Annotated in this window: 55 protein-coding genes, 2 tRNA genes and 1 pseudogene (1 of these 58 cut by a window edge); 29 read left to right on the top strand and 29 right to left on the bottom strand. The window is 31.0% G+C overall.

Annotated features, from left to right (window positions below; translation table 11 throughout):
• Positions 1-52 precede the first annotated feature (52 nt).
• Positions 53-682, top strand: a complete 630-nt coding sequence (locus H0I30_RS12885; protein WP_218772262.1) for a hypothetical protein — start codon at positions 53-55, stop codon at positions 680-682.
• Positions 683-702: 20 nt separating this feature from the next.
• Here the strand turns inward: H0I30_RS12885 and H0I30_RS13105 are convergent.
• The 5 genes and pseudogenes from H0I30_RS13105 to surE all read right to left on the bottom strand — a co-directional run bounded on the left by H0I30_RS13105 (position 703) and on the right by surE (position 3,938).
• Positions 703-1,004, bottom strand: a pseudogene (locus H0I30_RS13105) (C40 family peptidase).
• Between the two features lie 171 nt (positions 1,005-1,175).
• Positions 1,176-1,691, bottom strand: coding sequence for a C40 family peptidase (locus H0I30_RS12870; RefSeq protein ID WP_218772260.1), 516 nt, complete (start codon positions 1,689-1,691; stop codon positions 1,176-1,178).
• Positions 1,692-1,770: 79 nt separating this feature from the next.
• The gene (gene lpxB / locus H0I30_RS12865) at positions 1,771-2,880 is read right to left on the bottom strand and encodes a lipid-A-disaccharide synthase (protein ID WP_218772259.1); all 1,110 of its coding nucleotides are present in this window, start codon (positions 2,878-2,880) and stop codon (positions 1,771-1,773) included.
• 12 nt (positions 2,881-2,892) lie between these two features.
• Positions 2,893-3,180, bottom strand: coding sequence for a hypothetical protein (locus H0I30_RS12860; RefSeq protein ID WP_218772258.1), 288 nt, complete (start codon positions 3,178-3,180; stop codon positions 2,893-2,895).
• Positions 3,168-3,938 carry a 5'/3'-nucleotidase SurE gene (gene surE, locus H0I30_RS12855; RefSeq protein ID WP_218772257.1) on the bottom strand — a complete coding sequence of 257 codons (771 nt, stop codon included), beginning with the start codon at positions 3,936-3,938 and terminating at the stop codon, positions 3,168-3,170. The genes H0I30_RS12860 and surE overlap by 13 nt, the downstream gene beginning before the upstream one ends.
• A gap of 350 nt (positions 3,939-4,288) precedes the next feature.
• Here surE and H0I30_RS12850 point away from each other — a divergent pair, with 350 nt between their 5' ends.
• Positions 4,289-6,409, top strand: a complete 2,121-nt coding sequence (locus H0I30_RS12850; protein ID WP_218772256.1) for a carboxy terminal-processing peptidase — start codon at positions 4,289-4,291, stop codon at positions 6,407-6,409.
• 104 nt (positions 6,410-6,513) lie between these two features.
• Here the strand turns inward: H0I30_RS12850 and H0I30_RS12845 are convergent, their stop codons facing one another.
• On the bottom strand, positions 6,514-7,308 hold the full coding sequence (locus H0I30_RS12845; RefSeq protein ID WP_218772255.1) for a DUF2797 domain-containing protein: 795 nt from the start codon (positions 7,306-7,308) through the stop codon (positions 6,514-6,516).
• Positions 7,309-7,373: 65 nt separating this feature from the next.
• On the opposite strand from H0I30_RS12845, the gene H0I30_RS12840 reads away from it, so the two are divergent.
• Entirely contained in the window at positions 7,374-8,882 is a 1,509-nt protein-coding gene (locus tag H0I30_RS12840; protein ID WP_218772254.1) for a GH3 auxin-responsive promoter family protein, read from the top strand.
• Positions 8,883-8,884: 2 nt separating this feature from the next.
• Here H0I30_RS12840 and H0I30_RS12835 read toward each other — a convergent pair whose 3' ends face one another.
• The 5 genes from H0I30_RS12835 to H0I30_RS12815 all read right to left on the bottom strand — a co-directional run bounded on the left by H0I30_RS12835 (position 8,885) and on the right by H0I30_RS12815 (position 13,278).
• Positions 8,885-9,304 carry a hypothetical protein gene (locus H0I30_RS12835; RefSeq protein ID WP_218772253.1) on the bottom strand — a complete coding sequence of 140 codons (420 nt, stop codon included), beginning with the start codon at positions 9,302-9,304 and terminating at the stop codon, positions 8,885-8,887.
• Positions 9,305-9,384: 80 nt separating this feature from the next.
• Entirely contained in the window at positions 9,385-10,638 is a 1,254-nt protein-coding gene (locus H0I30_RS12830) for a tetratricopeptide repeat protein (protein WP_218772252.1), read from the bottom strand.
• 8 nt (positions 10,639-10,646) lie between these two features.
• Positions 10,647-11,888: a M56 family metallopeptidase gene (locus H0I30_RS12825; RefSeq protein ID WP_218772251.1), complete on the bottom strand. Its 1,242-nt coding sequence runs from the start codon at positions 11,886-11,888 to the stop codon at positions 10,647-10,649.
• Between the two features lie 106 nt (positions 11,889-11,994).
• Entirely contained in the window at positions 11,995-12,357 is a 363-nt protein-coding gene (locus H0I30_RS12820; RefSeq protein WP_218772250.1) for a BlaI/MecI/CopY family transcriptional regulator, read from the bottom strand.
• A gap of 3 nt (positions 12,358-12,360) precedes the next feature.
• Positions 12,361-13,278 (bottom strand): hypothetical protein, encoded by a 918-nt coding sequence (locus tag H0I30_RS12815; RefSeq protein WP_218772249.1) that lies wholly within the window; start codon positions 13,276-13,278, stop codon positions 12,361-12,363.
• A gap of 569 nt (positions 13,279-13,847) precedes the next feature.
• Between H0I30_RS12815 and H0I30_RS12810 the strand changes: the two genes are divergently transcribed.
• The 3 genes from H0I30_RS12810 to H0I30_RS12800 all read left to right on the top strand — a co-directional run bounded on the left by H0I30_RS12810 (position 13,848) and on the right by H0I30_RS12800 (position 17,283).
• A complete protein-coding gene (locus H0I30_RS12810; protein WP_218772248.1) occupies positions 13,848-14,348 on the top strand; it encodes a DUF456 domain-containing protein in 501 nt (166 codons plus the stop codon).
• Between the two features lie 368 nt (positions 14,349-14,716).
• Positions 14,717-16,414, top strand: a complete 1,698-nt coding sequence (gene lysS / locus H0I30_RS12805; protein WP_218772247.1) for a lysine--tRNA ligase — start codon at positions 14,717-14,719, stop codon at positions 16,412-16,414.
• A gap of 146 nt (positions 16,415-16,560) precedes the next feature.
• The gene (locus H0I30_RS12800; RefSeq protein ID WP_218772246.1) at positions 16,561-17,283 is read left to right on the top strand and encodes an endonuclease/exonuclease/phosphatase family protein; all 723 of its coding nucleotides are present in this window, start codon (positions 16,561-16,563) and stop codon (positions 17,281-17,283) included.
• Between the two features lie 59 nt (positions 17,284-17,342).
• Here the strand turns inward: H0I30_RS12800 and H0I30_RS12795 are convergent, their stop codons facing one another.
• Positions 17,343-18,140 carry an energy transducer TonB gene (locus H0I30_RS12795; RefSeq protein WP_218772245.1) on the bottom strand — a complete coding sequence of 266 codons (798 nt, stop codon included), beginning with the start codon at positions 18,138-18,140 and terminating at the stop codon, positions 17,343-17,345.
• A 131-nt stretch (positions 18,141-18,271) separates the two neighbouring features.
• On the opposite strand from H0I30_RS12795, the gene H0I30_RS12790 reads away from it, so the two are divergent.
• Positions 18,272-20,293, top strand: a complete 2,022-nt coding sequence (locus H0I30_RS12790; RefSeq protein ID WP_218772244.1) for a ComEC/Rec2 family competence protein — start codon at positions 18,272-18,274, stop codon at positions 20,291-20,293.
• Between the two features lie 46 nt (positions 20,294-20,339).
• Here the strand turns inward: H0I30_RS12790 and H0I30_RS12785 are convergent, their stop codons facing one another.
• The 4 genes from H0I30_RS12785 to H0I30_RS12770 form a co-directional block, all read right to left on the bottom strand.
• On the bottom strand, positions 20,340-20,858 hold the full coding sequence (locus tag H0I30_RS12785; protein ID WP_218772243.1) for a DUF255 domain-containing protein: 519 nt from the start codon (positions 20,856-20,858) through the stop codon (positions 20,340-20,342).
• A gap of 105 nt (positions 20,859-20,963) precedes the next feature.
• Entirely contained in the window at positions 20,964-22,547 is a 1,584-nt protein-coding gene (locus H0I30_RS12780; protein ID WP_218772242.1) for a peptide MFS transporter, read from the bottom strand.
• 70 nt (positions 22,548-22,617) lie between these two features.
• Positions 22,618-24,021: a peptide MFS transporter gene (locus tag H0I30_RS12775; protein WP_218772241.1), complete on the bottom strand. Its 1,404-nt coding sequence runs from the start codon at positions 24,019-24,021 to the stop codon at positions 22,618-22,620.
• Between the two features lie 10 nt (positions 24,022-24,031).
• Positions 24,032-26,176: a S9 family peptidase gene (locus H0I30_RS12770; protein WP_218772240.1), complete on the bottom strand. Its 2,145-nt coding sequence runs from the start codon at positions 26,174-26,176 to the stop codon at positions 24,032-24,034.
• A gap of 142 nt (positions 26,177-26,318) precedes the next feature.
• Here H0I30_RS12770 and H0I30_RS12765 point away from each other — a divergent pair, with 142 nt between their 5' ends.
• The 3 genes from H0I30_RS12765 (at position 26,319) to H0I30_RS12755 (ending at position 29,919) form a co-directional block, all read left to right on the top strand.
• Entirely contained in the window at positions 26,319-27,590 is a 1,272-nt protein-coding gene (locus H0I30_RS12765; RefSeq protein WP_218772239.1) for a hydroxymethylglutaryl-CoA reductase, degradative, read from the top strand.
• Positions 27,591-27,675: 85 nt separating this feature from the next.
• Positions 27,676-28,626, top strand: coding sequence for a GYDIA family GHMP kinase (locus H0I30_RS12760; RefSeq protein WP_218772238.1), 951 nt, complete (start codon positions 27,676-27,678; stop codon positions 28,624-28,626).
• Between the two features lie 84 nt (positions 28,627-28,710).
• Entirely contained in the window at positions 28,711-29,919 is a 1,209-nt protein-coding gene (locus tag H0I30_RS12755) for an NAD(P)/FAD-dependent oxidoreductase (protein ID WP_218772237.1), read from the top strand.
• Positions 29,920-29,996: 77 nt separating this feature from the next.
• Here the strand turns inward: H0I30_RS12755 and H0I30_RS12750 are convergent, their stop codons facing one another.
• The 6 genes from H0I30_RS12750 to H0I30_RS12725 all read right to left on the bottom strand — a co-directional run bounded on the left by H0I30_RS12750 (position 29,997) and on the right by H0I30_RS12725 (position 33,243).
• Complete coding sequence (locus H0I30_RS12750; protein WP_218772236.1) at positions 29,997-30,443, bottom strand: KTSC domain-containing protein; 447 nt, start codon at positions 30,441-30,443, stop codon at positions 29,997-29,999.
• 82 nt (positions 30,444-30,525) lie between these two features.
• Positions 30,526-31,110 (bottom strand): hypothetical protein, encoded by a 585-nt coding sequence (locus tag H0I30_RS12745; protein ID WP_218772235.1) that lies wholly within the window; start codon positions 31,108-31,110, stop codon positions 30,526-30,528.
• Between the two features lie 91 nt (positions 31,111-31,201).
• Positions 31,202-31,486 carry a hypothetical protein gene (locus tag H0I30_RS12740; RefSeq protein WP_218772234.1) on the bottom strand — a complete coding sequence of 95 codons (285 nt, stop codon included), beginning with the start codon at positions 31,484-31,486 and terminating at the stop codon, positions 31,202-31,204.
• A 22-nt stretch (positions 31,487-31,508) separates the two neighbouring features.
• Positions 31,509-31,742, bottom strand: a complete 234-nt coding sequence (locus tag H0I30_RS12735) for a hypothetical protein (protein WP_218772233.1) — start codon at positions 31,740-31,742, stop codon at positions 31,509-31,511.
• A gap of 79 nt (positions 31,743-31,821) precedes the next feature.
• The gene (locus H0I30_RS12730; protein ID WP_218772232.1) at positions 31,822-32,868 is read right to left on the bottom strand and encodes a serine hydrolase; all 1,047 of its coding nucleotides are present in this window, start codon (positions 32,866-32,868) and stop codon (positions 31,822-31,824) included.
• A gap of 12 nt (positions 32,869-32,880) precedes the next feature.
• The gene (locus H0I30_RS12725; protein ID WP_218772231.1) at positions 32,881-33,243 is read right to left on the bottom strand and encodes a hypothetical protein; all 363 of its coding nucleotides are present in this window, start codon (positions 33,241-33,243) and stop codon (positions 32,881-32,883) included.
• A 211-nt stretch (positions 33,244-33,454) separates the two neighbouring features.
• Between H0I30_RS12725 and H0I30_RS12720 the strand changes: the two genes are divergently transcribed.
• The 7 genes from H0I30_RS12720 to H0I30_RS12690 are packed head-to-tail and all read left to right on the top strand — an operon-like array spanning position 33,455 to position 39,729.
• On the top strand, positions 33,455-34,513 hold the full coding sequence (locus tag H0I30_RS12720; RefSeq protein ID WP_218772230.1) for a sensor histidine kinase: 1,059 nt from the start codon (positions 33,455-33,457) through the stop codon (positions 34,511-34,513).
• Positions 34,506-35,213 carry a LytTR family DNA-binding domain-containing protein gene (locus H0I30_RS12715; RefSeq protein WP_218772229.1) on the top strand — a complete coding sequence of 236 codons (708 nt, stop codon included), beginning with the start codon at positions 34,506-34,508 and terminating at the stop codon, positions 35,211-35,213. The genes H0I30_RS12720 and H0I30_RS12715 overlap by 8 nt, the downstream gene beginning before the upstream one ends.
• Before the next feature lie 34 nt (positions 35,214-35,247).
• Complete coding sequence (locus tag H0I30_RS12710) at positions 35,248-36,327, top strand: diphosphomevalonate/mevalonate 3,5-bisphosphate decarboxylase family protein (RefSeq protein WP_218772228.1); 1,080 nt, start codon at positions 35,248-35,250, stop codon at positions 36,325-36,327.
• Positions 36,328-36,346: 19 nt separating this feature from the next.
• Entirely contained in the window at positions 36,347-36,841 is a 495-nt protein-coding gene (locus H0I30_RS12705) for a toxin-antitoxin system YwqK family antitoxin (protein WP_218772227.1), read from the top strand.
• A gap of 50 nt (positions 36,842-36,891) precedes the next feature.
• Positions 36,892-37,818 carry a mevalonate kinase gene (locus H0I30_RS12700; RefSeq protein WP_218772226.1) on the top strand — a complete coding sequence of 309 codons (927 nt, stop codon included), beginning with the start codon at positions 36,892-36,894 and terminating at the stop codon, positions 37,816-37,818.
• A 9-nt stretch (positions 37,819-37,827) separates the two neighbouring features.
• Entirely contained in the window at positions 37,828-38,745 is a 918-nt protein-coding gene (locus H0I30_RS12695) for a geranylgeranylglycerol-phosphate geranylgeranyltransferase (protein ID WP_218772225.1), read from the top strand.
• Positions 38,746-38,790: 45 nt separating this feature from the next.
• The gene (locus H0I30_RS12690) at positions 38,791-39,729 is read left to right on the top strand and encodes a pseudouridine synthase (RefSeq protein WP_218772224.1); all 939 of its coding nucleotides are present in this window, start codon (positions 38,791-38,793) and stop codon (positions 39,727-39,729) included.
• A gap of 40 nt (positions 39,730-39,769) precedes the next feature.
• Here the strand turns inward: H0I30_RS12690 and H0I30_RS12685 are convergent, their stop codons facing one another.
• The 3 genes from H0I30_RS12685 to H0I30_RS12675 are packed head-to-tail and all read right to left on the bottom strand — an operon-like array spanning position 39,770 to position 42,855.
• The gene (locus tag H0I30_RS12685; RefSeq protein WP_218772223.1) at positions 39,770-40,141 is read right to left on the bottom strand and encodes a heavy-metal-associated domain-containing protein; all 372 of its coding nucleotides are present in this window, start codon (positions 40,139-40,141) and stop codon (positions 39,770-39,772) included.
• A 1-nt stretch (position 40,142) separates the two neighbouring features.
• Positions 40,143-42,392, bottom strand: coding sequence for a TonB-dependent receptor domain-containing protein (locus tag H0I30_RS12680; protein WP_255554303.1), 2,250 nt, complete (start codon positions 42,390-42,392; stop codon positions 40,143-40,145).
• A gap of 55 nt (positions 42,393-42,447) precedes the next feature.
• Positions 42,448-42,855 (bottom strand): hypothetical protein, encoded by a 408-nt coding sequence (locus tag H0I30_RS12675; RefSeq protein ID WP_218772222.1) that lies wholly within the window; start codon positions 42,853-42,855, stop codon positions 42,448-42,450.
• 110 nt (positions 42,856-42,965) lie between these two features.
• On the opposite strand from H0I30_RS12675, the gene H0I30_RS12670 reads away from it, so the two are divergent.
• The 8 genes from H0I30_RS12670 (at position 42,966) to rodA (ending at position 50,922) form a co-directional block, all read left to right on the top strand.
• Entirely contained in the window at positions 42,966-43,418 is a 453-nt protein-coding gene (locus tag H0I30_RS12670; RefSeq protein WP_218772221.1) for a GAF domain-containing protein, read from the top strand.
• 79 nt (positions 43,419-43,497) lie between these two features.
• Positions 43,498-43,623 (top strand): hypothetical protein, encoded by a 126-nt coding sequence (locus H0I30_RS13065; RefSeq protein ID WP_255554302.1) that lies wholly within the window; start codon positions 43,498-43,500, stop codon positions 43,621-43,623.
• Positions 43,624-43,760: 137 nt separating this feature from the next.
• Complete coding sequence (gene purH / locus H0I30_RS12665) at positions 43,761-45,287, top strand: bifunctional phosphoribosylaminoimidazolecarboxamide formyltransferase/IMP cyclohydrolase (protein ID WP_218772220.1); 1,527 nt, start codon at positions 43,761-43,763, stop codon at positions 45,285-45,287.
• A gap of 82 nt (positions 45,288-45,369) precedes the next feature.
• On the top strand, positions 45,370-46,398 hold the full coding sequence (locus H0I30_RS12660; protein ID WP_218772219.1) for a rod shape-determining protein: 1,029 nt from the start codon (positions 45,370-45,372) through the stop codon (positions 46,396-46,398).
• A 20-nt stretch (positions 46,399-46,418) separates the two neighbouring features.
• Positions 46,419-47,225 (top strand): rod shape-determining protein MreC, encoded by an 807-nt coding sequence (gene mreC, locus H0I30_RS12655; protein ID WP_218772218.1) that lies wholly within the window; start codon positions 46,419-46,421, stop codon positions 47,223-47,225.
• On the top strand, positions 47,218-47,724 hold the full coding sequence (gene mreD / locus H0I30_RS12650; protein WP_218772217.1) for a rod shape-determining protein MreD: 507 nt from the start codon (positions 47,218-47,220) through the stop codon (positions 47,722-47,724). The genes mreC and mreD overlap by 8 nt, the downstream gene beginning before the upstream one ends.
• Positions 47,725-47,780: 56 nt before the next feature.
• A complete protein-coding gene (gene mrdA / locus H0I30_RS12645) occupies positions 47,781-49,664 on the top strand; it encodes a penicillin-binding protein 2 (RefSeq protein ID WP_218772216.1) in 1,884 nt (627 codons plus the stop codon).
• A complete protein-coding gene (gene rodA, locus H0I30_RS12640; protein ID WP_218772215.1) occupies positions 49,645-50,922 on the top strand; it encodes a rod shape-determining protein RodA in 1,278 nt (425 codons plus the stop codon). The genes mrdA and rodA overlap by 20 nt, the downstream gene beginning before the upstream one ends.
• 187 nt (positions 50,923-51,109) lie before the next feature.
• On the opposite strand, the gene rpsT is transcribed toward rodA, so the two are convergent.
• From rpsT to proS, 4 genes are all read right to left on the bottom strand, one after another.
• Positions 51,110-51,361 carry a 30S ribosomal protein S20 gene (gene rpsT / locus H0I30_RS12635; protein WP_218772214.1) on the bottom strand — a complete coding sequence of 84 codons (252 nt, stop codon included), beginning with the start codon at positions 51,359-51,361 and terminating at the stop codon, positions 51,110-51,112.
• A gap of 35 nt (positions 51,362-51,396) precedes the next feature.
• Positions 51,397-51,468: transfer RNA gene (locus tag H0I30_RS12630), tRNA-Glu, on the bottom strand.
• 120 nt (positions 51,469-51,588) lie between these two features.
• Positions 51,589-51,660 (bottom strand) — tRNA-Glu (locus H0I30_RS12625).
• 341 nt (positions 51,661-52,001) lie between these two features.
• Positions 52,002-53,480, bottom strand: coding sequence for a proline--tRNA ligase (gene proS / locus H0I30_RS12620; RefSeq protein WP_218772213.1), 1,479 nt, complete (start codon positions 53,478-53,480; stop codon positions 52,002-52,004).
• A 145-nt stretch (positions 53,481-53,625) separates the two neighbouring features.
• Between proS and H0I30_RS12615 the strand changes: the two genes are divergently transcribed.
• The 4 genes from H0I30_RS12615 to ubiE all read left to right on the top strand — a co-directional run.
• Positions 53,626-54,771: a hypothetical protein gene (locus tag H0I30_RS12615; protein WP_218772212.1), complete on the top strand. Its 1,146-nt coding sequence runs from the start codon at positions 53,626-53,628 to the stop codon at positions 54,769-54,771.
• Between the two features lie 48 nt (positions 54,772-54,819).
• On the top strand, positions 54,820-56,172 hold the full coding sequence (locus H0I30_RS12610) for an OmpP1/FadL family transporter (protein WP_218772211.1): 1,353 nt from the start codon (positions 54,820-54,822) through the stop codon (positions 56,170-56,172).
• A gap of 103 nt (positions 56,173-56,275) precedes the next feature.
• Entirely contained in the window at positions 56,276-57,169 is an 894-nt protein-coding gene (locus tag H0I30_RS12605) for a NifU family protein (RefSeq protein WP_218772210.1), read from the top strand.
• Between the two features lie 12 nt (positions 57,170-57,181).
• Positions 57,182-57,671, top strand: partial view of a bifunctional demethylmenaquinone methyltransferase/2-methoxy-6-polyprenyl-1,4-benzoquinol methylase UbiE gene (ubiE, locus tag H0I30_RS12600; protein ID WP_218772209.1) — the 5' portion only. 239 nt of this gene lie beyond the right edge of the window; the window shows 490 of its 729 coding nt (coding positions 1-490); its start codon is at positions 57,182-57,184; its stop codon lies beyond the right edge, outside the window.

The following is a 57,671-nucleotide window of genomic DNA, read 5'->3' as shown; positions in this document are numbered from 1 at the left end:
TTTTCGATAACTATACTATCCATGTCCTAAATGATTTTTCACAAGCTAATAAATGAAACTACAAGAATTAAATAATTGGTTGAAAGAACTAAAATTTATAATAATTGATTTAAACATCTCAATTAATAGCTCTAAATATTTAATTAAGGAAGAAGGCACTAAAACTGTAGAATCGATTAAAGAGCTCAGCTTTTTTAAGCACTATACTTATCAATTAAAATTTATAACTATTATTCAACTTTCCAAATTTTTTGGGAAGAGTAAAAATCAAAAAACCAACATAAACAAACTTTTAAATAAACTGAAAAACGAAGGATATGATACAGATTTAAACAATCTACTTTTAAAAAATTTGAATTCTAACAATGGATATAAGCATAAACAAGATATTATAAAATCTATTAATTTTTTAGAAAAAGAAATACAAAAATCAGAAGCAACTATAGCTAAATTGGTAGACTTAAGGGACAAGGTATATGCCCATAATCAACCAAACAAGGTACTTAAAGACGTATATTGGAATGAATTAGAATTGTTAATAATATTAGCTGCAAAATGTTATGATGAGGTATATAAAAATTTGCATCACATTGAAGTTAAATTTGAAAAAACATTACCTTGGGAAGTGAAAAGAATCATTGTAGGCTTAGCTTATTACAAAGACTTTTATAATAATAACTAACAATTTCTAAATAATATAAACTACAATACTCGTGTCGCTTTTACAAACTCATTTTCCCAATAAGTTTCCTTCATTGAAGAAGTGATTACGCCTTTTGATGTGGTAGAATGCATAAAAAATATTTCATCATTCTCTATTAAAGTTACCAAACCAACATGGTTTATTTTGCCTTTTAAACGAGCTATATCAAAAAAAGTAAATCCCCCACTCTAACATCAATTAAAGCAATTTCTTTCCCTTTAACACTCATCGCTTTTGATGAACGTGGTAATTGAATACCTACTTGTTTAAACGATGTATTTACAAGCCCCGAACAATCCATTCCGTTTTTAGTTGTTCCACCTGCTTTGTAAGAAACACCCGTATACGAATTGGCTATTTCTAGTAATTTATTAATTTTAGTATTTGCTATTTTATCGTTTCCTTGAATCGAAAACCTAAAAATAATAAACACCATAATCACAATAAATAAAAGCAGGTTTTTGTTCATTTCTTATAAAATTCTTTTTGCCTTTATAAATGCTTTTTTCCAGTAATCATTATACAACGAAGTAACAAGAACTCCACGAGAAGTTGTTGAGTGTATAAACTTAATATTACCGTTTTCTATGGATGTTACCAAACCAACGTGATTAACTTTACCTCTTTTTCTAGAAGTTTTAAAGAATAATAAATCTCCTCGTTTTACATTACGTAAAGAAATATCACGGCTTTTAGTGTACATTTCACGAGATGTTCTTGGTACGGTAACATTACGTTGTTTGAAAGACGTATAGATTAAACCAGAACAATCCATACCTCTTCTGGTCATTCCTCCATACTTATAACGAACCCCTTTATATGTTACCGCTGTCCAAACTACTTTATCTGCAATTGTTGGGTTGTTTATTGAACTAGCTGATTTATTCTTTACTTTTTTAGGTTTTTTATAAGTACTTATATTTTTTGATGATCCGCATGAAACCATTAAAAAAGAAAGTAGTATAATATAGATTGTTTTTTTTATCATATTATTATCAAATCGAGCGCAGCCGAAAGTTAATTCTACCTATTTTTATATCTCTCGACTGCGCTCGAGAAGACATACATTATTGCAATCCACTTACAATTAATTTCGCTGTTTTTTCAGAGGCTCCTTTACCTCCTAGTTTTTGTTCTAAATCGAAATACGACAAAAACAATTCTTCTCGGTGTTTTGGTTCTAAAATATGCTTTAGTTCCTTTGCTAGATTCTTTTTGGTAAAATCATTCTGAATCAATTCAGTCACCACCTCTTTATCCATAATTAAATTCACCAACGAAATGTATTTTAAAGTAATAATTCGTTTTGCTATTTGATATGAAATATTGCTTCCTTTATAACAAACTACTTGCGGCACTTTAAATAATGCTGTTTCTAAAGTTGCCGTTCCTGATGCTACTAAAGCTGCATGCGAAATACTTAATAAGTCGTATGTTTTATTGTTAATAAACTTAACGTTAGAATCTCTAATAAATTCTTTATAAAACTCATAAGGCTGACTCGGAGCTCCGGCAACCACAAATTGGTAATCAGAAAAATCATCCACTAAAGAAAGCATTACGGATAACATTTTTGTTATTTCTTGCTTTCTACTACCAGGTAACAAAACAATAATATCTTTGTTCCCTAAATTATGTTGCTCTCTAAAATTTTTTACGTTTACTTGTTTTCTACCTGCAATTCCGTCTATTAACGGATGCCCTACAAAATGCACATCGTAGTTATATTTTTGATAAAACTCCTTTTCAAACGGAAGGATAACAAACATAGCATCAACATCACGTTTTATATCTTTTACCCTGCCTGCTCTACTTGCCCAAACTTGTGGAGAAATGTAATAATTGGTTTTAAAACCCTGTTCTTTTGCCCATTTTGCTATCCGAAGATTAAAACCTGAATTATCTATTAAAATTAATACATCTGGCTTAAAATTGGCAATATCTTTTTTACAGAAAGACATCATGCCTAATATCGTTCGTAAATTTATTACTACTTCTAAAAACCCCATAAAAGCACGTTCTTTATAGTGCTTTACAAGCGTACCTCCTACTTCTTGCATTAAATCACCACCCCAAAAACGAATTTCTGCGGATGGATCTTCTTTTAATAAAGCTTTCATCAAGTTAGCGCCGTGTAAATCACCCGAAGCTTCACCTACAAGAATGTAATATTTCATGAATAGTAATTGTTATATAAGTTTTAAAACAAGGGTTATTAAGGCAACAACGATTGTTGTCATTAAAACTCCTCTTGCTCTATAATCTTGATTCTTTTTTAAAAACACCCAAAAAACAAATAAATTAGGAATTGCAGCCAATGCCAAAACAGGTCCTAAAACACCGCCTTCAATTACTTTTTTAAATGTTTCTGCCATTGTATCGAGCGAAATAAACTCTAAGTAAATAAAAAGTCCACACAAAGTTGCTCCTACAGATGTTAAAACGCCAATTATAACTTCTTTACTTATATGTCCCATGAGTTTAATTTTTGAATTGCATGATGTGCCGTCATATCAAAATGCACAGGAACCATTGAAATAAATCCGTTTTCTAACGCCCAAATATCTGTATCCTGTCCTTTATCTCTGTTTACAAACTCTCCAGACAACCAGTAATATTCTTTACCATACGGACTCTTACGCTTATCGAAATTTTCTTTCCAAAAACCATTTGCTTGGCGGCAAACACGTATTCCTTTAATATCATCTTCTTTTAACTTCGGAATATTTACATTTAACACCACGCCATCTGGCAAGCCGTTTAATAAAACATTCAGTACTATTTTTTCTATATATTTTTTAGCGGCTCTAAAATCGGCATGCCAATCAAAATCTAATAACGAAAAACCTATCGCAGGAATTCCTTCAATACCTGCTTCTACGGCAGCACTCATCGTACCAGAGTAAAGAACATTAATTGATGAATTTGCACCATGATTAATTCCTGAAACACATAAATCTGGCGTACGATTTAGAATCACATTTTTTGCCATTTTCACACAATCAGCCGGTGTACCAGAGCAACTGTATTCTATTTGTGGTCCGTCGTCAATTGTAATAGGATTACAGCGCAAAACATTGTCTACCGTAATTGCATGTCCCATTCCGCTTTGCGGACTATCGGGTGCCACAACAACTACGTCACCAATTTTATTCATTATTTCTATCAACATACGAATACCAGGTGCGGTAATTCCGTCGTCGTTTGTTACCAAGATTAAGGGTCTTTCTTGCATAGTGTGTTAGTTTTACAACAAATGTAACATAAAAAAAGCACTATTATTTAACATTTTTTAAAGACAGAATCCTTTATTTTATGCGTAAAATTGTAGTAATCAAACACAAACAACATGGTACGTTTTATTGTTTATTTAACTGTTTTTATTATTTCTATATTTTTTTCGATAATAATCACTTAAAAAACAGATATTAGTTATAATAGTTCCCTTTTTTATTCATAATTTTAAATTAACAAAAATATTAACGATACCTATTAAATCATTTTAAAAAAAATGCCTCACTTAAAAAGTGGCATTATTTTAGTAGTTTAGTATCGCCAAGCACATAATTAAAAGACAGAAGATATATGAAGACGAAATTTATAATTCCTTTTTTAGCTATTACGCTATTATTTTCAAACGCAACTTATTCGAATACGGCTTCTGAACCAGATCCTGATAAAGACAGAGTAATTGTATATGTTTTAAAAAATATTTTAAGCAGATATCATTATGTTCAAAAAGAACTAAATGATGATTTTTCTGAACATGTTTACAATACATTTATTGATGGTTTAGATCCTAATAAAAGATATTTTACAAAAGAAGATTTAAAAGAGTTTTCTCAATTTAAATATCAAATAGATAACCAATTAAAAGACACTAAAATTGATTTTTACAAATTAGTATACAATCGATTTTTAGCAAAACTAGGCGCTGCAAAGGTTAATTACCGCGCATTATTAGCACAACCTTTTAATTACAAAAAAAATGAAGCTATTGATGTTGATTACGACAAAATACCATTTGCTAAAAATGAAAGTGAATTAATTGATTATTGGAGAAAACAGTTAAAACTTTCTATTTTAAGTAGAATTGAAGATGCGGAAGACTTACAAAATGATAAAGCTAAAAAAGACACTACTTTTAAAAAGAAAACATTTTCTGAACTTGAAAAAGAAGCAAGAAAAGAAGTCTTAAAAAGCATGAATGAATTATACCAACGCATTGATGAACTTGAAAATTCGGATTGGTATTCTACTTTCTTAAACAGTGTAGTTAGTGGTTTTGATCCACATACAACTTATATGTCTCCTCGTACGAAATCTCGTTTCGATCAAGAAATGTCAGGTAAATTAGAAGGTATTGGTGCACGTTTACAGAAAAAAGGAATGTATACACATATTGTTGAACTAATTTCTGGAGGGCCAGCATGGAAACAAGGCGATTTAGAACCTGAAGATATTATTTTAAAGGTGGCACAAGGAGATGCAGAACCTTTAGATATTGTTGGTATGCGTTTAGATGATGCTATTAAATTTATCAAAGGAAAAAAAGGTACAGAGGTTCGCTTAACTGTTAAGAAAAAAATTGATGGTTCAACTAAAGTAATTCCTATTATTAGAGATGTTGTTGAATTGGATGAGACTTTTGTAAAATCGAGTATTGTTGAAAAAAATGGTGAGAAATACGGAATTATAGATCTACCTAGATTTTATATTGATTTTAATGACTTAAGCCGCCGTGATGCAGCGAAAGACATGGAGAAAGAAATTGAGCGATTAAAAAACGAAAACGTAAAAGGGTTAATTGTTGATTTACGTGATAATGGTGGTGGCTCTTTAAAAACAGCTATTGAAATTGGTGGATTATTTATTGAAAAAGGACCTATTGTACAAGTAAAGTATAGAGAAGAAGCTCCTTTAGTAAAAAACGATACTGATGCTAAAATTCAATGGAATGGACCTTTAGTTGTAATGGTGAATGAATTTTCTGCTTCGGCTTCTGAAATTTTTGCTGCTGCAATGCAAGATTATAAGCGTGGTGTAATTATAGGTGGTAAACAAACTTATGGTAAAGGAACCGTGCAAAATGTGTTGCCTATTAACCGTTTTTATGAAAAATACCCGAGTGATTTAGGCGCGTTGAAAATGACCATTCAAAAATTTTACAGAATAAATGGTGGGTCTACTCAAATTGAAGGTGTGTATTCTGATATATCATTACCTACAAGATATAGCTACATGAAATTTGGTGAGCGTGATTTAGACGGCGCTTTACCTTGGGATAAGGTAGAACAAGCCAAATATAGCACAACAAATACCTATAGTAATTTTGCAGATGCTATTTATAAGAGTCAACAACGTGTTCTTAACGATGAAAAATTCAAGAAAATTAATGAGTATGCTAAATGGTTGAAGAAAAATCAAGAAGAAAGACTCTATTCTTTAAAATATAGCACTTACAAAAAAGAAAGTGAGAACAAAACAAAAGAAGCTGAACAGTTTAAAGACCTTTATAAATTTGATTCTAACTTAACTTTTAACTCTCCAAAATACGAGCTAAACTTATTTACAAAAGATACTGTTTTAAAAGAAAAACGTGTTGTATGGCATAAGAACTTAAAAAAAGATATTTATTTAAACGAAGCGCTTAATGTGCTGAGTGAATTAAAAATGAATAAAAATTATACCATTGTAAAACAATAAAAAAAGCAGCCTACGGGCTGCTTTTTTTATTATAGCTGTTTCAAATTATAATCTAACGTCATTCTGAAACTGATTCCGAAACTCATAATAATAATAATTACTTACTAAACCAACTCTAATTTAACCACCAAACCTTCGTTAGCTCTAACGTTAAAAACAGTTTCATCTTCAAAAATTAAATATTGCCCTTTAACACCAACCAAAACACCCGTATAAGTTTGTTCTTTTACAATATTTAAACTTTTAGGTTTTAATGGATATTTAGCAACAGGAAAATTAATAATAGTCTCTTTATTATTTTCTATAATGTACTCTTGCGCCTCTGCAGGTATAAACTCTCTTAATTTCTCTTGCCAAGACACTAGGCTTTCATCTACAACATCATTCTTAAGCATTTTTCGCCAATTGGTTTTATCAGCTACATGCTCTTTTAAAGCTACTTCTGTAATTCCTGCTAAATAACGATTAGGAACCTCAACAATTTCAATTGCCTCATGTGCCCCTTGATCTATCCAACGTGTTGGTACTTGCTGTTTTCTGGTAACTCCAACTTTTACATTACTAGAGTTTGCCAAATAAACAATATGCGGTTTTAATTGCACTTTTTTCTCATACTCTAAATCGCGATCTTCAATTCCTAAATGCGCTTTACTTAATTCAGGTCGCATAATCCAATCTCCAGCATTTGGTGTATCAAAAAAACAACTTTTACAAAAACCTTGACGGTATACCTCTTTTTCTAAATGACAGTTTAAACACTCATAAGTAACAAAACTTAATGTGATACTTTTATTTAGCAACTGATTCACATTTATAAAATCAGATTTCATATCTAAATAATACTGAACTGTATCTAAATTTTCAGTTGTCATTTTTTTTAAAACTCCTTGGTATTGCATGTCTTAAATTTTATTACTTTTAGCTTCACAAACTTACAGTAAATAATTAAATTAAGAGGTAATATATGTCGTTTCCATTTATAAATTCTATCATTTCTTGGTTTTTAAAAAAGCGTAAACATCAAGTAGAATTATTTTTAAAATATCCTGTTGATGTACAAGATGAACTAATACAAAAATTACTAAATACTGCCAAGAATACCGAATTTGGAAAACAACATTCTTTTGCATCCATACATAATTACACTGATTTTTCTAACAATGTTCCTATTCAGAAATACGAAAGTATAGAACCTCTTATTGAGCGTTGTAGAAAAGGAGAACAAAATTTATTTTGGCCTACGCCTATTCATTGGTTTGCAAAAAGTAGCGGAACTACCAATGCCAAAAGTAAATTTATACCTGTTAGTGATGAAGCGCTAGAAGGCTGTCATCTAAAAGCAGGAAAAGACATGCTGTGTTTATACATTAATAATAATGAAGACACACAAATGTTTAAAGGTAAAGGATTAAAATTAGGAGGGAGTACAGCTATTTACGAAGACAATAATTCTTATTTCGGCGATTTATCTGCAATTATAACCGAAAACTTACCTTTTTGGGCAGATTTCAGCTCTGCTCCTAGCCAGGAAGTTTCTTTAATGGCTGAATGGGAAACTAAAATGGAAGCTATTATTGATGAAACTATCGATGAAAACATTACGAGTTTAGTTGGGGTTCCTAGCTGGATGTTGGTTTTATTAAATCGTGTTTTAGAAAAAACAGGAAAAGACAATATTTTAGAAGTTTGGCCAAACCTAGAAGTTTATTTTCATGGTGGCGTAAACTTTAGTCCATACCGTGAACAATATAAAAAACTGATTCCGAAAAAGGATTTCAAATACTATGAAACCTATAACGCTTCAGAAGGTTTTTTTGGAATTCAGGACAGAAATAATTCTGATGAAATGCTACTAATGTTAGATTATGGTATTTTTTATGAGTTTATTCCGATGAATACTTATGACGGAGAAAACTCAACTGCAATTTCACTTTCCGAAGTTAAAAAAGGCGTGAATTATGCCATTGTAATTACTACAAATGGCGGTTTATGGCGTTATTTAATTGGTGATACTATTAAGTTTACTTCAACAGACCCTTATCGAATTAAAATTACCGGCCGAACCAAACATCATATTAATGTTTTTGGTGAAGAACTAATTATCGAAAATGCTGAAAAAGCATTAAAAGCGGCTAGTGAAAAAACCGATGCAAACATTAAAGATTACACTGTTGGTCCTATTTTTATGGATGGTAAAAAAAGTGGCGGTCATGAGTGGATTATCGAATTTAGTAAACCGCCTAAAAACATTAAATACTTTACCGAATTGTTAGATAACTCTTTAAAAACTATCAATTCAGATTACGAGGCTAAACGCTACAACAATTTAACATTGGCAATGCCGATTATACATGAAGCTCGTGAAAATTTATTTTACGATTGGCTACGAGAAAAAGGAAAACTTGGTGGCCAACATAAAGTACCTCGCTTATCTAACAAACGTGATTTTGTAGAGGAACTGTTAAACTTATAAGTTTAATAAACCTCAACTTTTAAAGGTAATTGATATTGTGTTGTTACCGGAATACCTCTTTTAAAAGCAGGAGTAATTCTTGGTAACTTCTTAATAGCACTTCTTAAAACACTATCTAATTTAGGTAGTTGATTTTTAATAGCTATCGATGCTGTAATTTTTTTAAGCCTAAACTTCCCTTTGTTATCAATTAATAAATCGATTAAAACAGTTTCATTAATAGTTTGTTCGGTTACGAAGTTATACGTTGTTAAAGAAGCTTGCATTCTTTTATGTATCTCTTCACTAAAACAAACGCTATTTTTTTTAATCGATAAATTTTTACAGTTTTTAAAAGTCGGAGAAACATCTACTTTTGTATAATCAATAACAGTATTTAAGTTGTGATTTTTATCATCTTCTGATAAAAAACCACAACTCAAATTTGTAAAAATTACTATAAAAAAAATCACATAAAAAAATCGCATCTCCTTGATTTTGAGATGAAAATACAAAAAATGATTTACTCTAGCAGTTCTCCTTTTAAGAAATAAAACTTTTTAATTTCTTTTAAACGTGTTTTTACCTGACTCGTTAGTAAAGAGTCACTAGTTCTAAACTTATTCAGGTAGTTTTTATAATACTTGTACGCTATTTTTTTATCCTTATAAAAATTTTCTGAAGTATTTGCTAACTGAAATAATGCTCTGTAATTCTTAAAATTTTCTTCATAAGCATCTCGGTAAGCATTCATTTCTTCTTTTGGCTTACCTAATTCTTTATAAGCTCTTGCTAACTGATAATATTCTGTATCTCGGGCTTCTTTACCTACGTATGTTGCAAACCAATAATTAAAACGAGCACTTTTATAGTCTTTTTCAGCAAAATCAATATCACCTAAATACGTGTATGATTTAAAATCTGCTCTATCAATTTTTAGTGCTTTCTTAAAATTGTTTCTTGCTTTTTCATAGTCTTTCAACTTAAAAAAACTGCGTCCTAACATCTTTTTTGTGTAGTGCTCGTTTGGCTCTAGTGAATCAATTTTTTCCAATAAGTCAATAGCTTTTAAGTATTTTTTATTTCTATATAAATTATTAATTTTTAATCTATTTAACGCAATATGGTTTCCGTTTACCTTTAAACCTTTATCAATAAATAAATTGGCAGAATCTTTATCTCTTAAAAGTGTATACGCAACTGCCAATTGGTGAATTGCTTTTATATGTTCGTTGTCGTTTTTATAAGTTGCTAAAAAACTATTAATTTTTAAATCTCTCTTTTTAAATAACGTATATACAATTGCCATTTGATAATGATAGTTTGCATTGCTTTCATCTTTTTTTATGAGCTCCTCAAAAATAAACTTTGCTTTCTTAGGTTGTTTTGTTTGTAAATACAGTTTTCCTAATTGATAATTTATTAATGAATTATCTGAATCGGTAGTTGTAATTTCTTCAAAAACTGTAATTGCTTTTTGTAACTTTTTTTCTTTTTGATAACTTTTTCCTAAAGCTACTTTAACCGAATACTCGTTGTTTAGCAACAGTGCTTTTTCGTAATATTTAGATGCTTCTTTGTAATTATCAATAGAACTATAAATGGTTGCCATCCTTTTAGTTGATTGATAACTCTCTTGTAATTTTTTAAGTTGCGCTAATGCTTTTTGATAACGCCCAATATGTACCAAGCTATCTACAGTAATAAAAGTCGAGGTTTGCGCCCCGACTTTAAAAAATGAAATAATAAGAACAATAGTTAAAATTTTCTTTTTCATAGTTAAATTTACTTTATCTCAAATGTAATAGGAAGTGTATAGCCTGTTCTAACTTTTTTTCCAGCTTTTTCTCCTGGTTTCATTTTTGGTAACTTTTTTAGCATCTCAATAGCTTGTTCTTTTAACTTCGGATGGGGAGCATGTGCATTTACACTAACAATACTACCATCTGTATCAATCTTAAACTGCACATAGATTCTTTTTTTACCAGGAACTAACCCCAAAGAATCTTTGTTTTTAATTTTAAAATTTTCAGCTGTAAACTTAGCCATACTTTTATTAAAACAAACTTTATCTCCTTCTTCACATCCTGGGAAAGTTGGGTATTTATCTAAAATAGAAAATGGGACATCTTCTACTTCTACGACCTCTATAATTTCAACTTTTTTAGTAACCTTTTTAGTGCTTGAACAAGAAGCATACAACACCATACTAGCCAACAACGGAATTAATAATAGATACTTTAATTGCTTTACTTGTTTTGATTTTCCTTTTGTCATCATAATAACTCTTTTTTTAATTAATGAATGTTTGTAAAATTGATTTACGAATGAGATGTTTTCTACCTGAAAAATATCGGATAATAAATTGTTGATGTAGTTTTCTTTTTCGGTTGATTTCGTTACTACATCGTCTGAAATATATTCGTGTACCAACGATATACGGTTTTGATACACATACACCATCGGGTTAAACCACATGAATATTCTTAAAAACTCGAAAAACAATAAATCAAAGGTGTGTTTTTGTAAACTATGTACTAGCTCGTGTTCTATTATCTTTTCTTGTTTCGCTGCCGGAATTCCTTTTCCTAAAAAGATATAGTTAAAAAACGAAAATGCTTTGGCGTTTTTAGGCAACAACACTAATTTGTATGCCTGTCTGTTTTCACTTCCGTATTTAAAAATTAAACGGACTATTCGCTGTAGTTTTATAATAAAAATTGTTAAAAAAAGTAAACTCCCCGCTATAAATAAAACATCTAAATAATTTATAGATTGATACCAAGCTGCTTTTTCTAATACACTTTGTGGAGACAAAACTACTTCGGGTAATAAAATGGTGTATTCTAACTGAACTACTTTTTGTATGGTTGGTATTTTAAAAAGCGGTAATAAAAATGAAATAACCGATGTACTTAATAAATACCACCTGTTTTTGGTAAAAAAAGTTTCTTTACTTAAAAAGAAATCATAAACGGCAACAAACAATGTCTGAAATAAGATGACTTGAATTATATAATTTATCATGGCTTTTTTTTTTATGTTATAACTTCGAGTTTTATTGATAGAAATAAACTTGTAAAATGTTCTCGATACAAATTTTTTATGCTTCAAAATTTACTCGAACTGACAGTTATTTTTTATTTTTATTAGCTTCCTTTAAAATGCTTTCAAGCTCGTTAATGTTCATTTCGTTTTCTTTCATAAAAAACGACACCATACTTTTAAATGACCCTCCAAAATAACCGTCCATTAACTTATGTAAACTTTGGTTGCTATAAGACGATTTTTCTATTAACGGATAATACACATAACCTCTACCTTTCGTTTTATGCCCTACAAATTCTTTGGTTTCTAAAATTCTGATAATTGTAGAAACCGTATTGTATGCCGGTTTCGGAATGGGTAATTCTTCTATTACACTTTTTACGGATGCTTCTTGCAATTGCCATAAAACTTGCATTATCTGTTCTTCTGCTTTTGTTAATTGTTTCATCTGTTAGTTTTTACTTAACCAGAATACTAAATTTCTGATAAATTCTAAATTATTGGGTGCACTTTCCGCATGGAATCCAAACTTATAAGTCCCCGTATTATTTGTTATTGTCTGAGCCGTAAACATTGCTGCTTCGCCAAAAACTGCTATTTTTCCTTTTCCGTATGTTAAAATTGCGCCTTGGTATTTGTCTTTTAAACCGTGTCTTGGAGTTTCATCATTAAACTGCCAAGCAATTGCTGGCGCTAAACAATAATCATCTTTTTTGAATTTTAAAATTCCTTTTGCTGAATTCGGAATTGTAAAAGCCGAGCCTGTAAAAGTTGTTATCGCATTTATTTTTTCACCTAAAGTTCCGTTTGTAATTTCTGAGCTTACCAATCGCTCGTTATCTTCCGAAAAAACATCCGGCAAGTTTCTTTCTTCTTTTTGTAAATAAGCAAAACCATCGCAAAAATTAAAACCAAAAGCATTTGCTAAATTGTTTGCTGCTCCGGCAAAAGGCATGTGATCTGCAATTAATAATAAGCTACCTCCTTTTTGAACCCAACTTTGTATATATTTAATTTCGTTTTTCGCAAACGCTGTATGAATTGGCTGTCTCCAATTCCTAACATTTTTTTGATGTATCGGATTTGAAATCACCAAAATATCATTGCTCTTTAATATTTTTAAATTGATGAGACTATCTACTTTATAACCATCAGCAGTTAATAAATCAGAAAAAGGTTTGAATCTACCTTCTTTTTGATGAAAATTTTGATGCGTTTGATCTATATATATTGTAGGTCCTGCTGATTTTAAAAACCTAGGATTTTTAATTTTTGGCACATCAATATTAGCAGCTCTTTGTTGTGAGAAACAAAAACTTGTTAAAAAGATTACTACAAAAACTATGCTCCGTTTCTTTATTATGGTCATTTTATAAATTTTAACTCTTCAAATATAACTAAAAAATTAGTTTAAACTAATTTTTTAGTTATAAATATGTGTAACAAACAATTATTGTATTCGTCTTATAATATATAAGTAGGGGGTTCTTTAAAAAATAAAGGCTCCTGTTTTTAAACATTAACCAATGCCTATATTTATTCTATAATGAACTTTCAAAATAAATGACACACATTATGCATTAGGGTAAAACGCTGTCAATTCTAGTGAATTTTACGATTGGAATAAGTCAAATTTGTATCGAGAATTTCAGTTTTACTTCTTACGTATTAGGATAAAACGCTGTCAATTCGAGTGAATTTTACAATTGGAATGAGTGAAATTTGTATCGAGAATTTCAGTTTTACTTCGCTAACTTGTTCTCGATACAATTTTATACCGTTATCACTTTATAAAACCACTCGAACTGACATTTTAAAAACGGTTATAAATCAAAATACATAATGCGCTAAATAGCGTATTATAATAGGAAGCTAAAAAAGATTAAATTAACACAAGCTGAATTAGCACTAATTAGAGACAATGAAAAAAATTAAACTATGGATATATTTCTAGCCATTCTCGGCTTCTGTTTTGTGTGTTTAGGAATTATAGGTTCTTTTTTACCGGTATTGCCAGGGCCAATTACAAGTTGGATTGGCTTGTTGTTATTACATTTAACAAATGCTGTTCCGCAAAACTGGCCTTTCCTTGGAATTACCTTAGTGATTGCTATTATTATTTTTATTCTTGATTATTTTATTCCTGCTATGGGGACAAAACGCTTTGGAGGAACTAAATACGGAGTGTACGGAACTACGATCGGACTTATTATAGGTTTGCTGTCTCCTATTCCTTTCGGAATTATAATTGGTGCTTTTTTCGGTGCGCTTATTGGTGAGTTACTTTTTGACAGCAAAGATACCAGCAGAGCTATTAAAGCATCGTTTGGAGCTTTATTAGGTTTTCTTACCTCTGCCACTATTAAATTCTCAATTGCTATTGTTTATTTCATATTGTTCTTTACAACACTTTGGGAATACAAGAGTTCATTTATATAATGCTGTATCCTCAATAAATAAGTTTAGCCCCGATTGTAGCATTTGTTTGAGCTCCTCGCAGAGAGCGAGTGCGGAAAGCGGGAAATAGCTTCAGAAAAAAAGCGAAACCTTAAATTTAGGGCAAAAAAAAAGCAACCCATCTCAGGGAAGCTTTCCATTGGTTAACAAAACCATGACACTATTTAAAGTGCCTAACAACACAACTAAATGCTACCTTTAAAAAAAAGCAGCCTGCAAATATACAACCTTTTTTAACTCCACCAAACTTTTTTGATTTTTTTACAAAAAACACGAATCTGTTAAGCGTTGTTTAATTCTGCAATTGATTGTATCTTTGCGGCTTCATTAAAAATTATAAAAAACAACCCATGCAATTATCAGAACAAGAAGTTGTACGTAGAGAAAAGTTAGGAAAACTACGTGAATTAGGTATTAATCCGTACCCTGCTGATTTATTTCCATTAGATTCGAATTCGAAAGTTATTAAAAACGAGTTTGAAGAAGGAAAAAAGGTGGTAATTGCTGGTAGATTAATGAGTCGCCGTATTCAAGGTAAAGCATCGTTTGCTGAATTACAAGACAGCGAAGGTCGTATACAAGTTTATTTTAATCGCGACGAAATTTGTGCCGGAGAAGACAAAACTTTATACAACGAAGTATATAAAAAATTATTAGATATTGGTGATTTCATTGGTATTGAGGGTGAATTATTCACGACTCAAGTTGGTGAAAAAACAGTAATGGTAAAAGGGTTTAAATTATTAAGTAAATCTTTAAAACCATTGCCTTTACCAAAGGTTGATGCCGAAGGAAATACATTTGACGGGTTTACAGATCCTGAGATGCGTTACCGTCAGCGTTATGCCGATTTAGTAGTGAACCCACACGTAAAAGAAGTTTTTGTAAAGCGTACGAAGTTATTTACTGCGATGCGTAACTTCTTTAACGACTCAGGTTATTTTGAAGTTGAAACTCCGGTTTTACAACCTATTGCAGGTGGTGCTTCTGCAAGACCTTTTGTAACACATCACAATGCTTTAGATGTGCCTTTATACATGCGAATTGCGAACGAGTTATATCTTAAAAGGTTAATTGTTGGTGGTTTTGATGGTGTGTATGAGTTTTCTAAAAACTTTAGAAATGAAGGAATGGACAGAACTCATAATCCTGAATTTACAGCAATGGAAATTTATGTAGCCTACAAAGACTACAACTGGATGATGGATTTTACAGAAAAATTACTAGAACATTGTGCAATTGCTGTTAACGGAACAACCGAAACAACTTTTGGAGAACATAAAGTTGATTTTAAAGCGCCGTATGCAAGAGTTACCATGGCAGATTCTATAAAACACTTTACTGGTTTTGATATTATCGGTAAATCTGAAAGTGAGCTTTTTGAAGCTGCTAAAGGAATGGGAATTGAGGTTGATGCAACCATGGGTAAAGGAAAATTAATTGATGAAATGTTTGGTGAAAAATGTGAAGGAAACTACATTCAGCCAACTTTTATTACTGATTATCCGAAGGAAATGTCTCCTTTATGTAAAGAACACAGAGACAACCCTGAATTAACAGAACGTTTTGAATTAATGGTTTGTGGTAAAGAAATTGCAAATGCATATTCTGAATTAAACGATCCTATTGATCAGCGTGAGCGTTTTGAAGCGCAGCTTAAATTAGCTGAACGTGGTGATGATGAAGCAAGTGAATTTATAGATCATGATTTTTTACGTGCTTTAGAATACGGAATGCCTCCTACGTCTGGTTTAGGAATTGGTATGGACCGTTTGATTATGTATTTAACTAACAATGCATCGATACAAGAAGTGTTGTTTTTTCCTCAAATGAGACCTGAGAAAAAAGCGCCTTCTATTGAATTAAACGACGATGAAAAAGCAGTGTTGGCTTTAATTGAAAAAGCTGAAAAGATGGCTTTGAATGATTTAAAAACACAATCGGGTTTATCTAATAAGAAATGGGACAAAACTATTAAAGGTTTAACTAAAAACAAATTAGCTAAAGTTGAAAAAACTGACGAAGGTTTATTTGTTGAAATAGCATAATACCTTTTTAAATATATTAAAAAAAGCAACCTTATTTAGGTTGCTTTTTTGTTTTATTATTTATTGATTTACTATCTTTTAAATATTATTTAAATTGATTCTTTTTTTGATAAAGTAATCTTATATTTAAAATAAAAAAACTAGAATTGAAAATTATAACTTGGAATTGCAATGGAGCCCTGAGAAAGAAGTTTGATAAACTAATGGACTTTAATGCTGACATACATATAATTCAAGGAGGTGAAAACCCTGCCGAAACAAAACATAAAGAGTACAACGAATGGGCTAATAATTATTTATGGATTGGAGACTCTAAAAATAAAGGGATTGGAATATTTGCCAAGAAAAACATCGAACTGAAAAAATTAAATTGGTCTGATAACTTTAAAGATCATAAAGTAAAGCATTTTTTACCATGTTCTGTAAATAATAATTTTAATGTACTTGCTGTTTGGACTCATAGTAATAAATCACCAACGTTTGGATATATTGGACAACTATGGAAGTATCTTCAAATAAATAAAGCTAATTTAAATAAGAGCTTAATTATTGGAGACTTTAATAGTAACAAAATTTGGGACAAATGGGATAGGTGGTGGAATCACTCAGACGTTGTAACCGAATTAAAAGAAATTGGAATTAAAAGTCTATACCATAAATATTGGAAAGAAGAACAAGGAGTTGAAACTCGACCAACTTTTTTTTTACATAGAAAATTAGAAAAACCATATCATATCGATTACGTTTTTGGAAGTAGTGATTTTCATCAAAATCTAAAAAAAATGGAATTTGGAAAAACTAATGATTGGTTAAAATTAAGTGATCATTTACCCATTGTTTGTGAATTTAAAATCGAAAACCAAGAATGAATTGTATAAAGTAAGATCCGTATTCAAGTAAACAAAACTAACGTTATAAGAACTAAGTCTTAACAACCTGTATCGCCTATTGTTAATTCAAATTTTTGTTGTACTGATTTTCCTTTACTATTTTTCGCTGGTTTCCATTTTGGCATTTGCTCTAGCAATTGCTTAATTGCTTTATCAATTGATATGATACCTGAAGATTCTACAATATTTACATTAATTGCGTCTCCATTTTCATCAATCATAAAAGTAGCAGTAGCACTTTGTGTTGGATTAAACTTCCAATTCTTAATTTCTGTAGAACTGTTGTTTGTTAAATAAGATTCTAAAGCATTTTCTGCTCCTTTAAAACAAGCCGAGATATCTGGAACAATAGTTAGGGTCTTTTTTATTTCGCTTGTATTTAAAGAATTCTTAGCCGCGTTCTTGGTTTTATAAACAATTTTAATACGTATATCATCTCCAAATTTTGCATTTCTGATAAGTGCTTGTTGTTTTGTATTTAAAACAATACTCTTGCATACTTCCTTAATCTCTTTGCTGTTCGTTACTCGGGTAATTTCTATGAATACATATTCTTCAATCCAACTAGTAGGATAATGTTCAAATACTGCTTTTAAGGTTTTTACGTTACTTAATTCACCTTCTGTAATTGTTTTGTTATTCGCCCCTCTTACAAAGTAAGTTAGTTTTCTTACAGGTGCTGATTTTAAAATAGTATTTTCAAAACCAGTAGAAATTGCTTCTGCAGATGCTACTGAAGTTATTTCTTTTTTTGTTTCCTTTTTGTTTACAAATCCGAGAACAACAAAACTTATTATCATTACTAAAATTGCGGCAACGGTTATTCTTGTTTTCATAATCTACTATTTTAAGATGCTACACCACAAATATACGCTTGTATCTATAAGTTACTGAAAATGAATTGTAAAAAAAGTGTGAAAAGAAGTCAAAAACATAGCTAATTATTTTTTATTAACTTTAATGGGTTATGAAAAAGTTGTTACAATATTCTCCTTTCCATTTTTTAAGCTGTTTAATAATCGGAATTATTTTACAGTTTTACACGAACTTATGGAATTTTGATTTCAACTTTTTAATTGTTTTTATTTTCTTTTTTTTACTTCTATTATATCTATTAAAGAGAAATAACAAACGTAAATTATTTTCTATTGTTACACTTTTATTTTTTATCGTTGTTGGGGTTTCAACTTCATTGATACACAACTCTAAAAATAATGATAACTACTATCAACGTCATATTAATGACAACTCAGGAGTAATTGTAAAAATTCGTAAAGTTCTAAAATCAGGAAATTATAATCGCAAATTTATTGCTGATGTAATTCAGGTTGATACTAAAATAACAAGCGGAACTATTTTATTAAATCTAAAAAAAGACAGCATATCAAGAGTTTTAAATGTTGATGATCGTATCTTTTTGAAATCAGAGTTTAAAAACTTAGCCGATCCTTTAAACCCACATCAATTTAATTATAAAGATTATTTAGTAAAGCAATACATCTATCAACAAATATTTATCCAAAAAAAAGATTACAAAAGATTAGAAAAAGGAACTGTTTCTATTTACGGATTATCAGCTCAATTCAGAAACAAGGTTCAAACTTCCTTAAAAAAACATTCTTTTAGTAAAGATGAACTTTCGGTGATTAACGCCTTGTTATTAGGGCAACGACAAGATATTTCTAAAAACCTTTTGGAAAGCTATATCAATGCCGGTGCCGTTCATATTTTAGCAATTTCAGGTTTGCATATCGGTATTATCTTACTCGTATTATCATCGTTATTTAAACCTTTAGAACGATTAAAAAATGGCGTAATCCTAAAAGCTGTTCTAATCGTTATCTTACTATGGATGTTTGCTTTTATAGCTGGTTTATCGGCTTCTGTCGTTAGAGCAGTAACTATGTTTACTTTTATTGCTGTTGGTGCCTCTTTTAAAAAGAAAAGAATCGTAGAATATTCGCTAATCAGTTCGATGTTTTTCTTATTATTAATTAAACCTTTATTTTTGTTTGATGTTGGATTTCAGTTGAGCTACCTCGCTGTTTTCGGAATTATTTGGGTACAACCCCTACTCTACAAATTATGGAAACCTAAAATTTGGTTGCTAAATAAGATTTGGAGTTTAATTACAGTCTCACTTTCCGCTCAAGTAGGAATATTACCTATTAGCTTGTATTATTTTCATCAATTTCCAGGGCTTTTTATAATATCAAACATCTTAATTATTCCGTTTTTAGGTGGGATTTTAATTGGCGGAATCTTAGTAATACTGCTTGCGTTGTTAAATTTACTTCCGCAGATTTTTGTTGATATTTACGGATTCGTTATTTCTTTAATGAATAAAATAGTTGATTGGGTTTCAAATCAAGAAGGGTTTCTATGGCAACAAATATCGATGTCTTTTTACGAAATGTTTGGTTGGTATTTTATAATCGTATTTGCGTATCAATTCGTTATTATCAAAAAAACAACACAATTATTATTTTTACTTGCATCCATAGTGATGCTACAAACTGTTTTCATTTTCGAAAAAAAGAATCGACATCAAAAGCAAGAAATTATAGTTTTTAATAAAAGTAGGAAAAACATGTTAGGAATAAGAAACGGAAAACAATTACATGTTTTTCACAACTTGGATAGTCTTAAAACAACTACTGATAAAGCAATTATAGATTATCGGATAAATGAGAATATAAATAGTTATTTTATCAATAAAACACCTAATTACTTTAAGTTTAATTCTGATAACATTTTAATAATTGATAGTTTAGGTGTTTATAATATTGCGATTAAAAATCCTATTGTACTACTACAACATTCCCCTAAAATTAACTTAACTCGATTGATAAAAACCTTAAAACCAAAGAAAATAATTGCTGATGGAAGTAATTACAGAAGTTATATAAATAGGTGGAAATTGACTTGTAAGAAACAAAAAACTCCGTTTCACCATACAGGGCAAAACGGAGCTTATATATTAAAATAACTGTAAGCAAATTGAATCCTTCCTCACAATGATAAACTATTATTGTTTAGATTGAACCTTTAAAGTTCTTTGAGAACTTTGCCCATTTAGTATTCTTGTAATTATCTTTTGCAAAATAGGCTAAAACTTTTTCAAACTTTTTTTCATCTAAATATCCAGGAACTGTTTGAATTAATTGTTCTTCTGCGCTAAAAAAAGCGGTAGAAGGGTAACTCATTTTCCCTTTCATAATTGTTGCAGCTAATTCATGATATTTACTTCTTCCTTGCTGAACAAACTTATATGTTTTTCCTTTAAAACTGATATCTTCTTTACCTTCACCATCCATTTTTACAGCATAAAAGTTGTCATTTATAAACTTTACAATTACATCGTTTTTGTAAGTGGTTTTATCCATTTTTTTACACCAACCACACCAATCTGTATACAAATCGACTAAAATAGGTTTTGGTGTTTCTTTGTTTTTTTCTATCGCTTCTTCAAAAGTTAACCAATTAACTTCTTGTTGTGCTTTTACACCAACTGAAATAAATGCGAATACGGCTACTAAAATTAATTTCTTCATGTTTGTTAGGTCTCAATAAGTATTCCAAATTTACAAAAAAACCTGTCAATTATTAATAATTGACAGGCTGTAAAGTTTTTTTAACTTTTCTATAAGAGTTTAATACTACTTAACTCCGTGCATTAATTTTTTAACCAATGGTGTTAGGCTCATTAAAATAAACCCGGCAAGAACTGGTACAATCGTAAATATTAAAAAGAATGTACTCATATCATAAGCTGTAGTAATTTTATCAATCATACCTCCCATTAATCCTGCAGCTTTATTACCCATACCTATTGCAATATACCAAAGTCCGAACATTACACCAATTGTGGATGCCGGGACTAGTTTAGAAACATATGATAAACCGACAGGTGACAAACATAATTCACCTAAAGTATGTAATAAATAAGCTAATATTAACCAAATCATACTTACCGAAGCTGTTTGCGCTCCTTGTGGAATTTCTGCAGAACCATAAGCTAACACTCCAAAACCTAACCCTAAAAGCACTAATCCCATTCCGAATTTCACAGTTGCATGTGGGTTAAATTTACTTTCCCATATTTTTGAAATTAATGGCGCAAAAGCAATGATATAAAATGAATTTAAAATAGAGAACCACGATGCTGGCACTTCTGTTTTAACATCACTAAATTGATTTTTCAACATCCAAATAACAACACACCAAATAATAGCAAAACTTGTACCTAAGAAAATATTAGATAATGCATATTTTTTAAAAGTTATTTTAAATAATTGAATTAAAACATATGTTATTATTAATAAAGGTATTACTGTTAATAATGTATTTGCAACTCTAAAGATATCAGCAGAACTTCCTTGTAAAACCCTATTTGTGTAATCACCTGCAAAAATAGTCATAGAACCACCTGCTTGTTCAAAAGCAGCCCAAAAGAAAATTGTAAAAAAGGCAAGAATACCTACAACAATATAACGATCTCTCTGAACATTTGCTGGTACTTTCTCTTCTACAATTGTTGTCTTTTCATCAACATTTTCAATGGCGTCATTATATTCAATTGTTTTAGATGGAGACAATCCTATGCTACCAAAAATTCCTTGAGCAAACCAAAACTGCAACATTCCTAAAAACATAAATATACCTGCTAATCCGAATCCATAATGCCATCCTGCTGTTTCACCAACATAACCACAAAGTAAAATACCAACAAAAGCACCCGCGTTTACTCCCATATAGAATATCGTAAAAGCGCCATCTTTTTTATCTTGGGCATTTTTATAAACACCATTAATAATAGATGTAATATTCGGTTTAAACAAACCATTTCCTGCTACTAACAAACCAATACCTAAATACAAACTCCAAGGTGTATTTAAAGCCATAGCTGCGTGTCCAAATGTCATTATAAATGCACCGATTGCTACCGAAAATCGATATCCTAAAAACTTATCCGCTAAATACCCTCCAATAATTGGAGAAAAGTAAACTAGCATTGTATATGTTCCGTATAAACCTAATGCATCTTCTCTTGACCATCCCCAACCAGGATTATCTCCTGTAACTGCAGAAGTTAAAAACAATACTAAGATTGCTCTCATTCCGTAATAAGAAAAACGTTCCCACATTTCAGTAAAGAAAAGAACAAATAAACCTGATGGGTGTCCCATCAGTAACTTACGGTTCATTTCTGAACCTTCAAATCTAACAGTGTTTGTACTCATATTTTTGTTATATAATTTATGAATAAAAAAACCTTGCAATAGTAAATATTACAAGGTTTTGTTTTTATTTTTAGTTATTCTCCGCTAATTCAAATCCTTCAGCTTCATTCTTAGAGTGATCTTTAATGTCTTCAGCTCCATGTGTTAATCGTTTTAGAGGTTTTAATATTAAAATAATCAATGCTCCAAAAATAGTACAGAAAACTGCAATTCCTGTAAACACCTGAAATTCACCTGCGCCTTCAGACATGGCTCCAACCATTCCTGCTACTTTATTTCCTAATCCTGTAGCTGCAAAGTAAGCCCCCATCATAAAAGATGCATATTTTACTGGTGCTAACTTTGTAATAAATGATAAAGCTACTGGCGAAGCACATAACTCACCAATTGTGTGAAATAAATATGCCAACACTAACCATATCATTGCTGATTTTTCAATTACTTTATCTCCATCCATAACAACTTCTGTACTAGCTTTACTCATAAAGAAAAAACCAAAAGCCATAATAATTACACCGATAGCCATTTTAAATAATGATGAAGATTCTTTTCCTTTTCTCCCCCATTTATGCCAAAATGCTCCAACTGCTGTACCAAATACAATGATAAAAAAAGCATTAATTGATTGGAATGTAGCTGCTGGAACTTCATAACCAATAAAAGCAAGTAATCTATCTGTTTTTTGCTCAGTATATAAACTCATTAATCCACCAGCTTGCTCAAAAGCTCCCCAGAAAACAATAATAATTAAGAATGATAAAAACATTACCAACATTCTGTCTTTTTCAACTGCATTTAATGGTTTGTTCATTAATTCTTTATTAGGAGAGTCTTGTTGACCAATAAAATCACCAACTCCTTCTAAATATTTTAAACCGTACATGTATACAACTTGTCCTAAAGCCATACCGATACCAGCAAGACCAAAACCATAATGCCATCCATATTCTGCTGCAACGATACCAACTGCTAAAGCTCCTAAAAAAGCTCCTAAGTTAATTCCTATATAAAACACATAAAAACCTTTATCTCTTCTATCATCTCCTTTTGAGTATAATCCACCAACCATTGTAGAAATATTTGGCTTTAAGAACCCAACACCTATCACAATAAACAATAACCCCGTAAAGAATGCCCATTGAGCATCAACTGCAAGAATACCATGACCTATACATAATAGAATACCTCCTAACATTACGGCTTTTTTCTGACCAATGTATTTATCTGCAATCCAACCACCAGGTATTGATGTTAAATAAACAAGCATCGTATATGTACCGTAGAAAGATATTGTTTCTGCGTTTGTCCATCCAAAACCTGACTGCGGACTTCCTAATAATATAGGAGCCGCTAAATACAATGTTAAGATGGCTCTCATACCGTAATATGAAAAACGCTCCCACATTTCTACAAAAAATAATACATATAGTCCTTTAGGATGTCCCAAGAAATCTTCTTGTTTAACTGTGTTCATATTTTATATTTTATAAGTTATTTTTAATAAAATTCGTCATTTTCGTATACAAGTGTATACGTGTATTACCACCGTAAATTCCGTGATTTTTATCAGGATACATTCCCCATTCGAATTGCTTATTGGCTTGTATTAAAGCTTCTGCCATTCTAAATGCATTTTGTACATGTACATTATCATCAGCTGTACCATGAATTAACAAGTACTTTCCTTTTAATAACTCTGGGTAATTTAATGGAGAGTTCTCATCATAACCTGTAGGATTCTCTTCAGGTGTTTGCATGTAACGCTCAGTATAAATACTATCGTAAAAACGCCAAGTAGTTACCGGTGCAACTGCTATTGCTGCCGCAAATACATCGTTTCCTTTTAAAATACAGTTAGTACTCATAAAACCACCGTACGACCATCCCCAAATTCCAATTCTATTTGCATCTACATATGATAAGTTTGCTAATTCTTTAGCGACTGCTATTTGATCTTCAACTTCGTATTTACCTAATTGCTTTTGAGTGATTTTTTTAAAATCTCTACCCTTTAAACCTGTTCCTCTACCATCAACACAAACAATCATGTAACCGTTTTGAGCCAACATTTGGTGCCAATAATCGTTAGATCCGTTCCAAGTATTTGATACATTTTGAGATCCTGGCCCAGAATATTGATACATTAATACTGGATATTTTTTATTTGAATCGAAATTAACAGGCTTTATTGTATACATATTTAAGTCGTTTCCGTTTATATTAATGGTAGAAAACTCTTTTTTACTTAAATTATATCCTGCAATAACTTCTTTTAAAGCTGCATTGTCTTTTACTATTTTTAATACTTTACCCGTATCGTTTCTTAAAGAATATACATTTGGCGTATTCGCATCAGAAAATGTATTTATAAAATAATGCATGTTCTTACTAAACGATGCACTATTTGTTCCTGAAGGATTACTTATTATATTTTTATTCTCACCCGTTAAAGAAACACTATAAACACCTCTATTTATAGATCCGTTTTCTACTGATTGATAGTAAATTGTTTTTTTATCAGCATCAAAACCATAATAAGAAGTTACCTCCCAGTTTCCTTTTGTTACCTGATTTATTAATTCACCTTTATTATTGTAGTGATAGATATGATTGTAACCGTCTTTTTCACTCGTCCAGATAAAACTATTATCATTTAAAAATGTTAAATCGTCCGTTACATCCACATAAGCTTCATCCGTTTCTGTTAATATTAATGTAGTATCATATGTTTTAGCATTAATAAAATACATTTTCAAATCATTTTGATGACGATTTAAAGTACGTACCGCTAAAATGTTACCATCCTTTGTCCAATTAATTCTAGGGATGTATTCATACTCTCCGAAAATAATTTTAGCAGTTCCGTTAGTATCTAAAGAATACACATGTAAGGTAACTTTCGCATTATCTTCTCCTGCCTTTGGATATTTAAAAACATCTTGAGTTGGGTATTTCCCTTTACCATAAACATCCATAGAAAATGTTTTTACAGCACTTTCATCAAAACGTAAAAAAGCTAGATTGCTTCCGTCAGCACTCCATTCAAAAGCACGCACAAATCCAAACTCTTCTTCATAAACCCAGTCGGTAATACCATTTATAATTTTATTTTTCTCACCGTCTTTTGTTATTTGAACAATTGTATTGCTAGAAAAATCTCTAATAAATAAGTTATTGTCTTTTGCATAGGCAACTCTTTTGCTATCTGGCGAAAAAGTTGGTCGCTGAATATCTTCCCCAATTAACTTTAATGTTTTTGAAGCGATATCATATACATAAAATGTACCTAAGAAAGAACGACGGAATATTGGTTTGAAGTTTGTTCCTAAAATCAACTTCGTTTCATCACTATTAAAACTATATGATCTAAATGTATTTAAGCCATTTAAATCTTTACTATTAACAATTGTTTCAACTTTTTCTAAAGTTTTATAATTGTATTTATCTACCGACGAATTTCCGTTTTCGTAATTTAATAAAGAATAAAAATCACCATTCATTGAGTTTAATGAATTCATGTAATCGGCTCTAAATGTGCCTTTTTTCCAAATATCTTCTAAAGAAATATCTTTTTTCTGTGCTTGTAACAGCGAAGATAATCCTATGAAAAGCAGTAATATTTTTTTCATCTTAAGTTGTTGTTTATCTAAAAAGTTTGCCAAGTTTACGGAAAAATCGCCATAAAACACATCAAAAAAGTTAGAAATACTAAATATGAAAGCTATTTTAACAAGATTCATTTATCTTTGAGCAACCTAAATTTTATAGACAATGTCTAAAATTATTACTGGATTTTCTAAACTTACTAAAGAGGAAAAAATAAATTGGTTGGCTAAAACTTATTTTAACAACCAACCAGAAATTACACAAACACTAAAACAGTATTGGAATGTAGATGAAAAATTACAACAACTACATGACGATTTTATAGAAAATACGCTTTCTAATTTTTACATGCCGTATGGTATTACGCCTAACTTTGTAATAAACAATCGCGATTATGTAGTACCGATGGTTATTGAAGAAAGTTCGGTTGTTGCAGCAGCTTCGTTAGTTGCAAAATATTGGAGTACGCGCGGTGGTTTTAAAACTGAAGTTATTGCTACCACCAAAATCGGACAAGTACATTTTATGTATGAAGGTGATAAGACGGAATTAGAAAACTATTTTGATCAACAAAAATCTAAATTATACGACGCAACAGCTTCCATTACAAAAAACATGGAAAAACGCGGTGGAGGTATTTTAGACATTCAATTAGTTGATAAAACTAATAAACTTGCAAATTACTACCAGTTACATGTTACTTTTGAAACAAAAGATAGCATGGGCGCGAATTTTATTAATTCGTGTTTAGAATCAATGGCTAATCAGTTTAGACGTGATGATATTGAAATCGTAATGAGCATCCTTTCTAACTACGTTACAGATTGTGTGGTTAAAGCAGAAGTGAGCTGTAAAATAGAAGATTTAGGAGGTAAAGACCCTCATAAATTTGCACAGAAATTCGAGCAAGCGGTAAAAATAGCCGAAATAGAACCTTACCGAGCCGTTACGCACAACAAAGGAATTATGAACGGTATAGACGCCGTTGTTTTAGCTACCGGTAATGACTTTAGAGCGATTGAAGCTGGTGCACATGCCTACGCTTCTAAAGACGGACAGTATAAAAGTTTAACACATTGTGAAATTAAAGAAGGCATTTTTAAATTTTGGATTGAAATTCCTTTAGCACTCGGAACCGTTGGTGGTTTAACAGCTTTACATCCGATGGCAAAATTATCGTTAGATATGATGCAAAAACCATCTGCAAGAGAATTAATGCAAATTATTGCTGCTGCTGGTTTAGCTCAGAATTTCGCTGCATTACGCGCTTTAACAACTAAAGGAATTCAGCATGGGCACATGAAAATGCACTTGCAAAATATTTTAAATCAATTAGAAGCAACTGCTGAAGAAAGAGATACTATAACTGCTTATTTTGATAAAAGAACCGTTTCTCATAGCGCTGTAGTTGATAAATTTAAAGAGTTAAGAAAATAGTATTAATTGTCTCCTCGAGCGCAGTCGAGAGGTCAGATTACAAACATTAAAAGAGGTCTCGACTGCGCTCGACCTGACAATTGTATTGGGAAAATATTATTCTAACGGAAAATTATTATTAACAGGTGAATATGTAGTTCTTGACGGAGCAACATCTTTAGCGGTGCCTACTAAGTTTGGTCAAGATTTAATTATCGAACCGATAAAAGAATCACAACTTATTTGGGCTAGCTTTACTAATACAGGCGAATGCTGGTTTGAAGCTACTTTCGATTTACCAAAGTTGCGTTTAACCTCAGCTACTTTTAATGCTGATAAACAAGGAAATGCGGAAGTTATTGCAGAAACCTTATCTGATATTTTACATGAGGCTAAAAAGTTAAACCCTAATTTTTTAAATTCTGATGGCGGATTTATGGTAAAAACGAACTTAACTTTCCCTCAAAACTGGGGATTAGGAAGCTCATCTACATTGATAAACAACATTGCTAATTGGGCAAATGTGAATCCGTTTACCTTATTATGGAATGCCTTTTCTGGTAGTGGGTATGATATTGCTTGCGCTAGTAATAACAACCCTATCTTATATCAATTAAAAAAGAACCTCTCGACTGCGCTCGAGATGACACCTATTGTTAGTGAGGTAAAATTCAACCCCGATTTTAAAGATGAGTTGTTTTTTGTGTATTTAAATCAGAAGCAAAATAGCAGAGAAGGAATCGCACAATATAAAGAACATCGAGAAGAAGCTAAAAAGCTAATTCCGGAAATAAATGAGCTAACTCAAGAGTTTTTAAAGGCTAATTCTTCTAAGAGTTTAGCTAAAATAATAATTGAGCATGAGCAAATAATTAGCTCAATTATTAAACAAACTCCAGTTAAAAAACGTCTTTTTCCTGATTATTTCGGTGAAATAAAAAGTTTAGGTGCTTGGGGTGGCGATTTTGTTTTAGCTGCGGGTAATGAAAATACCTCAACATATTTTAAAGAAAAAGGCTACAATACAATTGTTCCTTACAAAGAAATGATTTTATAAATCAAAACAAGTCTCGACTGCGCTCGACCTGACAAGTTAATCTTAAAATGTCTCCTCGAGTGCAGTCGAGAGGTTTTTCTACAAATGAAAAAAGTAATTATAATTGGCGGTGGTGCAGCAGGTTTTTTCACGGCTATAAACGCTAAAGAAAATAATCCTGAATTAGACATTACCATTCTCGAAAAAGGAAAAGAAGTTTTGCAAAAAGTAAAAATTTCTGGTGGTGGTCGTTGTAACGTTACTCATGCTTGTTTTGAACCTAAGGAACTTGTAAAGTTTTATCCAAGAGGAGAAAAAGAATTACTAGGACCTTTTCATCAGTTTATGACTGGTGATACTTTTGAGTGGTTTGACGACAGAGGAATTCCTTTAAAAATTGAAAGTGATAATCGTGTTTTTCCTGAAGCAAACACCTCACAAGCCATTATAGATTGTTTTCAGAATGCTGTTGATAACCTTGGTATTACGGTGTTAAAAAATCACGGTGTAAATTCAGTTTATCAACAAGAAAACAAGTGGGTTATCAACACAAAAGAACAACAATTTGAGGCTAATTCTTTAGTTATCGCCGCGGGTAGTTCTAAGAAAGTTTGGGATTTATGTAAAACCTTAGACCATGCGATTATAGAACCTGTGCCTTCTTTGTTTACTTTTAATATAAAAGATAAACGAATTATCGATTTAGGCGGAATATCAGTGCCAAATGCCGGGGTAAAATTAGTGGGAACAAATCTAGAAAACTCAGGACCTTTATTAATTACGCATTGGGGATTAAGCGGACCCGCAATTTTAAAACTCTCTGCTTTTGGTGCACGAATTTTAGCTGATAAAAACTATCAATACAATGTTGAAGTAAATTGGTTAGGACAAGATTTTGATAGTGTTTTAGATGAATTATCTGATCTTAAAAACGCACAAGCCAGAAAACAAGTGAATTTAAAATCACCTTTTGCAGATATTCCTCGTCGTTTATGGGAACGTTTTGTTGCAGCTGCAGAAATTAAAACGGCTCAGAATTGGGGCGATTTAAGTAATAAACAATTAAATAATTTAGCTACTCAATTAACAAAAGGTTTATTTAATGCAAACGGTCGTACAACTTTTAAAGATGAATTTGTAACAGCTGGTGGTGTAGATTTAAAAGGAATAAACTTTAAGCGATTTGAAAGTAAGCTACATAAAAACCTCTTTTTTGTAGGTGAAGTTTTAAATATTGATGCCGTTACTGGCGGATTTAATTTTCAAAACGCGTGGACAGGCGGATATATTTGTGCGAAAAGCATTGCTGAATAACATTATTTCACACATAAAAAAGACCATTTACTAAACATAGTAAATGATCTTTTTTAATAATATCGTTTAATTTTATATTAAACTGTAGCTGACGCTTTCATTGATTTTCTGTAGGTAAAAGAATTAAAAATATTTCTTTTTCCGAAGTTATTTATCGATTTAGCGTTTAAAAATTTTAAGAACATTTTTTTAGTAACTCCAAAATACTCGTAGGTATTTCCATCAGTAAAAGTAACTTCTAACAACATGCTTTTATGTTGATAATCAGCTACTTTAAACTCAGTAATAGTGGTGTGATATGCTGCTGCATTTGCTTCTTTAGTTTCAGGAGCAATACTTACTAAAAAATGATAACCATCAATAATTTTAGTACTTACATCTTCTGCCTCTAACCTCTTTTCTTCTTCCTGAAATTTATCTGGGTGCCATTCTTTTACCAATCCTCGGTACGTTTTTTTCAAGTCCTTTAAATCGATAGCTCCTTCAACACTAAAAAGCTTTTTATATTCTTTAATACGTTTCATTTGTATGAAATAATTTAGCCCGCGAAATTACTTAAAATATCTGAATATGAGACAGAAAGCTACTTAAATTTCAAAAAAATATTTAATAGCTCATAACGGTACCAAAATACAATAACTGAAATGTCTTAACATCTAAAAGCAAACAGTTCATTGCCATCATAATGCCATAATTAGATTTATCATAAAAACGATATTCAAAATAATCTAATTCATTTTCATCAAAATCATAAAAAACATCATTTGTTTTAAAGTGGCCATTATAAAAATTATCAAGCTGAGATAATTTATGCACATTAATTTTAACGGCATGATTATATAAACTATCTATTTTAGTTTTTAACTTCATTCCTTTAAAACTTAAATCTTTGTCGTTTTTAAACAAGATGTTTTTATAAAAATCACGCGTTAGCATATCGTACAAAACTTGCTCGGTATTTACCTCTTTCTGAATTACTTCTATATATTTTGAAACATTGTTTGACAATCTATTAAACTCTGCAATTTTTATTTTTGTATTCTGAAACATTAAAGGTTTTGCCAATGCCTGTTTTTCAAAAAAAGAAGTTCTACCAGCTATTAATTCGTTGTTTATTCGAATTGCTTCTGTTATTGATTTATGTGCTGTATATGTGGAGAATTTATGCTGTGAAAACCCCGTAAAAGACATTAAAAGTGTCGTAAAAAAAAGAAGACTACCTTTCATAACATTTTTTGTTTGAAAGATAGTCAATTTTATAACAGTTTTTTAAAAACAAAGATTATTCCTCTTCGTAACAATTAAAAACAATTGTGTAACCGTACTCAATTGCTTCTTCATAAAATTCTTTTTGATCTTCATCAACGTCATCTGCAGAATCTAAAGTAAAATACTCTTCTTCTATTTCTGATACTTTCCAACCTTCATCTTTTATATAATGCTTTACTAATTTAAGAGCTCCTTCGATATCTTTATAATCGATATATAAGCTTACATAAGCTCCTACAACTTCATTATAATGTTCTGACGATTTTTTTGGTTTTGCTAAAGCGTTTATTAAAAACATAATTTTATTTTATTTAAATTAATTAAGCTAATTCCCCTCTATGAGGCTTTAAAGCGTCTCTAAAAATTTTCATATCACTTTCATCTACTACAATAAAAGCAATGGTGTGCATTGGGTTTAACTCTGTATGATTTACCTCATAATACGTTAAACTATCTATTTGTGCAAATTCTTTTAAATGAATACAATGGTGCTTTGCGGTTGCTAAGCCATCTGGACCTTTAAAGTCCCATATCAGTTTTATTTTTCTACTCATATCAATATGTATTTACAAACACAAAAATACCCATTTTTATGCTAAAAATGGGTATTAAAAAAAACTAACCAGAAAACGATTACTTCTTTTGATTGATGGTATATTTATACGATTTGAAAATTTGCATTAATTTTTGTGTTGATGAACCTGAAGATGCATTAAAAGTGAATGAAATAGTAAGTTTTAATTCAGGAATATATGCTGCCATCGATCTAAAACCATCAATAGCGCCATCGTGCCCATAAACAACCATACCATTAAACTCATCTACAGAAATACCCATACCCATTTTTTCTTTTGGAGTTGTCATTAACTCTAAGCTTTTTTCTGACAACAGTTTACCTGTAAAAAGCGCATTATAAAAAACACTTACTTCGTTTGCGGTTGCTGTAATTCCGCCCGCTCCCATGGTTCCTAATAAATTTGTATGAAAAGTTATTGGATGCCATTTATTGTTTTCTGGGTAGTAACACATTGCTTCGTTGTTAGAAAAGTCAATATCTTTTCCGAATGCGGTTTTAGATACTCCTATTTTTTCGGCGATTCTATTTTGAATAATATCTGCAAATGTTTCCTTATCTACATCTTCTGCTATATATGCTAATAAAATATAATTAGAATTAGAGTACTCAGTTATAGAATTTGGCGTAAATAAGCTTTGATACTCTTTGATTTTCGCAATCACTTCTGCTCTATCTCGAGGTTCGCTAATCCAAACTTCAAAATTTTTATCAGTTGTTATATTAAAGATTCCGCTACGGTGATACAGCATATCAGAAATTGTAATATTCTCTGAATTAGGAATCACAGGGAAGAAATCTTTTAGTTTCGTATTTAAAGAAAGTTTACCTTCATCTACCAACTGTAATATAATTGTTGCTGTATATGTTTTACTAATAGAGCCTATTCGGAATTTTGTTCCAGAATTGTTTTTTTTATTTAAATTGATATTTGAATAACCAATAGACTTTGTATAAAACTCTTTTCCTTCTTTAAAAACAGAAACAGTTCCCATTGCCTTTTTTTCTTTTTCTAGTGATGCTAAATAATCGTCTAAATTTTGATTTTTTGCGCAACTTAAAAAAGAACACACAACCACGATAGTAATTATAAACTTATTTTTCATACTATTATAGTTTTAGTGTTTATTATTCTTTAATGTTAAACCGATAAGCCCCAATCTTGTTATTAAGAACACAAACATACCAAAAGAAGGGCATAATAACCCCACTTTTAATCCACCAGCAAAAACACTTGTATTAATACCTCTTACGCTAACCATAGCATCGAGTGCTTCAATCATCCCCATCATAAATCCAAAAAAACCAAAAACTAACGCAAATAAACTTATATGTTTTATTAGTAAAACTACTTTATCATTTTCAGCGCTTCTTAAGAAAGCTTTTATAATTAAAGCAATGCAGGTAATTAACATAAATAATAATGGGTACATAAACATTGTTCCGCCCTCTTGTAATAAATTGATAATTAAAAAATTCATATTAGTAAGTTTTAAAGTTATTATGATTCAAAAATATCTTTAAAGCTTATACCTTTCTATTTATTTCGATAATTGCAAAGAAAAAAACCGTAAACAACAAGTTTAAAGCATATTTTAGTAAAAATAGGTAAATTGGTATTCTACCTACAAATAAGCGGATTTTATCTCAAAAAAACACAAAACCACGTAAAAAAGTAGATATTGCAGCCATATGAAAAAACGACTTTCTATACTTAAATTTATTATAGAAACAGCAATCCATCTTTTATTTTGGACAGCTGTATATTTATTTTATACTTATTTTTTAGGTTACGGAAGTGAAAATACAGCATACATAAATCGTTTTTCGTTGTTCTTAATGCCAATTACTATTGGTAGTAGTTATTTTTTTTATTTTTATTTAATCCCTAAGTATTTGCTTCTTAAAAAACAGCAATTATTTATTTTATACACTGCGTACACTTTTATAATTTCTTTCTTCTTTATTATTGTATCGATATTTTATGGTTTAGTTTTTTCTGACAATTTAAAAACAGGCGACTACACACCAATTACAAAAGGGCTTATATTTATAACTTTAGCCGTATACTTTATTTTTTTTGTAGCAATTAGTATTGGCTTAATTATCAATAATTACAAATCTGTGTTAAAAAACGAAGACTTAAAAAACAAATTCTTAGCAACACAATTGCAATTAAAAGAACAAGAATTAAAGTTTTTAAAAATGCAAATTCATCCACATTTTTTATTCAACACTCTTAATACTTTATATGGTTTTGCTTTAAAAAAGTCTGATGAAGCTCCTGATATGATTTTAAAACTTTCTAATTTATTAGATTATATTTTATATCAGGTAGAAAAACCTTTAGTGTTTTTGAATGATGAAGTTAATCATATTGATGATTATATTTCGTTAGAAAAAATGCGCTTTCAAGATAGTTTATTCGTGAGTTTTGATAAAGAAATACATCAAGAAAACATTCAAATTGCCCCGATGTTATTATTGCCATTTGTAGAGAATTCTTTTAAACATGGAGCACAAATAGATGGTGTTCTAAAAGTTGACATCAAATTAAAAACAGCTAACAATTTACTTTTTTTTGAAATAAAAAATTCAACAAAAAACAATACGTCATCAAAAAAAGGAATCGGGCTAGAAAATATAAAAAAACGATTAGAGATGCTATACGGGAAATCGTATCATTTAGATATTTCACAAACAAAAAACAGTTTTAGAGTTGAATTAAAAACACCTTTAAAAAATGATTGATAAATTACGCTGTGTTATTATTGATGATGAGCCTATGGCTAGAGAAATAATAGCTTCATTTATTGAAAAAACACCAAACTTAGAGCTAATTAAAATGTGTAAAAATGCTGCTGAGGCAATTATTTTTATGCAAAATGAATCTGTAGATTTATATTTCTTAGACATTAATATGCCCGAAATTACGGGTTTAAGTTTAGCAAAAATTATCAATAAAAAATCTAAAATAATTTTCACAACTGCTTATAGAGATTATGCCGTAGACGGATTTAATTTAAACGTGGTAGATTATTTATTAAAACCAATTGCTTTTGATCGTTTCTTACAAGCTACTCAAAAAGTGCTAGATATAAACACCCCTAAAATCATCGAAAAAACTAAAGAAATTAAGTCTGATTATATGTTTGTAAGAGCAGACAGAAAGATGGTTAAAATAAACTTTAGCGATGTTTTGTATATAGAAAGTCTAGGCGATTATGTAAAAATATTTACCGAAACAAACACAGTTGTTACGAGAGAAAGTATTAGTAATTTAGAATTGAAAATGCCTTTAAATAATTTTATTCGAATTCATAGATCGTACATCGTATCTACAAAGCAAATAACCTCTTATACAAACGAATTTATTGAGATTAGTAAAAAGGCAATTCCTATAAGCAGAAGCTACAAAGAATCCGTTTTACAAAAATTAGCAAAAGTGTAGTCTAAATTTTATCTTTACAGCAAAATTTAAACCTTTGAATACAGCACTTTTTATTTCAAAAGAATCAAATAAAACAATTGAAAAAGCTACATATACATGGCAAACACCGAGTAATATCGCTTTAGTAAAATATTGGGGAAAAAGCAATCCGCAAATTCCCAAAAATGCATCGATAAGTTTTACACTTAACAACTGCCATACAATTACTACGATTGAGTTTTTAAAAATTGAAAAATCAAGCGAAGCAAAATTCGAATTGTTTTTTGAAGGAAAAAAGAAGGATGATTTTAAACCAAAAATTGCTGAATTTTTTAAGCGAATAGAAAAATACTGCCCTTATATTTTAGAATATAAAATGGTGATTTCTTCAGAGAATTCTTTTCCTCACAGTAGCGGAATTGCTTCTTCTGCAAGCGGAATGAGTGCTATTGCAATGTGTTTATTAAATCTTGAAAAAGAATTAAATTCTGATTTAACAGACGAATTTATTAACAAAAAAGCTTCTTTTTTAGCCCGTTTAGGCTCTGGTAGTGCCAGTAGAAGTATTGAAGGTCCTTTGGTTGTTTGGGGAGAACACCCAGAAATTGAAGGAAGTTCAGATTTATTCGGAGTAAAATTCCCATATAAAATACACCCTATTTTCGAAAACTATTGCGATACTATTTTATTGGTTGATAAAGGAGAGAAACAAGTTTCATCTACAGTTGGTCATAACTTAATGCACAACCATCCGTATGCCGAACAACGCTTTACACAGGCAAACGAAAATTTATCTAAAATATCTACTATTCTTCAAAACGGAGACATAAAAGAGTTTATTAATTTAGTTGAAAGTGAAGCATTAACCTTGCATGCAATGATGCTTACAAGTAACCCGTATTTTATATTAATGAAGCCTAATACGTTAGAGGTGATTAATAAAATTTGGGAATACAGAGCGCAAAACAACAGTAATATTTGCTTTACTCTCGATGCAGGTGCAAATGTTCATGTACTATACCCAAACACCGAAAAGACTGAGGTAGAGTCTTTTATTAAAAACACCTTAGCTGTTTACTGCCAAAAAAATCAGTATATTTGTGATAACACGGGTTTTGGCGCAAAACCCAATTAACCTTAAAATCCCTATTATCATGAGAACATTCACACTACTAATAGTTATGTTTATTGGGTTTTTATCAACCACAGTAACAGCACAAAAAATCATTTATCTTAATGATAACTGGCAAGAAACATCAAAAGAAAATCACGAATATTATAGACCTGCTCCTAAAGCAATAAATGATGGATTTTGGATTGTTGATTATTACAAAAATGGTCAGGTTCAAATGGAAGGATACAGCACAAATAAACAACTTAACAAGGAAGTCTTTGACGGTTTAATAATGTATTACCATGCTAATGGTAAGCTTTTTCATAAAGCTAATTACGTAAGTGGTAAATTAGACGGTGACCGTAAAGTGTTTTACGAAACTGGCGAACTTAAAGAGCAAGGAAAATATACAAACGGACAAAGAGATGGTGTTTGGAAAACCTTTTATAAAAACGGAAAAATAGAAACAAAAGGAAAGTACCGCGACAATGAAAAAGTTGGTGTTTGGAAAACTTTTTACAAAAACGTATACTAGTTTGTAAACTAGTACTTTTACTTGTACTTTTGCTAAGCAATTAAAAATTTATGAAAGGACCTTTATTTTACGCAAAAATATTACTCTTCGGAGAATATGGAATCATAAAAGATTCTAAAGGACTAGCGATTCCTTTTAACTCATACAAAGGTGTGTTAAAGTCTGCTAGTAACTTAACTGGTGAAGCTAAAAAATCGAATACTAATTTAATTAAGTTTTACACTTATTTAAATAGCTTGAATTCTGATTTAGTTTCTTTTGATTTGCTTTCATTTAAAAATGATATTGATAATGGTATGTACTTCGATTCATCTATACCACAAGGATATGGTGTAGGAAGCTCTGGTGCTTTAGTTGCTGCTATCTACGATCAATATGCAAATAATAAAATTACTGTTTTAGAAAACTTAACACGTGATAAACTGTTAATTTTAAAGCAAGTATTTTCTTTAATGGAATCATTTTTTCACGGAAAAAGTTCAGGACTAGACCCTTTAAATTCATATTTAAGTTTACCTATTTTAATCAACTCAAAAGAACATATAGAGCCTGCAGGGATTCCATCTCAAAAAGAAGGAAAAGGAGCTGTTTTCTTATTAGATTCTGAGCAAGTTGGTGAAACTGAACCAATGGTAAACATCTTTATGAATAAGATGAAAAACGAAGGATTCCGTAAAATGTTAAGCGAAGAATTTTCTTTACATACCGATGCTTGTATTGATGATTTCTTACAAGGTGATATAAAATCATTATTTGGTAACGTAAAAAAATTATCGAAAGTAGTTTTAACAAACTTCAAACCGATGATTCCTTCTGCTTTTCATAAGGTTTGGGAAAAAGGAATTCAAACTAACGAATACTACCTAAAACTTTGTGGTTCTGGTGGTGGTGGTTATATCTTAGGTTTCACTGAAGATTACGAAAAAGCACAAACAAGCTTAAAAGATTATAAATTAGAATTGGTATATAGATTTTAAAATACTACAATGAGTATATTAAAAGTTAATACATTTCTAAAAAAAATATTTAGCCTTCTATCAGTCGTTAGAGGTTATAACATTTTAGTACTAATAGCAGCCCAATACTTGGCTGCTATTTTTATTTTCTCTGATCACAAATCTGTAAAACCAGTACTTTTCGATTGGCATTTACTTTACTTAGTTATTGCTACGGTAGCTACTGTAGCGGCAGGATACATCATCAATAATTTTTACGACAAAAAATCTGATCAAATAAACAGACCCATAAAATCGAACTTAGACTCATACATAAAACAAGAAACTAAATTATCTTTATACTTTACCTTAAACTTTATCGGTTTTGGTTTTGGTTGGTTAGTATCCTGGAGAGCTGCTTTCTTTTTTGCTATATATATATTCGGAATTTGGTTTTATTCACACAAATTAAAAAAACACCCTTTTATAGGTTTACTAAGTGTTACTATTTTAACGATACTTCCTTTTTTTGTGGTTTTTGTGCATTTTAAAAATTTTTCGAAAGTAATTTTTGTGCACGCAATCTTTCTGTTTCTAATTATAATGATTCGCGAATTAATCAAAAATTTAGAGAACATTAAAGGAGCCATAATAAATAACTACACTACTTTCCCTATTAAATACGGAGAAAAAAACACAAAAAAGTTAATCATCTTATTAATGGTCTTAACCTTAATTCCGATAGGTGTTTTATTTTACTACCCCGCAATAGAGTACATGAAATATTATTTTTACTTAGCAGCTCTTGTTTTGTTCTTTATAGGTTTTTACACATGGAAAGCAACAAAAACGAATCAATACCGCCTTTTACACAACATTTTAAAGATATTATTGTTAATAGGAGTATTTAGTTTACTGTTTATTGATAAGTCTTTAATTCTAGACAAAGTAGTTATCGCTTTAGATTAGAAATCAAATAATTACCGTACATTTGCACCCTTTTAAAATTTAATTATGAATTCAAAAAACTCGTCGAGAGGACGACAGGCTGATAGAAACAGCAATCCTCGTGAAAAAAAATCATTTAGATCTGATAATAGATCTGACAGAACCGACAGACCTGTTAGAAAATCATCTGAAAAACCAAGATTTGCAACTAGCTCTTCTGACAACAAAAAACAATTTAATAGAGACCTTAAAAAATCAGCTGCTAATAAACCAAAGCAAACTAGCTCTGATGAAAGCACAGGGATTCGTTTAAACAAATACATTTCTAATTCTGGAGTGTGTTCACGAAGAGAAGCTGATACTTATATAGAACATGGTAGTGTTGCTGTTAATGGTAAATTAATGACTCAAATGGGCTACAAAGTACAACCTACTGATGAAGTTCGTTTCGACGGAACATTAATTTCTATAGAACAAAAACGTTATATATTATTAAACAAGCCAAAAAACTATATTACTACCATGGAGGATGACCGTGGTCGTAAAACAGTAATGGAAATTGTAGCCAATGCAACCAAAGAACGTATTTATCCTGTTGGAAGATTAGACAGAAATACTACTGGTTTGTTATTATTCACAAACGATGGTGAGCTAGCTAAGAAATTAACACACCCAAAACATGATGTACGTAAACTATATCATGCTTCTTTAGATAAAAAATTATCAATATCTGATTTAGATAAATTACGTGGTGATGTTATTATTGAAGGTAAAAAAGTTTTTATTGATGCCGTTTCTTATGTAGAAGGTGAAAGAAAAACAGAAGTTGGTATTGAAATACATTCTGGAAGAAACAGAATTGTTCGTAAAATATTTGAAAACTTCGGATATGCGGTAACAAAACTAGATCGTGTTGTTTTTGCAGGTATGACTAAACGTAATTTACCTCGTGGTAGATGGCGTGAGTTAACCGAATTAGAAGTTAATTCATTAAAAATGTTATAAATAAAAAAATCCCGAGTTTAAAACTCGGGATTTTTTTTATTTACTTCTTTTCGTTTTTATGATCGTCTTGTATTTCTTCACTTCGATACTTACAACAACCGTGTAAGCCATCGTAAGCTTCCTTTGTTGCTTTTACTGCTTTCGTATCATGACCAACATTTGCTACATTTTGCTGAATCGTTTTAACATCCGTCTTACGTTCATCAATAATTAATTTTAGCTCATGTGTTTGTACATTCCACTGCGCATATTTTACACCTTTAGTATTTAAAGCTGCCTTTTCAATACGCCCTTTACACATCATACAAACACCATCCACATCAATAGATACTTTGGCATTTTTCTTCTTTTCTTGTGCTGATAAAGATATACTCATCAACAAAACTGTTATTACTAATACTATTTTTTTCATCTTAATCTATTTTAAATCTTAAACCTGCGTAATAATTACTTCCAAATACGGGCGCATATATAATTGTGGTATCAAAACTTGAACCAAAAGGATTATCGCTTCCCAATATCGGATTTTTTTGTTTGTAGTTTGTTAAATTTTCTGCTCCCGCATATAATTCAAACTTTTTAGAAAACACTTTTGTTACCTGAGTGTTTAACAAATTATAACTTTTTGAAAATTCTGGTAATCTGTATTGAACTGGATTTGACTGCGTGTTTGGTAAACGTTGCTTCCCTATCCAATTATAAGTAACATCAAATTTCCAATGCGCATCATTTTCCTTTTTCTCTGTCTCATAAGAAACATTTGCAAAAAATCGATGTTTTGCCTGTAATGCTTTATCTAAATTCCCTGATTTATAATCCGTATTTACATCGTAGTATTTATATGAAAAACGAGTATTAAAATATGGTGCTATATTTTGATTTACTTCTAACTGAAAACTATTAGCAACACTTTTTCCGTCTAAATTATAAAAAGATATTTCCTGCGGATTTTCCCAATCTACCACAACTTGATTTTCGAAATCTGTTCTGTAAAAATCAAAAGTAATATCTCCCTTTTTACTAAACAATTTGTAACCTTGTAAAAATGATATTCCGTAATTCCAAGCTATTTCCGGACTTAAACCATAAACCTTACCTCCTACATCATCAATATTAACTTGTCTTGAAGACGCAAAAAATTGTTGATTTTCAGCAAAAATATTTGCACTTCTTCTTCCTTTTCCTATCGATGTTCTAAATACTCCTTGTTCCCAAGGTACATAACGAATATGTAAACGAGGCGTTACAAAGATTCCTAATATATTATGTGTATCAATTCTTAATCCCGCAGTAATACTTATATCATCAGCATTATCATAAGCATATTCGAAAAAGGCACCTACAGAGTTTTCTTTACGATCATAATTACTTGCCGTGGTAACGTTTACAAACTCGTCATACTTATCATACGTAAAACTAAGTCCTGTTTTAAACTTACTTCTAGTATCTCCTATAATTGAATTGAAAACAAAACTACTGTAAAAACTTTGATGTTGAATATTATAATCATTTAATCCAAAATACGAATCTTGTTTATGATTACTATAAGCAGCCTGTACACCCATACTTTGAAAAGGTAAATCAGGAAAAACATAGCCCAATTTAGCAGAAGTATCAAAGCGTTTTGTTTTAATTTCACTTCCCCAAACAGTAGTAGAACTTTTATCTAAATCAGGATTAAAATTAACTTCACCTACTTGCTTCTCATCATCTAAATATCTAAAATTAATAAAACTCACCCATCCTTTTTGCGCATCTACATACTGCCAGCGGTTCATGATATTAATTTGCTTTGCTAGCGGATTATCTAAAAAATTATCATCATTTTTATCAAATTTTTCTCCTCGGTAATTCCCGTGAACATACAAACCTGTTTGCCACTTATCACTTACTTTTTGATTAAAATGGGTGTTAAATTCCATTCTTCCTCCAGCTGATCCGTAAGCATTTACAAAAAAACGATGATTCGTATATGGCTTTACCAATTCGGCATTTATTTGTCCCGAAATACTTTCATAACCATTTACAACACTACCCGCACCTTTTGTTATCTGGATACTTTCTACCCAAGTACCTGGCGTAAAAGAAAGCCCAAATGCCTGTGATGCACCTCGTATAGATGGAATATTTTCTTGTGTAATTAACAAATACGGACTCGTTAAACCTAACATTTGAATTTGCTTTGTTCCTGTTAATGCATCCGAATAATTAACATCAATTGATGGATTGGTTTCAAAACTTTCTGCCAAATTACAACAAGCCGCTTTTAATAATTCCGCACTGTTAATCATCATTACATTTTGAGCTTGCAAATATGATTTTTGAGTAGCACTTTTTTTAGACTTAACAGTTATCTCTTTTAAAGTATTGCTTTCTGTTAAAAAATGATGGATTGGTTTTAAGGAATTTATCGTAATAGTATCCGTTTTAAAACCCACAAAACTAACAACCAATTTCTTATACTCTTGTTGATAAGGAATTGTAAACCATCCTTTTTCGTTTGTAGTTACGCCTACGTTAGTATTCAACCAATGCACACTTGCTCCGTAAACACCTAAATTATCTTTAGGTCCGTTTTTATCCATAATCATACCTTTAAACTTCTCTTGAGCAAAGGTGATACTAGATATCAGTATTAAAATACTGAATATATTTATTTTCATTATTTTATATCATATTAAATTTTACAACTCTTACTTATTTAAAAGAATTATAAAATCATATAATATATACTTCGTGAAGTACCTGAATATCATAAACTAAATCAGGTTGAGAATAATATTGATGAAAATTGGGTTGACTTTCATCATTTTCAAATAACAAATCGTAAGAGCTATAAAAAGCTACAAATAATTTAACTTGCTGAAAACTTATTTTTTTTGAAGATACTTTTTGTATTTTATCCTGTCCATCTATCTGATGCACTTCATCTTTACAGCATTTCTTTTTAATTACTGTTGCGCAATCATCTTTTTCACCTTCATTACAACTACCAGTTTCTCCTACATAAGAAACATCAACTAAAAAATCACCACAATAATGTTTAGCTACCGTAAAAGAAAAGGTAGAAAACAACACTAATAAGGCTAATGTTATGGTTGATATTTTAGTAATTACTTGTTTCATTGAATGCAAAGATACGAAAAATTAAAAATTTGTTTTTTAAAACAATTGTTAAAACTATTTTTGTAAGTTATTAGCTCGAATTACGAATAAGACTAAAAAACGTATCAATAATGAATTTACAAGAATTAAAAAATAATATAGATCAGATAACTGAAAGCAATGCTATTAAAGGAGAGAAGTTACAGCAAATTTGCGATTACTTAGCTGCTGAAGTTTCATATTACGATTGGGTAGGTTTTTACTTTAGAAATGGAGATAAAGAGGAATTAAAATTAGCTGAATTTAATGGCGAACCTACAGAACATACGATTATACCTTTTGGTAAAGGTATTTGCGGACAAGTTGCGGTTAGTAATGAAAATTTTGTAGTACAAGACACCAAAGAACAAGATAATTATATTTCTTGTGGTTGGAAAGTAAAATCTGAAATTGTAATCCCTATTTTTGTTAATAACGAGAACATTGGTCAGATAGACATTGACTCTCACACTATTAACCCTTTTACGCCAAATGACGAAGAATTATTAGAATATGTTTGTAAAAAAGTAGCTTCTTTTATATAAATTTAACGTAAACGTTTGATTATTAGGTTTTTTATTCTTAAGTTTGCATTCTTATTAACCCCACATAATCCCCTAAATTATGAGTACCAAAGAATATCCCTCTTATGCTGCGTTAGGCAATCCTAATGCTCGTACAAAAACACGACAATCTTTTTTCGAAAAAATTACAGTATGGTTTCACGATTTCTTAGAAAACGCTGAATAATACTTTTGTTTTTTTGCAAAAAACACCACCAAATCTCTTAGAGATTTGGTGGTGTTTTCGTTTTACAATAAGCAAAAATAATTATTGTATAACCTTTACTGTTTTAGTAGCTTTGTTCACTTAACAACACAACAACAATGAACAATACAAAAACTATTAAATCTGCCCTAATTTCGGTATTTCATAAAGACGGATTAGCCCCTATAGTAAAAAAACTTAATGACTTAGGTGTTACTATATACTCTACCGGAGGAACTGAGAAATTTATAAAAGATTTAGGAATTAACGTAGTACCTGTAGAAGAAGTAACTTCTTATCCTTCAATTTTAGGAGGTCGCGTAAAAACATTACACCCTAAAGTATTTGGAGGTATTTTAAACCGTCAAGACCATAAAGGAGATGTTGCTGAAATGCAAGAGTATAATATTCCTCAATTAGATTTAGTAATTGTAGATTTATATCCTTTTGAAAAAACAGTAGCTTCTGGTGCTCCAGAACAAGATATTATTGAGAAAATTGATATCGGAGGTATTTCATTAATCCGTGCAGCTGCAAAAAACTTTAAAGACACTGTGCTTGTTTCTTCAATGGAGCAATACAGCGATTTTTTAAACCTTATTACAGAGAGTAACGGAAATACATCAATTAGCGATAGAAAAAAATTAGCTGCTAAAGCTTTTAATATTTCTTCTCACTACGATACGGCTATCTTTAATTATTTTAATGAAGATGAAGTTGTATACAAAGCAAGCGAAACCAATTCTAAAACCTTAAGATATGGTGAAAACCCACATCAAAAAGGATACTTCTTTGGTGATTTAGAAGCTATGTTCGATAAATTACATGGTAAAGAATTAAGCTACAACAATCTTTTAGATGTTGATGCTGCAGTTAACTTAATGAACGAGTTTTCGGGTGAAGCACCAACTTTCGCTATTTTAAAACACAATAACGCATGTGGTTTCGCACAAAGAAAAACAATTCACCAAGCTTATGTAGATGCCTTGGCAGGTGATCCTACTTCTGCTTTTGGAGGTGTTTTAATATCAAATACTAAAATAAATAAAGTTACCGCCGAAGAAATTCATAAACTATTTTGCGAGGTAGTAATTGCTCCTTCTTATGACTCCGATGCTTTAGAAATTTTAAAAGGTAAGAAAAACAGGGTTTTATTAATTCAGAAAGCAGTAACATTACCTACCCAAACTGTTAGAACTGCGTTAAACGGAGTTTTAATACAAGATAAAGATAACATTACTGATAAATTAGAAGATTTATCATATCCTACAAATACGAAACCATCAGAAAGTGAGTTAGATGATTTGCTATTTGCGTCAAAGCTGTGTAAAAACACAAAATCGAATACAATTATTTTAGTAAAAAACAAACAACTACTTGCTGGCGGAACAGGACAAACGAGTAGAGTTGATGCTTTAAAACAAGCAATTGACAAAGCAACTAGTTTTAATTTTGATTTAAAAGGAGCGGTTATGGCAAGTGATGCCTTTTTTCCTTTTCCTGATTGTGTAGAGATTGCAAATAACGCAGGAATACAAAGTGTAATTCAACCAGGTGGTTCTATTAAAGATCAATTAAGTATAGATTACTGTAATAACAACAATGTTTCTATGGTTTTTACAGGTACAAGACATTTTAAACATTAAGTAACATTGAGTGTAAAATACCCGCAGATTTTTATTAGATTTGTGAGAATACATTAGAAACAGGTAAAACAAAGGAGTTTATATGGGATTTTTCGATTTTATGACAGAAGATATTGCAGTCGATTTAGGTACTGCAAACACGCTTATCATTCACAATGGTAAAGTTGTTATCGACAATCCGTCCATCGTTGCACGTAACCGATTGACTGGTAAAATTATTGCCACGGGTCATGAAGCAAGCAGAATGCAAGGAAAAACTCACGAGAACATAAAGACTATACGCCCTTTAAAAGACGGAGTGATTGCTGATTTTCAAGCATCTGAAGAGATGATTAAAGAATTTGTAAAGCAAATCCCGGCTATCAAAAAGAAGTTTTTTCCTCCTTCATTACGAATGGTTATTTGTATTCCTTCAGGAATTACAGAGGTTGAAAAACGAGCAGTTATAGACTCTGGTCGCCATATGAATGCGAAAGAGATATATTTAATTTTCGAACCAATGGCTGCTGCAATTGGTGTTGGTATCGATATTATGGAGCCGAAAGGAAACATGATTATAGATATAGGTGGTGGTACTACTGAGATTGCGGTAATTGCCTTAGCTGGTATTGTATGTGATCAATCAGTAAAAGTTGCTGGTGATTTATTTACGAGTGACATTATGTATTACATGCGTACACAACACAATTTACACGTTGGTGAAACTACTGCCGAGAAAATAAAGTTACAAATTGGCTCTGCGACTGAAGACCTTGACAATCCTCCAGAAGATATGATGGTACAAGGACGTGATTTATTAAGTGGTAAACCTAAACAAGTGCAAGTATCTTATAGAGAAATTGCAAAAGCATTAGACAAATCGATATTACGTATTGAAGATGCTGTTATGGAAACATTATCTAAAACTCCGCCCGAATTAGCTGCTGATATTTATAACACTGGTATTTATTTAGCTGGTGGTGGTTCTATGCTTAGAGGATTAGATAAACGCTTATCTAGAAAAACAGATTTACCCGTATACATTGCCGAAGATCCACTTCGTGCCGTAGTAAGAGGAACTGGTATTGCTTTAAAAAACCTTGAAAAATACAAGTCTGTATTGATCAAATAAATATTGAATGATTATTATATATGCAACAGCTTATCTATTTCTTTCAGAGGTATAAAAACTTCTTGTTTTTTCTATTTCTAGAAATTATTGCTGTTGCATTAATCATTAACAACCATTCTTTTCATAAAAGTAAATTTATTAGTTCTACTAATTTTATAACTGGTGGTGTTTATCAAAAATCATCAGAATTATCCGAATACCTTAGCTTAAAAAGCAGAAACAAAGAATTATCCGAAGAAAATACGCGTCTTAAAAATAAATTGGATCAACTTTCTATAATTACTGATACTATTAGCAAAACGATTGATAGTGACCAAAACTTCTTATACATTAACGGAAAAATCACAAATAACTCCTACAGTAAACCAAATAACTTTATCACTATAAACAGAGGTTCTGCACATGGTGTTAATGCTGAGATGGCTGTTATAAATAGTAAGGGAATTATTGGCATTACAGATAATACAAGCGCTAAATTCGCAAGAGTACAGTCTATTTTAAATTCTAATAGTAGAATTAATGTTGGGTTTAAGAACAACAATTATTATGGTACACTAAAGTGGGACGGACTAGATTACAACAGTGTTCAGATAACAGATATACCACGCCAGGCAGTTTTTAAAATAGGTGATACCATTATTACAGGTGGTAAATCTACTATTTTTCCTAAAGGAATTCCTGTTGGTACTATTAGTGAAGTTCCTGAAAACCTTTCTGCTTCAAACACTATTGATGTGAAGTTATTTAACGACATGGCTAACTTAGGGCATATTTATATTATTACCAGTCTTAACAAAGAAGAAATTAAAAGAATTGAAGATGAATAGAACGATTTATATCATATTTTTATTTTTTTTCCTTTTATTATTACAAGTACTTGTGCTAAACAATGTTTTATTTTTGGGGTATGTAAATCCGTACTTGTACATTGTCTTTGTTTTTTTATACCCTTTAAACTCTAATAGATTTCCTTTTTTAACTTTAGCCTTTATATTAGGATTATCTGTTGATGCTTTTTCTAACTCAGGCGGAATACATGGTTTTTCTATTTTATGTATCGCTTATATAAGGCTTTTTTTTATCAAAACAATCTTTAAAAAGCACGAACCTGATTATTTATTATTCAGTTTAAGGCTCGAAACATTTGATAAAGTTTTTAATTATACCGTAATTTTAACACTAATTCACCACTTCATTTTATTTAGTTTAGTTAACTTTAGTTTTTACAATTTATCAGAAGTACTTCTAAACACAATATATTCGAGTGTGTTTACGTTAGTATTGTATTTTTTAGGTCGCTTTATATTTAGAAAAAAGCTAACTTAAGTGTCTTCTTAAACTAAAAACTATTTCTTTTTAACTAGTAAAATCACTAATAATAAATGAAACGTAGTTTCTTACTTATATTTTTAATCACCCTTATTGGACTAATTTATATTGTTAGGTTGTTTCAATTGCAAGTTATTCGTGGCACAGACCAAAACCCAGCACAAAGCTCTGCTGTTAAGATTGAATATGATTACCCAGAACGTGGTTATATATACGATCGTAATAACAAATTATTAGTAGCAAATCAATTATCATATGATGTAATGGTAGTTCCTAAAGATGTGGAACCATTAGATACTCTAGAGTTTTGCGCCCTTTTAAAAATAACAAAAGAAGACTTTAAAAAAAGATATAACAAAGCTGAAAAATATGCTCGATGGCTACCTTCTAAGTTTCTAAAACAATTAGCGAAAGAAGATTTTGCTTATCTACAAGAAAAACTACCAAAATACAAAGGTTTTTACATTCAAAAACGTATTATTAGAAATTACCCTATTGATACTGGCGCCAATATTTTAGGCTTTATTGCTGAAGTAAACGAAAAAAAAGCAAGAACAAATGATTACTATGAACAAGGAGAGTTAATAGGTAAACTTGGGGTAGAAAAACAATACGAAGGAGTTCTTAGAGGTGTTAAAGGTAAAAAGCGTTTTAAAAGAAATAACTTAAATAAAATTACCGGTTCGTATAAAGATGGTAAATTCGATACACTTGCTGTTACCGGTAAAGATTTAACACTTACTATTGATAGCGAATTACAACAATACGGCGAATTATTAATGAAAGGAAAAAGAGGTGGTATTGTAGCTATCGAACCAAAAACTGGTGAGATTTTAGCTTTAATAACAGCACCTTCTTACGACCCTAATTTATTGGTTGGTAGAAAAAGGTCTCCTAATTCAGTAAAATTATTTAATGATACCATAAACATGCCAACTTTTGACCGTGGATTGCAAGCTATGTACCCTCCTGGCTCTCCATTTAAAATTCTGAATGGATTAATTGGCTTACAAGAAGAGGTTATTGATAAAGACTTTGGTGTGTATTGTCAACATGGATACAGATACGGAGCACGTAAAAATGAGTTCATGGGATGCCACTGTGGTATTACAGGTAGACCAATTCGTTTAAAAACCGCTATTGCCAAATCATGTAATAGTTATTTTGCCACAACTTATAAGAAAATTATTGATAAAACTGGTGATCCTAAAGAAGGAATGGAAAACTGGAACAAACACGTTGAAAGTTTTGGTCTCGGAAATTACCTTGGCTATGACTTACCTGCAGGAAGAAAAGGAATGGTACCTAATACTGATTTTTACAACAAGTGGTATAAAAATAAATGGCAATCAACCTATACTATTTCAAACTCAATTGGTCAGGGTGAAATACTTGCAACTCCTATGCAACTAGCAAACATGACTGCTGCAATTGCTAATAAAGGTTACTTTTACACACCACATATTGTAAAAAAAATTGATAATAAAACAGTTACAGATTCTGCATATTCTACCCGTAGAAATACTACTATAGACCCTAAACATTTTCCTATCGCTATCGAAGCAATGCACGAAGTTTTTACATACGGAACCGCTAAGTGGTATCAAATAAAAGGAATTGAAATTTGTGGAAAAACAGGAACTGCTGAAAATAAAATTAAAATGATAGATGGAGAAAAGGTACAAGCCCAAGATCATTCTATTTTTATTGCTTTTGCCCCTAAAGATAATCCTAAAATCGCTATTGCAATTTTTGTAGAAAATGGAGGGTATGGCTCAACAATAGCAGGACCAGTAACTAGCCTTCTCATTGAAAAATACCTTAGAGGCTCAATTACAAATAAGCGCCTTGAAGACCGTATGATTAATATGAGTCTTCAAAAAGAATATGATAAATTAATTAAAAAGAAAGATACCCTTGCGTCAGGAACGAAATAACATATTTGAAGGCATCGATTGGCTGCTAGTTTTTATCTATATTATACTTGTTGGTTTCGGCTGGATGAATATTTACGCATCTTCATCAACAGATGAAACTAGAGATGTTTTCGACTTTTCTACTAAGTACGGGAAACAATTAATTTTTATATCCTTAACAATTCCTGTTATTATTCTTATTCTTTTCTTTAATTCGAAATTTTACGAGCAATTTGCAAGTGTTTTATATATATTCTCTTTAATACTACTAGCCGGGGTTTTTGTTTTCGGAAAAAAAATTAACGGAGCTACATCTTGGTATAATTTCGGTGGCATTGGTTTACAACCTTCAGAATTTGCAAAGGCATTTACTGCATTAGCGCTTGCTAAACTAATGAGTGACCGTAAGTACAACTTAAAACTAATAAAAAACCAAGTAAAAACATTTGTTATAATATTTTTACCTGCATTTCTTATTGCATTACAGCCAGATATGGGTTCTGTTTTAATTTACTTTGCTTTCTTTTTTGTCTTAAACAGAGAGGGATTAAGTTTAGTATATTTAATATTTGGTGCCGTATCTATACTTTTATTTATATTAACTATTTATTTCGGAGCCAAACTAATCCTTATTATTTGTTTAGCCCTCATCACTCTTGCAACCATCTATGCTGTATATAAAAATAAACGATTTATTAGGTTTAACGCCTTTAGAATAGTTGCTCTGTATATATTTACAAGTTTATTTGTTTTTGGCATTGGCTATATGTATGATAACATTCTAGAACAACATCAAAAAGACAGATTTGATATTTTATTAGGAAAGGTTACAGATACAAAAGGAATTGGATACAACTCTTATCAATCAGAATTAACAATTAGTTCTGGTGGTTTTTTTGGTAAAGGTTTCTTACAAGGCGATCGAACACAAGGAGATTTTGTTCCTGAGCAACATACAGATTATATATATAGTACAATTGGGGAAGAATGGGGATTCTTAGGAAGTTCTCTCGTAATAATACTATTTATGTTGCTTTTATATCGTATTATATACTTATCAGAAAAGCAAAATAATAAATTTAGCCGTATATACGGTTATGGCATAGCCTCTATCATATTCTTTCACTTAATTGTAAATATAGGTATGGTTATCGGCTTACTACCAACTATCGGAATCCCTTTACCTTTTTTCAGTTACGGAGGCTCTTCTTTATGGGGTTTTACACTACTCCTATTTATTTTCATAAGATTAGACGCTCACAAGAAATACGATTGGTAAAACAACTACTATTAATCTCTACCAGACACAAGGATAAAACTTAATACACTTCATTCTAAAAGGGTTTTTAGTAAAATCTATACCATAATACCATAAATCAAACATCTTATTTACATCAAACAAAAGCGCACAAAAAAACGCTTCGATAAAATCGAAGCGTTTTTTTATTTTGTAGCTTTAAATTGTCTTATAAAGATGCAACGTGCTTAGCTAATTTAGATTTTAAGTTAGCTGCTTTATTCTTATGAATAATGTTATTTTTAGCTAATTTATCTAACATAGATACAACAGTAGAAAACATACCTTCTGCTTCCTTCTTGTCTTCAGACGCTTTTAATCTCCTAACAGCATTACGAGTTGTTTTATGCTGATATTTGTTTCTTAAACGCTTAGCGTCGTTACTTCTAATTCTTTTTATTGCTGACTTGTGATTTGCCATTATACTAGATTCTTAATTGTTTATAAAAAACTTTGTAGTCCGTACGGGAATCGAACCCGTGTTACATGGATGAAAACCATGCGTCCTAACCCCTAGACGAACGGACCAAAACAATCATTCTGATTGCGGGTGCAAATATACAATACTTTTTGATATTTGCAATAATTTTATTTTTTTAATTAACTAATAAAAGATTTAAACTCTTTTAAAAAACTAACTAAACTCTGTAGTCCGTACGGGAATCGAACCCGTGTTACATGGATGAAAACCATGCGTCCTAACCCCTAGACGAACGGACCAAAACAACCAATTTTTCCTGATTGCGGGTGCAAATATAGTAACAGTTTTTATTCCTACAAAGCTTTTTTATTTTTTTTTGCTGTTTTTATATCACTTTAAAATACCCTATCTTAAAAACAAAACCTAATAAGATAGTTTTCAGTACTATTTCGATACAAAAAGGTAAAAATTACCCACAAAAAAACATGAAATAATTTCATTTGACTTCAATTAAATTACCTTACGAATCTATTTTAAGGTTAAAAAACATATGATAATCTAAAATAAGATTTGCCCTTATAAACTTTAGCGGAAAAAATAAGAATAAAAAACCCTGCGTTTGCAGGGTTTTTTATTCTTATTAATATGCTTTCGCAAAAAGAACCTTTTTAGAGGATGGGTTCCCTGTAAATATACACTTCCCTACTTCCTCTTTAGCATCGTTAGGAATACACCTAATGGTTGCTTTTGTTAATTCCTGAATCTTATCTTCTGTCTCAGTCGTTCCGTCCCAGTGAGCAGATACAAAACCTCCTTTATTTTCTATTACATCTTTAAATTCATCAAAAGTTGTAACCTCAGTAGTATGAGCTGCTCTATAATCTAAAGCTTTTTTAAATAAGCTTTCTTGAATCTCTTCTAATAGATTAGCAACAACATTTACTACTTCATCTATAGCAATCGTTTGCTTCTCGAAAGTATCACGACGTGCAACTTCAACAGTACCATTTTCTAAATCGCGGTTACCCATTGCAATTCTAACCGGCACACCTTTTAGTTCATATTCAGCAAACTTAGCTCCTGGTCTATAAGTATCTCTATCATCAAACTTAACAGAAACTCCTTTTTTACGCAATTCTTTAACGATTACGTCTACTTTCTCTGAAATAGCAGCTAATTGCTCTTCTCCTTTATATATAGGGACAATAACAACTTGAATTGGCGCTAATCTCGGAGGCAAAACTAATCCTGCATCATCTGAATGTGTCATAATTAAACCACCAATTAAACGTGTTGAAACTCCCCAAGATGTAGCCCAAACGTATTCTTTCTTTCCTTCTTTAGAGGTATATTTCACATCAAAAGCTTTTGCAAAATTCTGACCTAAAAAGTGAGATGTTCCTGCCTGTAAGGCCTTTCCATCTTGCATTAATGCTTCAATAGTTAAAGTATCATCGGCACCTGCAAAACGTTCACTTTCAGATTTAGCTCCTTTTACTACTGGCATTGCCATAAAATCTTCAGCAAATGTTGCATACACTTCTTGCATTTGTTTTGCTTCAGAAATAGCTTCTGCTTTTGTAGCGTGTGCGGTATGCCCTTCTTGCCATAAAAATTCGGCAGTACGTAAAAATAAACGTGTACGCATTTCCCAACGAACTACATTTGCCCATTGATTTATTAATAATGGTAAATCACGGTATGATTGTATCCAACCTTTATAGGTATTCCATATAATAGCCTCAGAAGTAGGACGAACCACTAATTCTTCCTCTAACTTAGCTTCAGGATCTACTCTTAATTTCCCTGGTTTATCAGGATCACTCTGCAAACGATAATGCGTTACAACAGCACATTCTTTTGCAAATCCTTCTGCATTTTTCTCTTCAGCCTCAAATAAACTTTTAGGTACAAAAAGCGGGAAATAAGCATTTTCGTGCCCAGTTTCCTTAAACATTCTGTCTAATTCTGCTTGCATTTTTTCCCAAATAGCAAATCCGTAAGGTTTTATAACCATACATCCTCTTACTGCCGAGTTCTCAGCTAAATTAGCTTTTACAACTAATTCGTTATACCATTTAGAGTAATCTTCTTCTCTTTTTGTCAAATGTTTGCCCATAATCAAAAGTTTGGCATAAATATTGTTATTTTTTATGCGTAAATTGTCTATGCAAAACTACATTAAAAAGGGTACAAGCCCAACAAAGAAATAATATTTTGCAACAGATTTTCGAATTAGTTTTTAATAACCTAAAAAATCAGCCATGAAGTTATATTACGCCAAAACCAAGCTCCCTATTTATATTCTATCTTTATTTATGATAATAACACTTGTTTCTTGCGGAACAATGCAAACGGTTGCTGACAGTGGTGATGGTATTTATGCTGACACTCCTCAAGAACAACCTCAGCGAAGAGTTATTATTGCTGATGAAAATGAATATCAGGAATATGAAGAAAATTATTTTACCAAAGAAATTGAACGTTTAGGTGCATTAAACGGAACCGATATTTTTACGGATATAGAAAACTATACTTCTGATGATGGTGATTACAATGAAGACGAAGATATTATATATGAAGAAGAAAATAATATTAACTATAACAACAATGAACCTTGGGGCTATAACGATAATAACAGTGATGTTGTAATAAACATAAACACTTCACCGAGATGGGGTTATTATACTGAGTGGGATAGCTTTAGTTTATATGGTTATCGTAACTTCAACAATCCATGGTGGGGACCGAGATTCTATGGTTATGGCTGGGGGTATCACAATTACTGGAACTCTCCTTACGACTACAGAAGGCTTAATAACCCATATTATAGAAATCACTACTATAACAATCGTTATTATAGACCTTATAGAGGAGCAAATTATTATAGAGGTTATAGAACTGTATCAAACTCAAGAAGAGGAACAACTAGCTATAATAGAGGTTATAAAAACAATAACCGAAATTACTCTACCTCTAGAAGATCATCAAAAACCTACAGAAGAAGTAACACTAAACTTACACGTTCTACAAAAGATGTAAAGTCACGAAAAAACAAACGAATTAAAAAACCAACAAGAGGGAGTTCTAATAAAAGATACACAAAAGGATATAACCCTAACGGAAACAGATCTGTAAAAGGAACAAGAGGTAACCGAAGTAGTCGTAGTAGTTCTACAAGAGGTACTAAAAACAACAGATCTTATTCTAAATCGAACAAAGGAAGCTCTTCTAGTTACAGAAAAAGTAAACAGCCTAAGAGCAATAGTAACTATTCTTCGCGAAGCAAAAGCTCAAGAAGTTACTCTGCTCCAACTAGAAGTTCACGTAGCTCTTCATCTAGAAGTAGTTCCAGTAGAAGTTCAAGAAGCTCTTCTAGTAGCAGAAGCTCTAGGGGCGGTAGGAGATAATTATAATCCATTTTTCTAAATAGATTTTAAAACTAATTAACAAAAAACATGAAAAGAATTTTAATTTTCGCGACTCTGATCGCTAGTACTTATAGTGCCTTTTCTCAATCATTAAGCTATAATGATTTAGGTATTCTTTTTTCTAAAGATGGCAATTACGGAACAGCTCGTTTTGAAAGTATGAGTGGCGCATTCGGTGCTTTAGGAGGTGATATTTCTGCTTTTAGCGTTAACCCTGCAGGTGCTGCCGTTGCGCAAAAAAGTGTATTTTCAGTAACTCTAGGCAACAGAAACACCGAGTATTCATCTATGTATTACGGTAACACCACAAACACACAAGACAATTATTTTGACGTTAGCCAAGCTGGTGGTATTTTAACTTTTGACACCGCTTATAACAATGATTGGAATCGTTTTGCATTAAGTTTTAATTACAGAATTAAAAAAGATTTTAACGCATTTTATTCAGCTGAAGGTAATAGTAATCGCCTATTCTACAACGAACATGTTGCTGACACAAAACCCACAAAAACACAGTTTGATGCAAGTGTCGACCAATATAACTCTAGCAAAACAGAAGGTGAAGCAAGTGTATTTAATATAGGGTTCTCTGCCGTACACCAAAACAAATTATTTGTAGGAGCCTCTTTAAACTTTCATGATTTAGAGTTTTACAGAGAAGCTTATTTTAATGAAGTTAATGACGATGTTGACGGGAATATTTTAGATGTAGAAAGTTATACAGAAACTTACATACAAGGAAGCGGATTTTCTCTTGGCTTAGGTTTCATCTATAAAGTAAATCAAAACATAAGAATTGGTTTAGCTTATGAAACTCCAACTTGGTATCAAGAAGTTATTGAAGATTATTATGATGAATTGATAATGAATGAAGTTGATGCTTTAAATATTGATGAAGATTTTGATGTTATTGGTCCAGATTCTTATGCTTATAAATTTAAATCACCTGGAAGACTAACTGCCAGTGGTGCTTATATTTTTGGTAAACAAGGTTTAATTAGTGTTGATTACACCTATAAAGATTATAAAAATATTAAATTTAATGATGGTGATTTTAATCAAGAAAACGCAAACTTCTCAAATGACTATCGAAATACACACGCTTTAAACATTGGTACAGAATGGCGTTTCGACAAAATGAGTATTCGAGGTGGATATCATTATGAAAAGGACCCAAACTTACTTATAGGAGGCAATACCAATAAAGATAATATCAAAGGATATTCAGCTGGTTTAGGTTACAACTTCGGAAACATGAAGTTTGATTTATCTTACAGTAATTACGAAAACAGACAATATTATACAATCTATAATCCTGGTGATTTAAATATAGATAACAATACTAGTAGAATTTCAGGAACCATTACTTTTAGCCTATAATTCTATCCTAAACAATATATATAAAACATCCTGCTTTTGCAGGATGTTTTATATATACATATCTCACTTTTTTACCGTAATTTTGCACTTTACTTTACAACCTATGAGCACACTAAAAATAACATTACAAGAAACTAATAACGAAACCATTCTTAAATTTGTGAGTAACAAAATTTTAGTAAACGGTGGTAGTTACGAGTTTAACAATATAGACGAAGCTAAAAATTCACCTTTAGCACAACAACTTTTTTACCTTCCTTTTGTAAAAAAAATACTAATCACTGCTAACTTCATTGCTATTCAGCGTTTTGATATTGTTCAATGGGATGATGTTGAAGAAGAAGTTCGCCAACAAATAGAAAACTATTTACAAGAAGGTAATACGCTTGTACAAGAGGAAACAACTAAAAAAGATGCTGTTGAAGTGTATGCTGAAGTTACGCCAAACCCGGCTGTAATGAAGTTTGGTTCAAACAAAGCACTTACGCAAACAGATGTTGAGTTTAAAAACATTGAAGAAGCTAGTAAATCATCTCCTTTAGCAACAGAATTATTTGGATTCTCATTTGTTAAAGAAATTTTCATTTCTGAAAACTACGTATCTATTACAAAATACGATATGATAGAGTGGAATGAAGTTCATCAAGAAATTCGTTCATTTATTAGAACCTATATTCAAGACGGAAAAACAATTATACAAGAACTTCCGAAACAGCAAACAACGCAAAATGTTGAAATCCCGAAAGAAGATTTAACAGAGATAGAAGCTAAAATAGTTGACATTTTAGATGAATACATAAAACCTGCTGTAGCTTCAGATGGAGGAAACATTGCGTTTCAATCCTACGATAAAGAAACAAAAAGAGTGAGTGTAATTCTTCAAGGCGCTTGTAGCGGATGCCCGTCATCAACTGTTACTTTAAAAAATGGTATTGAAACCATGCTTAAAGATATGCTACCAAATCAGATTAACGAAGTAGTTGCTATTAACGGATAATTTTAAAATCACATGTCTAAAACCATCAAACCATACAAAAATTCTGAATTAGGAAAAAAAGAACAAGTAGCAAAAATGTTCGATAATATTTCTGAAGATTACGATGGCTTAAACCGCGTTATCTCTTTAGGAATTGATGTAAGTTGGCGAAAAAAAGTGGTGAAATTAGTTGGCGAAAATAATCCGCAGCAAATATTAGATATTGCTACCGGAACAGGCGATTTAGCTTTAATGATGGCGAAATTAAATCCGCAAAGAATTGTAGGTTTAGATATATCTGCAGGAATGCTAGAAGTTGGAAAACAAAAAATAGCAAAAGCAGACTTAAGTGATAAGATTGAAATGATTGTTGGCGATAGCGAAGACATGCCTTTTGATGATAATACTTTCGATGCCATTACAGTTTCTTTTGGAGTTCGTAATTTCGAAAACCTAGACAAAGGTTTAACTGAAATATACCGTATTTTAAAACCCGGAGGTAAATTTGTGGTCTTAGAAACCT

Source organism: Tenacibaculum sp. AHE14PA, assembly GCF_019278465.1.
GTDB classification, from domain to species: Bacteria; Bacteroidota; Bacteroidia; order Flavobacteriales; family Flavobacteriaceae; genus Polaribacter; species Polaribacter bernardetii.
This window is presented reverse-complemented; position numbering and strand designations above follow the sequence as displayed.

Excerpts from the sequence above, each read along its gene's own strand:
- H0I30_RS12720 (WP_218772230.1), top strand. The coding sequence starts at position 33,455 with ATGAAAAAACGACTTTCTATACTTAAATTTATTATAGAAACAGCAATC.
- H0I30_RS12605 (WP_218772210.1), top strand. The coding sequence starts at position 56,276 with ATGAGCACACTAAAAATAACATTACAAGAAACTAATAACGAAACCATT.
- H0I30_RS12745 (WP_218772235.1), bottom strand. The coding sequence starts at position 31,110 with ATGTCTTTTACGGGGTTTTCACAGCATAAATTCTCCACATATACAGCA.
- H0I30_RS12750 (WP_218772236.1), bottom strand. The coding sequence starts at position 30,443 with ATGAAACGTATTAAAGAATATAAAAAGCTTTTTAGTGTTGAAGGAGCT.
- mreC (WP_218772218.1), top strand. The coding sequence starts at position 46,419 with ATGCAACAGCTTATCTATTTCTTTCAGAGGTATAAAAACTTCTTGTTT.
- H0I30_RS12810 (WP_218772248.1), top strand. The coding sequence starts at position 13,848 with ATGGATATATTTCTAGCCATTCTCGGCTTCTGTTTTGTGTGTTTAGGA.
- H0I30_RS12695 (WP_218772225.1), top strand. The coding sequence starts at position 37,828 with ATGAGTATATTAAAAGTTAATACATTTCTAAAAAAAATATTTAGCCTT.
- mrdA (WP_218772216.1), top strand. The coding sequence starts at position 47,781 with ATGAAACGTAGTTTCTTACTTATATTTTTAATCACCCTTATTGGACTA.
- H0I30_RS12610 (WP_218772211.1), top strand. The coding sequence starts at position 54,820 with ATGAAAAGAATTTTAATTTTCGCGACTCTGATCGCTAGTACTTATAGT.
- purH (WP_218772220.1), top strand. The coding sequence starts at position 43,761 with ATGAACAATACAAAAACTATTAAATCTGCCCTAATTTCGGTATTTCAT.
- H0I30_RS12715 (WP_218772229.1), top strand. The coding sequence starts at position 34,506 with ATGATTGATAAATTACGCTGTGTTATTATTGATGATGAGCCTATGGCT.
- H0I30_RS12845 (WP_218772255.1), bottom strand. The coding sequence starts at position 7,308 with ATGCAATACCAAGGAGTTTTAAAAAAAATGACAACTGAAAATTTAGAT.
- rpsT (WP_218772214.1), bottom strand. The coding sequence starts at position 51,361 with ATGGCAAATCACAAGTCAGCAATAAAAAGAATTAGAAGTAACGACGCT.
- H0I30_RS12675 (WP_218772222.1), bottom strand. The coding sequence starts at position 42,855 with ATGAAACAAGTAATTACTAAAATATCAACCATAACATTAGCCTTATTA.
- H0I30_RS12825 (WP_218772251.1), bottom strand. The coding sequence starts at position 11,888 with ATGATAAATTATATAATTCAAGTCATCTTATTTCAGACATTGTTTGTT.
- proS (WP_218772213.1), bottom strand. The coding sequence starts at position 53,480 with ATGGGCAAACATTTGACAAAAAGAGAAGAAGATTACTCTAAATGGTAT.
- H0I30_RS12615 (WP_218772212.1), top strand. The coding sequence starts at position 53,626 with ATGAAGTTATATTACGCCAAAACCAAGCTCCCTATTTATATTCTATCT.
- H0I30_RS12815 (WP_218772249.1), bottom strand. The coding sequence starts at position 13,278 with ATGACCATAATAAAGAAACGGAGCATAGTTTTTGTAGTAATCTTTTTA.
- mreD (WP_218772217.1), top strand. The coding sequence starts at position 47,218 with ATGAATAGAACGATTTATATCATATTTTTATTTTTTTTCCTTTTATTA.
- H0I30_RS12790 (WP_218772244.1), top strand. The coding sequence starts at position 18,272 with ATGAAAAAGTTGTTACAATATTCTCCTTTCCATTTTTTAAGCTGTTTA.
- H0I30_RS12765 (WP_218772239.1), top strand. The coding sequence starts at position 26,319 with ATGTCTAAAATTATTACTGGATTTTCTAAACTTACTAAAGAGGAAAAA.
- H0I30_RS12680 (WP_255554303.1), bottom strand. The coding sequence starts at position 42,392 with ATGAAAATAAATATATTCAGTATTTTAATACTGATATCTAGTATCACC.
- H0I30_RS12860 (WP_218772258.1), bottom strand. The coding sequence starts at position 3,180 with ATGGGACATATAAGTAAAGAAGTTATAATTGGCGTTTTAACATCTGTA.
- H0I30_RS12785 (WP_218772243.1), bottom strand. The coding sequence starts at position 20,858 with ATGAAGAAATTAATTTTAGTAGCCGTATTCGCATTTATTTCAGTTGGT.
- H0I30_RS12820 (WP_218772250.1), bottom strand. The coding sequence starts at position 12,357 with ATGAAACAATTAACAAAAGCAGAAGAACAGATAATGCAAGTTTTATGG.
- H0I30_RS12735 (WP_218772233.1), bottom strand. The coding sequence starts at position 31,742 with ATGAGTAGAAAAATAAAACTGATATGGGACTTTAAAGGTCCAGATGGC.
- H0I30_RS12850 (WP_218772256.1), top strand. The coding sequence starts at position 4,289 with ATGAAGACGAAATTTATAATTCCTTTTTTAGCTATTACGCTATTATTT.
- H0I30_RS12685 (WP_218772223.1), bottom strand. The coding sequence starts at position 40,141 with ATGAAAAAAATAGTATTAGTAATAACAGTTTTGTTGATGAGTATATCT.
- H0I30_RS12730 (WP_218772232.1), bottom strand. The coding sequence starts at position 32,868 with ATGAAAAATAAGTTTATAATTACTATCGTGGTTGTGTGTTCTTTTTTA.
- H0I30_RS12780 (WP_218772242.1), bottom strand. The coding sequence starts at position 22,547 with ATGAGTACAAACACTGTTAGATTTGAAGGTTCAGAAATGAACCGTAAG.
- H0I30_RS12740 (WP_218772234.1), bottom strand. The coding sequence starts at position 31,486 with ATGTTTTTAATAAACGCTTTAGCAAAACCAAAAAAATCGTCAGAACAT.
- surE (WP_218772257.1), bottom strand. The coding sequence starts at position 3,938 with ATGCAAGAAAGACCCTTAATCTTGGTAACAAACGACGACGGAATTACC.
- lpxB (WP_218772259.1), bottom strand. The coding sequence starts at position 2,880 with ATGAAATATTACATTCTTGTAGGTGAAGCTTCGGGTGATTTACACGGC.
- H0I30_RS12690 (WP_218772224.1), top strand. The coding sequence starts at position 38,791 with ATGAATTCAAAAAACTCGTCGAGAGGACGACAGGCTGATAGAAACAGC.
- H0I30_RS12840 (WP_218772254.1), top strand. The coding sequence starts at position 7,374 with ATGTCGTTTCCATTTATAAATTCTATCATTTCTTGGTTTTTAAAAAAG.
- H0I30_RS12830 (WP_218772252.1), bottom strand. The coding sequence starts at position 10,638 with ATGAAAAAGAAAATTTTAACTATTGTTCTTATTATTTCATTTTTTAAA.
- H0I30_RS12700 (WP_218772226.1), top strand. The coding sequence starts at position 36,892 with ATGAAAGGACCTTTATTTTACGCAAAAATATTACTCTTCGGAGAATAT.
- H0I30_RS12705 (WP_218772227.1), top strand. The coding sequence starts at position 36,347 with ATGAGAACATTCACACTACTAATAGTTATGTTTATTGGGTTTTTATCA.
- H0I30_RS12725 (WP_218772231.1), bottom strand. The coding sequence starts at position 33,243 with ATGAATTTTTTAATTATCAATTTATTACAAGAGGGCGGAACAATGTTT.
- H0I30_RS12660 (WP_218772219.1), top strand. The coding sequence starts at position 45,370 with ATGGGATTTTTCGATTTTATGACAGAAGATATTGCAGTCGATTTAGGT.
- H0I30_RS13065 (WP_255554302.1), top strand. The coding sequence starts at position 43,498 with ATGAGTACCAAAGAATATCCCTCTTATGCTGCGTTAGGCAATCCTAAT.
- H0I30_RS12885 (WP_218772262.1), top strand. The coding sequence starts at position 53 with ATGAAACTACAAGAATTAAATAATTGGTTGAAAGAACTAAAATTTATA.
- H0I30_RS12795 (WP_218772245.1), bottom strand. The coding sequence starts at position 18,140 with ATGAAAACAAGAATAACCGTTGCCGCAATTTTAGTAATGATAATAAGT.
- H0I30_RS12870 (WP_218772260.1), bottom strand. The coding sequence starts at position 1,691 with ATGATAAAAAAAACAATCTATATTATACTACTTTCTTTTTTAATGGTT.
- H0I30_RS12755 (WP_218772237.1), top strand. The coding sequence starts at position 28,711 with ATGAAAAAAGTAATTATAATTGGCGGTGGTGCAGCAGGTTTTTTCACG.
- lysS (WP_218772247.1), top strand. The coding sequence starts at position 14,717 with ATGCAATTATCAGAACAAGAAGTTGTACGTAGAGAAAAGTTAGGAAAA.
- H0I30_RS12775 (WP_218772241.1), bottom strand. The coding sequence starts at position 24,021 with ATGAACACAGTTAAACAAGAAGATTTCTTGGGACATCCTAAAGGACTA.
- H0I30_RS12670 (WP_218772221.1), top strand. The coding sequence starts at position 42,966 with ATGAATTTACAAGAATTAAAAAATAATATAGATCAGATAACTGAAAGC.
- H0I30_RS12770 (WP_218772240.1), bottom strand. The coding sequence starts at position 26,176 with ATGAAAAAAATATTACTGCTTTTCATAGGATTATCTTCGCTGTTACAA.